This is a genomic window from Lachnoclostridium sp. An169, from assembly GCF_002160525.1.
In the GTDB taxonomy this organism is placed as follows: Bacteria; Bacillota; Clostridia; order Lachnospirales; family Lachnospiraceae; genus Mediterraneibacter; species Mediterraneibacter cottocaccae.
This window is the reverse complement of the sequence record NZ_NFKT01000010.1, coordinates 57672-115342: the sequence shown is the minus strand read 5'-3', so window position 1 is coordinate 115342 and position 57671 is coordinate 57672. Positions and strand designations below refer to the sequence as shown.

General features: G+C 51.5%; 35 protein-coding genes and 1 pseudogene (2 of these 36 cut by a window edge). 29 read left to right on the top strand and 7 right to left on the bottom strand.

Annotation, left to right across the window (positions count from 1 at the left end; translation table 11 throughout):
• The 20 genes from B5F07_RS09215 to B5F07_RS09120 all read left to right on the top strand — a co-directional run.
• Positions 1-4132, top strand: the 3' portion of a protein-coding gene (locus B5F07_RS09215) for a family 78 glycoside hydrolase catalytic domain (protein ID WP_087160987.1). Its footprint begins 1313 nt before the window's first position; the window shows 4132 of its 5445 coding nt (coding positions 1314-5445); its start codon lies off the left edge, out of view; it ends in the stop codon at positions 4130-4132.
• 142 nt (positions 4133-4274) lie between these two features.
• Entirely contained in the window at positions 4275-5753 is a 1479-nt protein-coding gene (locus B5F07_RS09210; protein ID WP_162613095.1) for an MFS transporter, read from the top strand.
• A 310-nt stretch (positions 5754-6063) separates the two neighbouring features.
• The gene (locus B5F07_RS09205; protein WP_162613094.1) at positions 6064-8511 is read left to right on the top strand and encodes a glycoside hydrolase family 2 TIM barrel-domain containing protein; all 2448 of its coding nucleotides are present in this window, start codon (positions 6064-6066) and stop codon (positions 8509-8511) included.
• A 275-nt stretch (positions 8512-8786) separates the two neighbouring features.
• On the top strand, positions 8787-9848 hold the full coding sequence (locus B5F07_RS09200; RefSeq protein WP_087160984.1) for an alpha/beta hydrolase: 1062 nt from the start codon (positions 8787-8789) through the stop codon (positions 9846-9848).
• A 21-nt stretch (positions 9849-9869) separates the two neighbouring features.
• Entirely contained in the window at positions 9870-10820 is a 951-nt protein-coding gene (locus tag B5F07_RS09195; RefSeq protein ID WP_087160983.1) for an alpha/beta hydrolase, read from the top strand.
• Between the two features lie 25 nt (positions 10821-10845).
• Complete coding sequence (locus B5F07_RS09190) at positions 10846-12483, top strand: GH39 family glycosyl hydrolase (RefSeq protein WP_087160982.1); 1638 nt, start codon at positions 10846-10848, stop codon at positions 12481-12483.
• A 15-nt stretch (positions 12484-12498) separates the two neighbouring features.
• Positions 12499-15045, top strand: coding sequence for a glycoside hydrolase family 3 N-terminal domain-containing protein (locus B5F07_RS09185; protein WP_204248834.1), 2547 nt, complete (start codon positions 12499-12501; stop codon positions 15043-15045).
• A gap of 21 nt (positions 15046-15066) precedes the next feature.
• Positions 15067-16233: a pectin acetylesterase-family hydrolase gene (locus B5F07_RS09180; RefSeq protein ID WP_087160981.1), complete on the top strand. Its 1167-nt coding sequence runs from the start codon at positions 15067-15069 to the stop codon at positions 16231-16233.
• A gap of 61 nt (positions 16234-16294) precedes the next feature.
• Positions 16295-18736, top strand: a complete 2442-nt coding sequence (locus B5F07_RS09175) for a glycoside hydrolase family 3 N-terminal domain-containing protein (RefSeq protein ID WP_087160980.1) — start codon at positions 16295-16297, stop codon at positions 18734-18736.
• Between the two features lie 199 nt (positions 18737-18935).
• The gene (locus tag B5F07_RS09170; protein ID WP_162613093.1) at positions 18936-20555 is read left to right on the top strand and encodes a sensor histidine kinase; all 1620 of its coding nucleotides are present in this window, start codon (positions 18936-18938) and stop codon (positions 20553-20555) included.
• Positions 20533-21339 carry a response regulator transcription factor gene (locus B5F07_RS09165; RefSeq protein ID WP_162613092.1) on the top strand — a complete coding sequence of 269 codons (807 nt, stop codon included), beginning with the start codon at positions 20533-20535 and terminating at the stop codon, positions 21337-21339. The genes B5F07_RS09170 and B5F07_RS09165 overlap by 23 nt, the downstream gene beginning before the upstream one ends.
• A 153-nt stretch (positions 21340-21492) precedes the next feature.
• Complete coding sequence (locus B5F07_RS09160; protein ID WP_162613091.1) at positions 21493-23022, top strand: ABC transporter substrate-binding protein; 1530 nt, start codon at positions 21493-21495, stop codon at positions 23020-23022.
• A gap of 124 nt (positions 23023-23146) precedes the next feature.
• The gene (locus B5F07_RS09155; protein ID WP_242972482.1) at positions 23147-24067 is read left to right on the top strand and encodes an ABC transporter permease; all 921 of its coding nucleotides are present in this window, start codon (positions 23147-23149) and stop codon (positions 24065-24067) included.
• 14 nt (positions 24068-24081) lie between these two features.
• Positions 24082-24984 carry a carbohydrate ABC transporter permease gene (locus B5F07_RS09150; RefSeq protein ID WP_087160976.1) on the top strand — a complete coding sequence of 301 codons (903 nt, stop codon included), beginning with the start codon at positions 24082-24084 and terminating at the stop codon, positions 24982-24984.
• 49 nt (positions 24985-25033) lie between these two features.
• Complete coding sequence (locus B5F07_RS09145) at positions 25034-27670, top strand: hypothetical protein (RefSeq protein WP_087160975.1); 2637 nt, start codon at positions 25034-25036, stop codon at positions 27668-27670.
• A gap of 29 nt (positions 27671-27699) precedes the next feature.
• Positions 27700-30225 (top strand): glycoside hydrolase family 3 protein, encoded by a 2526-nt coding sequence (locus tag B5F07_RS09140; RefSeq protein ID WP_162613090.1) that lies wholly within the window; start codon positions 27700-27702, stop codon positions 30223-30225.
• A gap of 134 nt (positions 30226-30359) precedes the next feature.
• Positions 30360-31970, top strand: a complete 1611-nt coding sequence (locus B5F07_RS09135) for a GH39 family glycosyl hydrolase (protein ID WP_087160973.1) — start codon at positions 30360-30362, stop codon at positions 31968-31970.
• An 11-nt stretch (positions 31971-31981) separates the two neighbouring features.
• Positions 31982-32863, top strand: coding sequence for an MBL fold metallo-hydrolase (locus B5F07_RS09130; RefSeq protein ID WP_087160972.1), 882 nt, complete (start codon positions 31982-31984; stop codon positions 32861-32863).
• 30 nt (positions 32864-32893) lie between these two features.
• Positions 32894-35215 carry an alpha-L-rhamnosidase-related protein gene (locus tag B5F07_RS09125; protein WP_087160971.1) on the top strand — a complete coding sequence of 774 codons (2322 nt, stop codon included), beginning with the start codon at positions 32894-32896 and terminating at the stop codon, positions 35213-35215.
• Entirely contained in the window at positions 35205-36605 is a 1401-nt protein-coding gene (locus B5F07_RS09120; RefSeq protein ID WP_087160970.1) for an alpha/beta hydrolase family protein, read from the top strand. Before B5F07_RS09125 ends, B5F07_RS09120 begins: the two co-directional genes overlap by 11 nt.
• Before the next feature lie 329 nt (positions 36606-36934).
• On the opposite strand, the gene B5F07_RS09110 is transcribed toward B5F07_RS09120, so the two are convergent.
• Positions 36935-37162 carry a type II toxin-antitoxin system YafQ family toxin gene (locus tag B5F07_RS09110; RefSeq protein WP_087160969.1) on the bottom strand — a complete coding sequence of 76 codons (228 nt, stop codon included), beginning with the start codon at positions 37160-37162 and terminating at the stop codon, positions 36935-36937.
• 100 nt (positions 37163-37262) lie between these two features.
• On the opposite strand from B5F07_RS09110, the pseudogene B5F07_RS09105 reads away from it, so the two are divergent.
• Positions 37263-37397 (top strand): annotated as a pseudogene (locus tag B5F07_RS09105) (ATP-binding protein); the annotation flags it as partial.
• Positions 37398-37426: 29 nt separating this feature from the next.
• Here B5F07_RS09105 and B5F07_RS09100 read toward each other — a convergent pair.
• The 6 genes from B5F07_RS09100 to B5F07_RS09080 all read right to left on the bottom strand — a co-directional run bounded on the left by B5F07_RS09100 (position 37427) and on the right by B5F07_RS09080 (position 43129).
• Positions 37427-38431: an alpha/beta hydrolase gene (locus B5F07_RS09100; protein WP_242972481.1), complete on the bottom strand. Its 1005-nt coding sequence runs from the start codon at positions 38429-38431 to the stop codon at positions 37427-37429.
• Positions 38428-38562: a hypothetical protein gene (locus tag B5F07_RS23280; protein WP_275533114.1), complete on the bottom strand. Its 135-nt coding sequence runs from the start codon at positions 38560-38562 to the stop codon at positions 38428-38430. Before B5F07_RS23280 ends, B5F07_RS09100 begins: the two co-directional genes overlap by 4 nt.
• Positions 38563-38641: 79 nt before the next feature.
• Positions 38642-40066, bottom strand: coding sequence for an alpha/beta hydrolase family protein (locus B5F07_RS09095; RefSeq protein WP_087160968.1), 1425 nt, complete (start codon positions 40064-40066; stop codon positions 38642-38644).
• A 175-nt stretch (positions 40067-40241) separates the two neighbouring features.
• Complete coding sequence (locus tag B5F07_RS09090) at positions 40242-40982, bottom strand: helix-turn-helix transcriptional regulator (RefSeq protein ID WP_087160967.1); 741 nt, start codon at positions 40980-40982, stop codon at positions 40242-40244.
• Between the two features lie 169 nt (positions 40983-41151).
• On the bottom strand, positions 41152-42216 hold the full coding sequence (locus B5F07_RS09085) for an alpha/beta hydrolase (RefSeq protein WP_087160966.1): 1065 nt from the start codon (positions 42214-42216) through the stop codon (positions 41152-41154).
• Between the two features lie 115 nt (positions 42217-42331).
• Positions 42332-43129, bottom strand: a complete 798-nt coding sequence (locus B5F07_RS09080; RefSeq protein ID WP_087160965.1) for a helix-turn-helix domain-containing protein — start codon at positions 43127-43129, stop codon at positions 42332-42334.
• Positions 43130-43298: 169 nt separating this feature from the next.
• Between B5F07_RS09080 and B5F07_RS09075 the strand changes: the two genes are divergently transcribed.
• The 8 genes from B5F07_RS09075 to B5F07_RS09035 form a co-directional block, all read left to right on the top strand.
• Positions 43299-44783 (top strand): MFS transporter, encoded by a 1485-nt coding sequence (locus B5F07_RS09075; protein ID WP_087160964.1) that lies wholly within the window; start codon positions 43299-43301, stop codon positions 44781-44783.
• A 28-nt stretch (positions 44784-44811) separates the two neighbouring features.
• A complete protein-coding gene (locus tag B5F07_RS09070; RefSeq protein WP_087160963.1) occupies positions 44812-46617 on the top strand; it encodes a CocE/NonD family hydrolase in 1806 nt (601 codons plus the stop codon).
• Between the two features lie 133 nt (positions 46618-46750).
• The gene (locus B5F07_RS09065; RefSeq protein WP_087160962.1) at positions 46751-48202 is read left to right on the top strand and encodes an alpha/beta hydrolase family protein; all 1452 of its coding nucleotides are present in this window, start codon (positions 46751-46753) and stop codon (positions 48200-48202) included.
• Between the two features lie 6 nt (positions 48203-48208).
• Entirely contained in the window at positions 48209-49519 is a 1311-nt protein-coding gene (locus B5F07_RS09060; RefSeq protein ID WP_087160961.1) for a hypothetical protein, read from the top strand.
• A complete protein-coding gene (locus B5F07_RS09055) occupies positions 49506-51947 on the top strand; it encodes a glycoside hydrolase family 3 N-terminal domain-containing protein (protein ID WP_087160960.1) in 2442 nt (813 codons plus the stop codon). The genes B5F07_RS09060 and B5F07_RS09055 overlap by 14 nt, the downstream gene beginning before the upstream one ends.
• A gap of 278 nt (positions 51948-52225) precedes the next feature.
• A complete protein-coding gene (locus B5F07_RS09045) occupies positions 52226-53704 on the top strand; it encodes an MFS transporter (protein ID WP_087160958.1) in 1479 nt (492 codons plus the stop codon).
• Between the two features lie 25 nt (positions 53705-53729).
• Complete coding sequence (locus B5F07_RS09040) at positions 53730-56186, top strand: glycoside hydrolase family 3 N-terminal domain-containing protein (protein WP_087160957.1); 2457 nt, start codon at positions 53730-53732, stop codon at positions 56184-56186.
• Between the two features lie 261 nt (positions 56187-56447).
• Positions 56448-57671: the 5' portion of a tannase/feruloyl esterase family alpha/beta hydrolase gene (locus tag B5F07_RS09035; RefSeq protein ID WP_087160956.1), read on the top strand. The gene runs 315 nt beyond the window's last position; the window shows 1224 of its 1539 coding nt (coding positions 1-1224); it begins with the start codon at positions 56448-56450; the stop codon falls past the right edge of the window.

Here is a 57671-nt window from a genome sequence, read left to right as displayed (position 1 = left end):
TACTGCTGCGGCAGTATATTCGGATATGGAGGAAACAGGGGACTTTACCTGTACGAATCCGCTGATCAACCGTCTGGTGAAGAACGCCAGATGGAGCCAGAAGGGAAACTTTATGGATGTGGCGGTGGACTGCCCTACCCGGGAGCGAAACGCATGGACCGGCGACGCGCAGATCTACACAAAGACTGCGGCGTGGTTTATGGACGTGTATCCTTTCTATGAGAAATGGATGCAGGATCAGGCGGTCGAACAGTATGAGAGCGGAAAGGTCGGAATCACCTTCCCTTCCACGAGCAGTGTCCACGATCCGGAGGAACTGGCATATATGAAGGAGAAGAACTCTCTTTCTGCGCTGGCAGGTCCTTCCGGAAACGGGAGCATAGGCGAGGATTGTGCGGGATGGGGAGATTCGGCGGCGTGGATCCCGGAGATGATCTGGCAGTGTTATGGCGACCGGCAGATCCTGGACAATCAGTATGAGACGGCAAAGCGGTGGGTGGATTATATGCTCTCCTGCGCGAAAGACCGTAACCCGCTCTATGAGGATCAGCCCCAGTACCATACCCGGGATGAAAACGGCGAATTGGATGCGGACTACATTTATGACACAAAGATGCATTACGGCGAGTGGCAGGAGCCGATACGGAAAACAGAAGCTTCTGCAGAGACAGCACAGAAAGATGCAGGAAAAGACGGACAGGGAGAAAGCGGGAAGCCTGACAGGACGAAAGAGGAGATTCTGGGTGAGATCTTTGCCCGGTGGATCCGGGAGGGAAAGCCCCTGGTCGCCACGGCGTATATGTGCCGTTCCGCACAAAATGTGGCGGATATGGCAAAGGTGCTCGGAAGGACCGAAGATGCAGAGAAATACCAGACTTTGGCTGATAAGATCCGCACCGTCTACGACCGCTATTTCATCAGTGAGGACGGCGTCATCGAACCGGGACACCAGGCAGCCTATGTGCGTGCGCTTGCTTTTGACCTGGTAAGCGAGAAGAAACGTCCGGCAGTTGTGCGGCAGCTGATCCTCGAGATTGAGAAGAATGACTACTGCCTGAATACGGGATTCCTGTCTACCCCCTTCCTGCTTCCGGTACTCGTGGAGGAAGGATATGCGGATCTGGCATACCGGATCCTGGAACAGAGAAAGTCTCCGTCCTGGCTCCACGCTGTGGAACTGGGCGCAACAACGATCCTGGAGAGTTGGGACGGGATGGATGCCCACAGGGCTTCCTTCAATCACTACAGCTTTGGTGCTGTCTGCGATTTCCTGTTTTCGTATACTGCAGGAATCCGTGTGGAGGCAGATCATCCCGGATACAGGGAATTTACGCTCTGTCCGGTGATAGGGGGAACGCTGACCGGAGCGTCGGCATTCTATGAGAGCCGTTACGGGACGATCCGGTCAGAGTGGAAATTGGATACAGACCGGGGAATATGGGAATATGACTGTTCGGTTCCGGTCAATACCACAGCAAGAGTTATCCTTCCGGACCGGAGAAAACTGACTGTGGGGAGCGGGACATGGCATTTTTCGGGGGAGTCTCCTGTGGCGGAGACGACCGAAGGCAAGGTGAGAGGATGCATCAGAGACGGAAAATCTGTGTTCCGGGGCATTCCATATGGAGACCGATGTGACGGAGAGTTCCGTTTTATGGAACCGCGTCCGGCTGAGAAGCACGAAGGGATCCTTGACTGTACCGGATCTGCGCCGGTGACCATGCAGAACCAACTGTCTCTGGAGACGATGCCGGAGGCGATCCGTCCGATGGTGAAGGAGAGTGCAGATATATTTACCGGAGGAAAGGACTGTACGGAATTTGCCGGGAAACCGGGGGAAAACTGCCTTGTTCTGAATATTGTCACACCCGGGACAGATACGGCGCAGCGTCCCGTCATGGTGTATATCCACGGCGGCGGATATATGAGCGGTTCGGGAAATGTGACTGCGGAGATCTCAGACAGGCTCATCGACGAGGAGGATATTGTCCTGGTTACGGTCAACCACCGGCTGAACATATTTGGCGGGATGTATCTGGGACACTTTGACAGAAAATATGAGTCGTCCGGTCTGAACAGCCAGCTGGATCTGATCCTGGCGTTAAAATGGCTGAAGAAAAATATCCGTGTATTCGGCGGTGATCCGAAGAACATCACTCTAATGGGAGAGTCCGGCGGGGGTATCAAGATCGAGCATCTGATGGCCATGCCGGAAGCAGAAGGGCTGTTCGAAAAGGCGGTTATCATCAGCGGTTCCATTCCGGTCGGCGCCAAGACGAAGAAAGAGGGAGAGGAAGAGACGGTGGAGGTGATGAAGCGCCTTAATATCTCACAGGACAAATGGAGAGAGCTTCTTACCATGGACGCCGGCAGGCTGTTTGCGGGATGCGCGGGCATGGAGCTGATCCGGGAAGACAGGACGCCCTTTATGCCTGTGGCTGACGGGGTGCATCTTATGCCGAATGAGGACGGTGGATATCATGTTTATAAATGTTCCCGGAAAGTACCGGTGATCGTCGGAGCGTCCGAGGAGGAAATCGCCTCGAATGTAGTAAAAAATCCCTCCATGACCTGGGATGATGTGCGCAGCGGGCTTCTGAAACAGGAATTTTCCATTCATCAGACGCTCCCGGGTGTGGCAGAGGAGAACGTGGACGGACTGATCCGGGTGTTCCGGGATAGCTGCGGGGATACTAAACAGCCCTGGCAGATCTATGTTCAGATGATATCCATGTGTCATTTTCTGGGAGATGGAGCATACCGGTTCGCGCAGAAGCGGGCGGAGATGGAGCGGGATATTCCCGGAACCGCCCCGGTGTGGCTCTACAGTGTGGGGTATGACACTCCCCAGCCGTTACTCGGCGGTCTGCGCTGTGCATGGCACACGGCGGAGCTTCCTCTTGCGTGCCGGGCAGTATACTATCCGGAGCAGGAGAAACTTTCGAAGATCATCGCCCATGCATTTGCATCCTTTGCCAGGACGGGAAGACCGGAGGTCGGACAGGCAGACGGAGGAGAGTGGGAACCATTTACTGCAGAAAGGAAGATGACAATGATGTTTGATGAGACATGCGAGTGCAGGCAGGATCCGTATAAAGAGATTCATGAAGCGGTAGATATCATGCTCAATAAAGAAGGCAGTCCGGAAGGAGAACGAAACCGGAAACCACTTCAGTCAGACCTCAAATGCCTGCCAATACAGAAAATGGTATTTAAGAGCGTGCACCATGGCGTGCCGGTAAATTCCTTCGAGCCGAGAAATGAGCCGGGAGAGCACGTAAGAGAGGACGGGATCGTCTATGTGAATGATATCTGCTACGGCGAAAAATATCCCAACAGTTACCTGGACATCTGGTATCCGGATGCAGACCGGAGCGCAAAACGTCCCACGGTGATCTATATTCACGGAGGCGGATTTATCTTCGGGGACAAGGTATCCGGAGATCCCATGGCTGCAGGAAAAGATGGAGGCGCAGATTTCTTTGCGGAGATCGCACGGCACGGATACAATGTGATCAGCCCCAACTATGCCCTGGCGCCGGATTACCGTTTCCCGGTGCAGCTGGAGCAGGTGGATGAGATGCTCCGCTTCCTGACCGATAATCAGGAGAGATACGGTCTGGATATGGAGCATGTGTTCCTGGGCGGAGGCAGTGCCGGAGCGGATCTGACGGAACTCTACGGACTTCTTCTGGTGAACCCGGAATATGCTGAGAAGATCGGAGTGCGCCCCACAATCCGGATGGAGCAGATCATAGGACTTCTGATCGATGAGGCGGCGCTGTCGGTGAGAAATTTTGAGAAGAACATGAACGCCATGCTCGGCTGCTGGATGGGGACGGACGAGCCGTCAAAAGACGGGAAAATAGCCGAAGTTATGGACGCTTCCAGGTGGATTGGAAGCAGGTATATCCCTTCCTTTATCATCAGCAGCAACAAGGATATCTTTTTCAAGGATTCCGCGGACGACCTTGCGGCAGTCCTGGAGAAAAACGGCATTCCTTATGAATATTTTTACCGGGGACCGGAGTGCGGTGTGCTGGATCATGGATTTATGCAGCTTTACGGGACGAACCCTTATGCAAAGGAATGCTTTGAGCGGATGCTTGCATTTATGAAGCTGTATATTTGAGGCAAAATAAGGATAAAAAAGACAAGATCATATTATTTCTGCGCGCTGTCCTTTGATACAATACTTCCAACAACAGAAAGACCGAAGCAGTTTTTCTACAGTATGCAAATGTTTCATGTTTTTTATGTTTGGAGGAAGTAAGATGCAGAGTTTAGCGACAAAACACAATGACCCGGAGGCAAAGCTGGGCTGGGGAGAAAGACTCGGATACGGCTCCGGGCAGTTGGGAATGAATGCGATCAATGCGGTGCTCGGTTCATTCCTGACAATCTATTTTACAAATGCGGCGCTGCTCGATGCGGGAATTATTGCGTCGATCATCGCGGTTTCAAAGGTATTTGACGGTATATCGGATCTGATCATGGGGAATATTGTGGACCGCACGAAGTCCCGGTTCGGAAAAGCCCGGGTGTGGATGATGCGGATGTGTATTCCCTTTGCAGTGACCACGGTGCTGTTATTCTCTGTTCCGTCCAACTGGCCGGATATGGCGAAATACGTCTATGTATTTATCCTGTATAACCTGGTAAATGCGGTCTGTTACACGGCGATGCTGGTTCCGTATTACTCCATGATCTCTCTGATGACGAAAAATGCCTATGAGAGGGGAATGCTCGGCAATGTGCAGCAGATTTTCCAGACGCTGGCCAACGTTGTCATCAATTCCGTATTCATCGCCATGCTGACGGCATTTACCGATAATGCGGAAAATATTTACACGCAGGGAGCCTTTACAGTTACAATGATTATCGTGTCGGCGGCCATGGTAGTGCTGTCCCTGATCTGCTTCTTTACCACGAAAGAGCGGGTAAAGGACGAGACTCCGACAGAAGCGGCGGAGGAGAATGCGCAGGATGGTTCCGGGGAGAAAAACAGCAGCCGTGACGGGAAAAAAGGAAACGGCAGTCAGGCGGGAAGCGCTGCGTCCAATCCCATTGCAGCCTTTAAGGCGCTGATTACAAACCGGTACTGGGTGGTGATGTTTTTTGCCATGTTCGTGATCTTCTTTGTGATCATCATGTACTCCGTGGGAAATGTCTACTACTGCCAGTATGTGTACGGCGACATGAGCAGGTATTCCTGGATGTCCAACGCGATTTCGGTGGCGCAGTTTGCCATCATGTTCGTGACTCCGTTCTTTATGAAGAAGTTCGGCAAGGCCAGTATTTACAAAGCAGGGATTGCCCTGATGACGCTCGGATTCCTGGGATTCGGACTTTTTGCCGACAGTCTGCCGACGATCATCTTCTTCAATGTGCTGAAAGGTCTGGGGCTTGGAATGAGCGGAGGTATGGCGATGGGAATGGTAGCAGATACGATTACATACAGCCGGTTGAAGAGTGGGATCGACCCGGTAGGAATGGGAAATGCAGCTATGTCAGCCTCCCAGAAGCTTGGTCTGGGACTTGGAACGGCAGTGCTTGGCTGGGTGATGGATGCTGCGGGATTTGATGCTGCCCTGGATACGCAGGGGATCGCGCAGCCGGCATCTGTAGTTACGGCGATCCAGTTCCTGTACAACTGGCTCCCGGTTATCATGTGTGCGATCGTGCTCGTGGCACTGCTCTTCCTGTATGATATCGAGAAGAAACTGCCGGAGATGGAGAAAGAGGGAAAATAGAATATTTATTTTAGAACATACTACAGGGAACAGCAGAAATAAATAATAAATATAAGAAAATACGGCGGAAGAAGGTTAAAGCTGATTTTGGCGCAGATCTTCTTCCGCCTTTTTGCAGTCTTAGCGGGAAGTCGGACGGCATAAGCAGATTATTAAAAACAGGATAAAAATATTAATAACCGGATATATGGAACTGTTCTTTTTTTATATAATTAAAGTCGAGATGAAAGAGAAGGCGGTGCGGAAAGAACTGCGGGGCAAGGAGATGCAGTAAGGCAGGAATACCCGGACAGAAATGGAGGAGAAAATCATGAAGAAAAAAAGGATACACCAGGGCTGGACGTTCTGGAAGGAAGGGCATCAGTCGGAGAAGATGGAGATCGAACTTCCTCATGACGCTATGATCATGGAGGAACGTGTGCCTGATCTTGAGAACGGAAGCGGATCGGGATATTATCCCGGCGGAAAATATTATTACGAGAAGCGTTTTTTCGGGAAAGAAGAGTACAGGGACCAGGCAGTGATCCTGGAATTTGAAGGAGTCTACATGAATTCCACGGTATCCTTAAACGGGGAGAAACTGGGAGGATGGATCTACGGATATACCAACTTTTTTGTGGACCTGACCGGGAAGATCCGTACCGGTGAGGATAATGTGCTCCTGGTGGAAGCGGATAATTCAAAGACGCCGAACTCCCGGTGGTATTCGGGAAGCGGGATTTACCGTCCGGTGAACCTGTGGACGGGAGGAAAACTGCACATTGATCCCCAGGGACTTCGGGTAAAGACGATTTCCTGCGATCCGACAGTCGTCGAGATCACGGCAGAATATGCAGGCTGTGCCGCCGCAGAAATCGAAGCGGCAGGGGAAAGCAGCGCAGATGCCGAAGCGCCAGGAGACAGCAATGCAGGCAAAGGAGCGGATAAAATCACGGTCCAGTATACCGTCTATGACGGGGAAAAGGAAGTCGCTTCCGCGGAAGGGAGAACGGTCCGCATCCCCATTCCTGAGGCGAAGCTGTGGAGCGCGGAAGCGCCATATCTCTACCGGGTAAAGGCAGTGCTTAAAAAGAATGGAAAGGCTGTGGATGAAGCAGAAGAGCGTTTCGGCGTGCGGACACTTTCCTGGAGCGTACAGGATGGACTGCAGGTCAACGGCAGGACTGTTAAGCTCAAAGGAGGCTGCATCCACCACGACAACGGCATTCTGGGAGCATGTACTTTCGACCAGGCAGAGTACCGGAAAATAAAGAAACTCAAAGAGTTCGGATTCAACGCGGTCCGCTATTCCCACTATCCGGCGGGGAAGAATCTGCTGGATGTATGTGACGAGCTTGGGATGTATGTGATGGATGAGTCCTTCGACCAGTGGAGGGTACCAAATACAAAGTACGACTATTCCATCTATTTTGACCGGGAATGTGAAAAAGATATCCGTGCTCTGGCGAGGAAGGATTATAACCATCCGTCTGTCATCCTCTACTGTATTGGAAATGAGATCGCAGATACCGGACGGTCCTATGCGCCGGAGATCGCACGCCGCCTCTGCAGTATCCTGCGGGAAGAAGACGGTACGCGCCCGGTTACGATCGCCAATAATGCTCCCATGAGCATGGTGTCGTTTCTGATGGAAGATCTGGAGAAAGAAAGAGGCGCCGAGATGGGAAGCCTGGAGATCAATGAGCTGATCACGGCCCATCCGGAAGTCGCAGATGCCTTCAAGGCGGGCGCTTTCGGTGCGGAGAAACTGGAAGAGATGGTGGGAAAAGTGTTTGATGAACTTGATATTGCAGGACACAACTACGGCCACTCTTTCTATGAGGGAATCCACAGGATCCGCCCGGACCGGCTCCTTTTAAGTGCGGAGACATTCCCCCAGAGAATGGCAGGCAACTGGCGTGCTGTAGAGGAGAACAGCTGGGTGATCGGAGATTTCCACTGGACTGCCTGGGACTATCTGGGAGAGACAGGCGTGGGACTCCCGGTATACGGCACGAAAGAAGCCCCATTTGCCAAACCCTATCCGTGCCTGACTGCAGCATGCGGTTCCTTTGACTTAAACGGGAATCCGGAAGCGGCTGCGTATTACTGTGCTGCCCTCTGGGGAACACTCAAGGATCCTTATATCGGCGTGCGCCCGGTGAATCACAGCGGGGAAGAATATACGGTAGGTGGATGGAGGCTGACAGACGCCGACGCCTGCTGGACATGGAATGGATGCGAAGGAAGGACCGCCCGGATCATAGTCTACAGCCCGGGGAAACGAGTGGAGCTTTACCAGGACAGCGTCCTGGCAGGAAGCCGGGAACTCAAAGACTGCATGGCAGAGTTTGAGCTTACATATCGTCCGGGTATCCTGGAGGCGGTAAGCTTTGATGAGAACGGCAGGGAGATCGGAAGAAGGAGCCTGAAAACTGCCGGTGAGGCGGTCCGTCTGTGCGTACAGCCGGAGGAGAAAGAGGTAGAAGCAGACACAGAGAGGCTCGTATTTGTTCCGGTGCGCCTGACGGACGCAGAGGGAACGCTCTGCCGGACTGAGGACAGAAAGATCACCGTGACAGTGGAGGGCGAAGGAAAGCTTCTGGCGCTTGGAAGCGCCCGCCCGGAGACGGAAGAAAAATTCTCCGACGGAAGTTATACATCCTGGCACGGCGAGGTGCTTGCGGCAGTGCGCTGTACCGGAAGAAAAGGAGAGATAAAGGTGACTGCTTCCGCACCGGGATGCGAAACGGCAGGCGCGAAGATCATGGCGGTGTAGGTAAATCAGCAGAAGGCGCTATGAAATTCTATTTTAAGAGATGCACTTTCAGGAAAAGATAATTCCTGAAAAGCTGCATCTCTAATGTTTTTTATTTCGGACACTTTTTTTGGTATGACTGTGAGATTAAATTCGGTAAAACAGAACAAAGATGTGAAAAACAGGATATACAGCCTTTTCCCATTTCCTTACTATATTAATAGAAAAAAGAAGAACATTTCTGCACAGCTGCGGGAATAAGTACATCTGTATTTAACGGAAGGAGGACGAAAAAAATGGAGAAATCAGAAGAAAAGCAGACCAGACGGAAAGAAAACAGTCAGGAAAACAGGATATATATCTGGGGGAAAAATATCCCCGGCAACAGCAGCAGAAAAAAGGCTTCCGTTATGGAGATAAAAAGCGGAAAGGGAAATGCCATGTTGGACAGTGTGCGGTGGATCCTTGCGCTGAGAGGCGGAAAGTACCGGGATAAAAAGAAAACGATTGATACATATACTGCCCGGCAGGTACCGGCTGCTGATCCCGATTTCCATGAGACATTTGAAGATACGCCGTATCTGATCCCTTATATTGCAGAGGGAAGCAGGCAGGCTGTGATCGTCGTTCCCGGAGGAGGATACTGCATGAAATCCATGGAAAACGAAGGAACCCAGATCGCGGAGAGACTGCAGAAGAGCGGTGTGACTGCTTTTGTGCTCTGGTATCGTACAAATCCTTATTACCAGCCTCTCCCTCTGATGGATATGCAGCGGGCAGTGCGATATGTACGCTGCAATGCCTCCCGGTACGGGTATGACAGAGATAAGATCGGAGCTGTCGGATTCAGTGCCGGAGGGGCACAGGTTGGAATGTTCCTCAATATCTGGCAGGGCAGACCGGCTGAGTGGGAAGGATATGAGCAGGACCGGACAGATCTGGAAGATGACAGTCTTAACTTCGCGGGACTGGTCTATCCGGCGCTGAGCTACCGGTATAATGCAGGAATGCTTTTCGCTTCGTTCCCGGCAGAAGAGGTAAGGAACCAGGCGAAAAGAGAGGAAATTCTGGAGACATATGACGCGGTGAAGCATATGAACAGCAGAGGAATCCCGCAGTTTATCAGCTACGGGACAAAGGACGATATGGTCAGTATCGCGCAGATCCGGGAGTATGAAGAACTGCTTAAAAGCTCCGGCACCGAATATGAAGAGGCAGTGGTGGAAGGGGCCGGCCACGGATACGGCGCATGTGTCAATGGGGATGAGATCACGCAGGCGCTGGGAGAAAAAGAGGAGAAGGGGTACGGCTGCTGGCTGGAACGGTTTACGGAGTGGGTCAGGCATTGCAACGCATAAGTTTAAGTGAGGAGAAAACACGTGAAAAAAGTATTGAAAATTATCGCTCTGATCGTGCTGGTCATATTGTGCATAATTATACTGCTCGTTTACTTGAGCAGGCGTCCGGCTGCCCCTGCTGATTATCAGGAAAAGGTTCAAACCGGCGGCAGGATAGAAGAAACATATATGGCGAACGGGACTTATGAAGTCTCTGTCTATGAAGAAGCTGTTTTGCAGGGGTTTGGAAAATACATTCTCTATTATCCGAGTGAACTGACAGAAAAGACAGATACATACCCTGTAATCATCATGTGTAATGGAAGCGGTACGCCTCTGTCTAAATATCCTGCGGTAGCAAAGCACTTTGCTTCCTGGGGATTCCTCGTTATCGGCACGGAAGAAAAGTACGATTGGAATGGCTTTTCAGCCGAAATGTGTATCCGTTATCTGGAACTGTTAAGCGAAAATGAAACGCTTGGCGATGGTGACAACGAAAAAGAGAATATATTTTTTCGTAAAATCGACCTTGAAAATGTGGGTATTGTCGGGCATTCCCAGGGTGGTGTCGGCGTGATCAACGCGGTGACTGCACAGCAGCACAGTGATATCTTCAAGACAGCAGTCTCTCTTTCACCGACTAACAAAGAACTGGCACATGACCTGCTCTGGGACTACGATGCAGCACAGATTGATATCCCTGTTCTGCTGATCGCAGGAGCCGGCGGCGGTGACGACTGGGTTGTGACGGGCGAACAGCTTGAAGAAATATATGATGATATTCCTTCCGATAAAGTTATGCTTCGCAGAAAAGACACGGTCCACAATGAGGTACTTTACTCTGCGAATGGCTATGTGACTGCATGGTTTATGTGGCAGCTGCAGGGGGATGAAGAAGCCGGGAACGCCTTTGCGGGCGACAATGCCGAGATTATGAGAAATGAACTGTATCAGGATCAGAAAAGAAGTATCAGAGAACAGGTTCCGCAATAGGAGGATGACGCAATAGGAGGACGAAATGGAACTGACGGTTAAGAATAATTTTCCGACAAAAAAATATGAGAAAAAATGGCAGTTCTGCGTGGGAAGCTGTCACGCCGCGACGCTGTTCAGGGCGGATGCGGTAAAGATGTTAAAAAGAGTACATGATGAACTGGGGATCAGACGGGTGCGCTTCCACGGGACATTCAATGACGATATGGGGACTCTCTGTAATTTCCCCATGGTATTCGGCATCCCGGTGGGGGATCATATCGTGGAGACGAATTTCTACAAGGTGGGACTGGTCTACGACAATCTGCTTTCGGTGGGACTGAAGCCATTTATTGAACTTTCCTTTATGCCGGAGCTTCTGGCGGAGGATCCCACCCATGGATTCGCATATGGAAGCATCCGTTCCCTGCCGAAAGACATGGAAAAGTGGTGTGACTATATCCGGGATTTCCTGAAATATCTCTTCCACCGCTATGGCGAAGAGGAGGTATGTACATGGTACTTTGAAGTGTGGAACGAACCGGATCTGGCAAAGACATTTTTTAAGGGGAGTCAGTCCGGGTATATGGATTTCTATGCCCGGACCGCGCGGACGATCAAGGAATTCTGTCCGCGCCTGCAGGTGGGTGGACCGGCGTCCAGCGCAAGCCGCTGGATCCCGGAGTTCGTTTCTTACTGCCGCGAAAATGACGTCCCGGTAGACTTTATCTCCACACACCAGTATCTGGGAGAGCCATTTCTGGGCGTGACAGAGGAGGAAGCGGAGAAAACATACGAGGAGATCGTGGCGGAACAGGAGAAGGAAGAAGAGGAACAGAAGAAACGCACAGAGATGATCGGGGCAGCGCTCGCTGCGCTTCCCGGGGATACGCCGATCTTAAAAGCGCTGAAAATGGTGTTCGGCGGCGGAAATCCAGAGTACGACGGAACAGACCGGGACGGTCTGGACAGAGACCTGCTTGCGAAAAATGCGGCGATCGTCAGAGAGCAGGCGGACGGGCTTCCGCTCTTCTACACCGAGTGGAACTTAAGCGCTTCGTTTGGCGCCAGAGGGCAGGATATGCGTAAGGTGGCGGCATATGACGTCCGCACTTCCCTCGCCATAGAAGATCTGGTGGAGGGGGACAGCATCTGGTGTTACTCCGACATCTTCGAAGAACTGCACCAGTTCAAGGAGCCATTCCACGGCGGTTATGGGATGATGACATTCCATGGCATTCCGAAGCCTGTGTTCTACGGGATGAGGATGCTGGCGCAGGCGGAGGAAAACAGAATCCTTCTGGATGAATCGCAGTTTACAGAGGTGGAAGCGGCAGCATTTGAAGGAGAGAAGGAGAAACAGATCCTCCTGTTCCGCCAGAATACGAAGCAGTTTAACGCTTTGCCGGAAAAAACGGTGATCCATGTAGAACTTGAAAACGCTCCGAAACGGGCTTATATGCAGCGAATCGATGAAGTCCACTGCAATCCCAGAAAAGTCTGGGAGGAGATGGGAGAGCCGTATGATCTGACTCCCGCGGAAGTGACGGCGATCATGGAAGCGTCTGCAATGCGGGACGAAGAACTTGATTATACATACCGGGACGGAGTCCTTACGGCGGAAGTGGAACTGGGAATCAATGATATCTATTTTATCCGGATAGAAAAGAACACGGAGGAATGAAAAAAGGAGAAGAAAATGGAAAACTACGAGAAAGAACACCTGGAACTGGTAAGAAAAATGACGCCGGAGTGCATGGTACTGATGAAATCAGACGGGGCATTTCCGTTGGAAGGCCCCGTAAAGATCGCTCTCTATGGAAGCGGCGCCCGCCGTACGGTGAAGGGAGGGGGCGGCTCCGGCGATGTGAATGTCCGCAGCTTTACGACCGTGGAGCAGGGGCTTGAGAACGCGGGATTCACCGTTACGACAAAGGCGTGGCTGAACGGATACGAAGAAGAGCGCAGGAAGGCGAAGAAGGAATTCCGGGCAAAGATGAAGGAGAAGATCGCCGAAGACGGTATCGACCGGCTGATGGAGAATCTGACGATCGTGATGCCGGAACCGGATTATGAACTGCCTCTTGACGGGGAGGGAGAGACTGCCGTCTATGTCCTGGCGAGATTCTGCTCCGAGGGGGCGGACCGTCTGGAGACCGAAGGGGATCTGTTCCTGAGCAGGACAGAGATCCGGGATATTCTGGCGCTTCAGGAAAAATACAGAAAATTTCTGCTCGTGCTGAATACAGCGTGTATGGTGGATCTCTCCCCCGTGGCGGAGCAGGTGGGGAATATTCTCCTTCTCTCTCAGCCGGGAATGGCGGTGGGGGATGCCTTCGCCGACGTGCTCCTGGGAAGGACATATCCTTCCGGAAAACTTGCCGCCACATGGACTGCCTGGGATGACTTCTGCAAAGAGGGAGAATTCGGAGGCAGGGATGATGTCCGCTACCGGGAAGGAATCTATGTGGGTTACCGTTGGTTCGACACTGCGGAGAAGAAGCCTCTCTTTCCGTTCGGACACGGACTTTCTTATACGGAGTTTGTCCTGAATCCGGGGGCGGTAAAAGCACAGGGCACGGAAGTGAGGATCCCGGTCTCTGTGAAAAATACAGGAAGCCGTCCGGGAAAGGAAGTGGTACAGGCGTATGTGTCTGTTCCATCCGTAAAGCTGGATCAGCCATACCAGACGCTCGCTGCATTTGCCAAAACGAAGGAACTCCTTCCGGGTGAGGAGACGCAGGCAGAGCTGTCATTTCATATGGAAGATCTCGCATCTTATGATGCAGAGAGTGTAAGCCGGATTCTGGAAGCGGGAAGTTACCTTGTCCGTGTGGGAAACAGCAGCCGGAATACGTGCCCGGTATGTTCCCTGAATCTGGAACGTGAAGTGACTGTAGAACAGGTGCACAGTCTGGAAGGAAAGACTGATTTTACCGACTGGAAACCGGAGAAGGCCGGAGCCGGGCAGGATGGCGGAGCCGTATGGAACAGCGGAAACGGGCAGGACTACGGAACCGGACGGGACAGCGGAGCGGGGCAGACAGATCTGCCCGTGATCCGGATACCGGCTGATGCCTTCCGTCCGGCAGTGCATCGCAGACCGCAGACGGATGCGGAAGCTCTTGCACTTGCGGAGACACTGACAGATGAAGAACTGGCATATCTGTGCACCGGTGATTTTGTGGATGAGGGAAGCAGAAGTATCATCGGAAACGCAGCAATCACTGTGGCAGGCGCAGCAGGAGAGACAACTCCGCGCTTCCGGAAATATGGGGTGGAAAACCTGGTCCTGGCGGACGGTCCGGCAGGACTGCGCATCAGCAGGGAATACGGCGTGGATGAGAACGGCGTGTTCGAGATTAAGCCGGAGCAGGAAGACAATCCTGCGGAATTAATCCCGGAGGATATGATGCAGGCGGTCTTTGCTGCATTTCCGTCCGCTCAGCCGCAGGAACGGCATGGTGAGAAGCATGAGCAGAACTGTACTGCGATCCCGGTGGCAGCAGCCCTGGCGCAGAGCTTTAATCCGGATCTGGCAGAGCAGTGCGGAGAGATCGTGGCAGATGAGATGAAACGTTTCGGCGTGCAGATCTGGCTTGCCCCGTCCATGAATATCCAGAGGACCCCCCTGTGCGGGCGCAATTTTGAATATTATTCTGAGGACCCGCTTGTCAGCGGAAAGATGGCGGCTGCTGTTACCAGAGGAGTGCAGAAGACGCCGGGACTCAGCGTCACTGTGAAGCATTTCATCTGCAATAATCAGGAGACGAACCGTTTCCGCTCCAACAGCATGGTAAATGTTAGGGCGTTGCGCGATATCTATGCAAGAGGATTTGAGATTGCCGTGAAGGAGGCACAGCCCCATGCGGTTATGACTTCCTATAACCTGGTAAACGGCGTGCACACGTCCGAGCAGTATTCTCTTCTCGAAGAGATGCTCCGGGAGGAGTGGGGATTCGAAGGGATCGCCATGTCCGACTGGCTGGGAGGAGAGCCAAGCGCGTCAGACAGGACGAATAAATACCGGAAGTTCGCATCTGCCCAGAGCATTGCTGCCGGACTGGACATCCTGATGCCGGGAGGAAAAGGGCATTATGAGAATCTGCTGCAGGCACGGAAAAATGCAGATGAAAATGAAGTTGAGACTGCGCGTCTCACCCGGGAGCAGCTCGTCCGCGCCGCAGCACGGATGATTGCGTTCGCGTGGAAACTAAAAGGGAAAGACGGTGCGGACATGAAGTGAAAATTCAGGAAAAAGAAAGGAATGGTGATTGTCATGCAGAAAGAAATCAGACTGGAACCCTGGGAGATGCTGCCGCCGGACAGTGAAAAATGGTTTGCACTTCTTGAGAAAGCATCTTATCCGGTACTGGAAGAAGATGAGACTCCGGAGACAGGGAAATTTTACCGGCTATATCCGGACGGATGTTTTGGCGGGAATCGGACGCGTTACCACGGCTCGCTGAGGATTGGAAAACATCCGGAAAAACTGGTGGTGTTTTTTAACGGAGGGGGAGTCATGTATGATGAGTATAGCGCCGCCCGCCCGGGAAATTGGTTTACTACCCATTTTAAAGAAACTTATTATTTCAATGATCCGGAGTGGATGGGCGACATTGCCGCTCGGGAGGGAATCTGCTCATCCCGTGAGGACAATCCGTTCGCAGAATGGTCCATGATCCAGCTGCCGTATTCAAGCGGAGACTTCCATTGCGGAAATGGATGGTACCCGTACCATGCACTGGACGGTACTCCGAGACTTATGGGATGCCATGGGTATAAGAATGCTCTGGCAGTGATCGATATGGCAAAGAAATGGATCGGCACGCCGAAAAAACTGCTGATCGCAGGCGTAAGCGCGGGCGGATTTGGTGCGGCGCTGCTTGCCGATGATGTGATCGGTAAGTTCCCCGGATGTGAAGATATTACGGTAGCTGTGGACAGCTCGCTCCTGATCAGGGAAGACTGGCAGCGCATCGCGCGGGAAGTGTGGCACAGCCCGGAGCATATCTGGAAGCGGCTGACCGGGGACAATATTACGCTGGATTCCCTGACAGCGCTTTACGGCAAATATGGGGAAAGCATCCGCTATCTGTTTATCAGTTCTGTGAGAGACGCTCTACTTGTCGAGGCACAGAACGGACTGGACGGGAAAAAGCTGACCTTTGACAAAGCGGCGGGAATACGATACCGGGAGACGTTGAAAAAGATGTGTGCCGACATGGAGGAGAGGATACCGAAATGCGGATTTTATATTTTTGAAGGGCCGATGGACCAGCAGGGATTCGATGATGCGGAGCTGACCAAACACTGTGTCCTTGACTGTGCGTGGATGTTCGATCACAGAGAAGACGGTATGACGCCCTGCCAGTGGCTTACAGATGCGGTAAACGGGATGGTCATGCGCGTCGGCATGGAGTATCTGAAATAGCCCGGTGACGGATTCGGATCATACAGGTGAAGGAATACTATATGGAAGGAGAAGAAAAACGATGACAAAACTGACAGATGAATCGTCCATCCCTGCGCTGCTGCGGGAGATGACGGTGGAAGAAAAGATCGACCTGCTGATCGGAAGAAGTTCATTTTCCACAGCAGAAATGCCGAAATACGGAATCCCGTCACTGATCTATCTGGACGGTGCGACGGGCGTAAATATGCTCCAGTACGTGTGCGAACTTCTGGCAGAGGAGATCCGCAGGGAGAAAAAAGAGAAGAAAAATGAGGGACAGCCGGATGACGGACCGGCTGATACCGGCGTGGAGTCCAGCAACGAGAGCGGAGCCGGAGCTATGGCATTCGTTAAATATATCGTGAGCGACACACCTCTTCCGGAGACATTGCCGGAGCGGTTCCGGGAGTTGGTGTTAAAGCTGCGTCCCGCCGTGCGGGCTCTCCGCCCGGAAGGAGAGGAGCCGGGATGTTTCCCGCCGGGAATGCTCCTTGGCGCAGCATGGGATCCGGATGTGGTGTACCAGGTCGGGGAAGCGGTGGCAAGGGAAGCCATGGCATACAAGATCGACGTGCTCCTGGGCACCCCGAATACGAATATCCAGAGAGACCCGAAGAACGGGCGTGTGTTCGAGTCATTTTCAGAAGACCCGTATTTAAGCAGAAGGATGGCTCCTGCATTTTCCAGAGGCGTGCAGGATCAGGGAATGATCGCGGATGTGAAGCACTTCGCGGCGAACAACCAGGAAACTCTCCGCGCAGGGATCGATGAGCATATCGACGAGCGTACGCTCCGGGAGATCTATCTGCCGGGATTTGAAGCGACCGTAAAGGAAGGAAAAGTACAGACTGTAATGAGCGCCTATAATTCCATCAATGGAGTGCCCTGTGCTCAGAACCGGTGGCTTCTGACAGAGGTGCTGAAAGAGGAGTGGGGCTTTGACGGTCAGGTCGTTTCAGACTGGGGCGCTGTTTATGATCAGGTGGAAGCGCTGAATGCGGGAAATGACCTGGATATGCCGGGACCGAGAGGAAAAGATAAGCTTTATCAGGCCGTATCGGACGGTACGGTCTCCATGGAACGGCTGGATGACGCGGTAAGCCGGATGCTGAACATTGTCTTAAAGTCCCCGAAATTCCGTGGAAGAACGTATCAGACCATCGATACGGAACTGTCACGCAATGCCGCGTACCGCGCGGCGTCAGAAGGAATCACACTTCTGAAAAACGACGGCCTCCTGCCTCTGAAGCGGGGGACAAAAGTGGCGCTCTATGGTCCTCTTTCCCAAAGGTTTATGGATTCCGGTTCCGGAAGCGCACAGGTGGATACATCAAAAACCACCAGTCTGGTGACGGAGACTGCACGGTACACGGACGCCGTTCTGACAGACCGGATGGAGCCGGAGACTGAGGTGGTAATCATCACGTCAGGCGCGTCCGGGCAGGAGGGAAGCGACCGCCCGGCGATGGATTTTGATCCTGCGGATAAAGAATTGCTGCAAAGCGCTTTGCGGGAAGCGAAAGAGGCGGGGAAAAAGACTGTCGTGATTCTTAATGTGGCGGGTCCCGTAGAACTGGAAGCGTTTCTGGAAGATATTGACGCCTTACTGTGCGTATTCTTCCCGGGCATGGAAGGCGCCCGTGCCGCGGCGGATATCATGTTCGGAACGGTAAGCCCCAGTGGAAAATTGCCGATCACCTTCCCGAAAAAGTACCGGGATACGCCCACAGCGTTTAATTTCCCGGGCGAGTACGGACATGTGAATTACGGGGAGGGAATCTTCGTCGGATACAGATATTATGACTTTAAGGGGATCGAACCGCTCTATCCATTCGGGTACGGATTAAGTTACAGCCGGTTTTCTATCCGTGATGCAGTTGTGCAGAATGTGCAGAAGACATATGGAAATGAGTCGTCAGAACCGCTCAGGGTCACTGTGACTGTGAAAAATGAAGGGAATATGAAAGCGAAAGAAGTTGTCCAGCTCTATGTCCACGCGAGAAAATCCACGCTTCTGCGCCCGGATAAGGAACTGAAAGGATTTGCGAAGGTGGAACTGGAACCGGGAGAGGAAAGAAAAGTGACCCTGGAACTTAGACCGCGTGATTTCGCTTCCTATGATACGAGGCTTCATGACTGGGCGTGTGAACCGGGGATATATGATCTGCTGATCGGGAATTCGTCCCGGAATATTACCGCGCAGGCGGAAGTGGAACTGACCGGGGCGGATCCGTACGGACTCTCCCTGTATACTCCGATCTCCCGGATCGCTGCAAGAGAGGACGCTGTGGCAGTATGTGAGGAAATCCTTGGCAGTGTTTTTGATCGGGAAAAATTAAAGAGCAACGTGATATATTTCGGGGAGACTCCGCTCGGAGAATATATGGAACGGTATGTAAGCGGTGTGGATAAGAGTTCGGATATATGGAAGGAGAGCATGGCGAAGATAAAAGAAAAACTGGCTATGCTGCCGGAATATTGATTTGTTCGAAAGCGCCGGGAAAGCAGACTGCGGAAGCATCTGGCAAAGTTAAAGGAAGTGTAAAACGGTTATGATCCGTCAGCCGTTCGGGGGGCGTTGTCTGGAACGCGAAATCTTGACATGGCATTATGTTTTTATTACAATCAACTGTAGAGAAAGAAGGCACATACGGCAGATAAAGAGGGAAAGGAAGATAGTAGTGACGCTTTATAAAAAGATTATTCTTTTTATTGTTCTGTTGATCTTTCCGCTCAATCTGATCGCAATATCAGTTACGCGAAAAGCGGTAGATACTACTGTGGACCAGATGGAAATGGCAGACCATCAGTTGGCATCCACTCATATGAAAGAATTGGGTATTCGGATGCGGGCTGCCATTTCCATGTTGTATTATTTTTCTACCGACGATACGGACTGCATTCAGATGATGCGGCAGCAGAGCGGAGAGGACTATGTGAAAGCTAAACTGCAGTTTTTTGTGAAACTACAGAATTGGGCATATCTGGCGGATGGTGCAGACGGATATTTTTATTATCTGAAAAAAACAAATGATGAGTTATATTACGGCACAGAAGGAATTCCGAAACCGGATTCTGCAGTTCTCTGTGAAACAGTGGAATCAATTCCCCTGCAAAGATGGAGTATCTGTACGATAGATGGCATGACCTGTCTGGTATTAGTTCAGGACAGAAAAGATACTTTATATGGTTGTTGGATTAATCTGGATTCTATTTCCCAGAATATAATTTCCGGCATGGAATATCAATCGACGGATGTTTCATTTACCCAAAGTAAAATGAAAATGGGAAAAGACCGCGTAGGAGCCTCTTTTACAGAGCATGGCGTGACGTTAACCGTTTCGCAGGACAGGAGAGAGGTGCTGTATAATCTTGCTTTTGAGAGCACGCTGCTTTATATTGTGGCGATTGTATATTTAGCAGCTGTACCGGTTCTGTGCGGGTATATATACCGGTTTTTACTGCGGCCGCTTAAGGCGGTCTCAAAAGCCGCATCTGAAATCCGCCAGGGTGATCTGGAGTACAGAATTAAAGAAAAGTCTTCATCACCGGAATACAGCGAAGTTTTTCATGCGTTTAACAAAATGCTGGACGAACTTAAGACAAACAAGATCGACTACTATCAAAAGGAAGCGGAAAGGAGGAAACTGGAATTATACAATTTGCGGCTGCAGATCCGGCCCCATTTCCTGGTGAACGTCATCAGTCTGATTTATACTCTGGCTCAGCGGCAAGAGACAGATGCAGTTCAGGAGGCTCTTCTCTATCTCTCCGATTATTTCCGCTATATGTTCCGGGGCAATAATGAGACGGAACCTTTCAAACAGGAGGAAGAGGTAATCCGCGGGTACGGAAAGATTGCAAATTACCGTTACCGCAACCGGCTCGCCCTTTGCTTTGACATCACTCCTGAGATTGATAAGGTTCGTATTCCCCCTCTCCTGCTCCATAATTTTGTGGAGAATACGGTCAAACACGGTATCTGTCAGGGAAAAGTACTGCATGTTCAGATTCGTGGCAGATACAAGGAAGGAATCGTTATTTTTGAGATTCAGGATGACGGTATTGGCATGGATTCGCAGACATTAGAACATACCCGGGAAATCTTCAGCGGAAAACCGGATCTGTCCTACGGCAACGAGCACATCGGGCTTAGATACTGCTACCGGCGCCTGACAGCTGTCTTTGGAGAAACAGCATCTATCACTGTGCAATCGGAACAAGATGTGGGGACGTGTTTTACCATTTGTTTTCCCTATGAGATAGGAGGAGATGATGATGAACCTGCTGATTGTAAATGATGAAGAACTGACTGCCGATACCATGAAAGAAGATATCTGCTGGAAGGATTATGGGATAGATGAGGTGTTTGTGGCATATAATGCAGTTAGCGCCCGGACATGTATTAATTCCGGAAATATTGACATTTTATTATGCGATATCGAAATGCCCAGAGAGAGCGGCCTCGCCTTATTGAAATGGGTGAGGGAGAATAATAAGCTTATCGAATGCATTTTCCTGACCTGCCATGCCTCTTTTGAGTATGCCCGCCAGGCGATTAGTCTGGGCTGCCGCGAATACTTATTAATGCCGGCAAGGTATGAAGATATCGGAGCGGCAGTGAAAAAGGTGGCGGACCGGCTGGAAGCAGCCCGCAGTGAAAGCATTTTGCACGAATATGGGGAAGCGGCGCTTCAGAACAGTGCTGATGTATCAGACTGGAAAAGCATTCAGAAAAAAGATCCTGGGGAACTGACCCGGGAGATAAAGCAGTATATTAAAAAAAGTCTTGGTGAGGAGTCTCTTTCTGTTGCATCTGTCGCGGAGCAGTTCCATTTCCATCCGGTGTATATCAACAGGGTTTTCCGATCGCAGACGGGAAAATCGATCAGCCAGTTTATCATTGATGAGCGTATGCGATTGGCTGAAAAACTGTTGAAAAGCGGAAATTACAGTGTAAATAGCGTGGCTTTGATGGTAGGATATCATAATTATCTCAGCTTCTTTTCTGCTTTTAAAAAGCATTTTGGATGCACACCCAGTGCGATTGGTCAAAAGAATGAAAAAACAAGAATACTGCAATGATTTATAGTTTAATTTTTATATATGGCGGTTTGGTTATTAAATAGTCAAACCGTCATTTTTTTTATATTCTTTAAGCAGAAACCAGGTGAGATATTCAAATATCCCACTACAGACCTTTTAAAATTATTATTAACAGGAAACGGAGGAAAAAGTATGAAGACGAAGACAAAAACAAAAATGTTTGCCCTGCTGCTCGGCACATCTCTTGCAGTGACTTCTTTTACAGGCTGCGGCAATCAGGCGGAAGACGGCGGTACCGGAGAGGAAGACCCGCAGGAAATCGTGGAGATTGTAGCGCAGATCTGTACCTTGACGGAACCCGGTGACGGTTTCTACAAAATGGAAGACGCCCTCAATGAGATGCTGGAAAAGGACATCGGCGTCCATGTGACCTTTGAGCGCACCGATGTGGCAAACTGTACTACCGATGCCACTCTGGCTGTTTCTTCCGGAGAACAGATGGATGTGATTATTTCCTTCGGCACGGCGGCACAGACATGGGATTCCGGGATGTGCATCGCCCTGGACGATTTAGCGGAACAGTACGCTCCGGACGCATTGGAGCAGATGGGAGATTACGTTGCACAGTGCAAGATTGACGGACAGCTGGTTGGTCTTACCGTGACAGGTGTCAACGCTGACGGTTATGGCTACCAGATGAAAAAGTCCATCGCTGACAAGTACGGTTTCACCCGCGATGTAGATAAGCTCTACACCTTTGACGAACTGGAAGATATGTTCCAGACGATCGAAGATGGCGAGGGACAGCCTATGCTGATGCAGGTGTCCACTGCCAGCGGATCTATGGGGATAAACAATGCTTTCTGCTTCGATAATTTGGGGAAGACCTATTTCTCTTACGGTGGTCTGATGCTGAACAACAATAATTACGATCCTACAGAAGTGGTAAATATATATGCTACTCCTGAATATGCAGACTACGCTGAGAGAATGTATCAGTGGGCGCAGAAAGGGTGGATTTCTGCTGATGCAGCTGTTACCACTGATTCTGCCGATGAGATCTGTACCCGGGACGACGTGGTGGGGATGCTGGCATATGGATCCTTTGACGAACGGTTGAACCAGACCGTCTCATGGTCCGACGAAATCGTAGTATTCAATATGCAGCCTTCTGTTACTATGGGAAGTCTGGCGGGTATGATGTGGCATGTCACGCCAAACTGCGAGCATCCTGAAAAAGCAGTAGAGTTTTTGAATTACTTTTATAAGAATCCGGATGCTTATACCCTGGTGCAGTACGGTTTTGAAGGAGAAGAGTGGGAAGTAGTGGAAGAAGAAGGCGACAAAAAGCTGGTGCGCTGGATGTCCGACAACCCCGTGGAACTGCCATATTACATTGCATACCCCTGGATCGGCAATCAGCTGAGCCTGCCTGTCTTTGAGCCAAACCCTATCGATATGAATGAGATCAAGCAGGCGATTGAGAAAGAAAATACAGTCTCCCCTGCTTTAGGATTTGTGTTTGATGAGTCAGAGTATTCTACGGAAGTATCGGCCATTAATGCAGTGGTGGAGAAGTACAGTCCCAGTATTAATGCCGGAGCGGTAGATCCGGCAGGTCTGCTGCCCGAATTCCTCAGTGAATTAGAAGCAGCCGGAATGAATGATGTGATCGCTGCCTGCCAGGAACAGTTGGATGCTTTTATTGCCGAGAACAGTTAAATAAACAAAATGCTGCTTACAGGCTGCCGGTTACCGGCAGCCCGTAGATGATAAAGGAGTCAGAGATGTTCTGACAGAATAAAGAAAATGTGATTACAGCCGGTAAGGCTGCGGGGTGAAGAAAATGAAAGTATTGTTGAAGAAAAGAAGGGAAAACTACCTCCCCTATTACCTGATGGTCCTGCCGGGCCTGATCTATCTGCTTATTAATAACTATTTGCCGATGTTCGGCGTCGTTATCGCTTTTAAGGATCTGAATTTTACCAAAGGAATTTTTGGAAGCGACTGGATAGGTCTTGATAACTTCAAATTCCTGTTTGCTTCGAAAGATTCCTGGATCATTATCCGCAACACGATCCTCTATAATGTGGCGTTCTGGATCGTAGGTACCATTTGTGCCATTCTGCTGGCAGTGTTTATCAACGAACTCGTTTCCAAGCGAATGGCCAAGACGTACCAGACCTTTGTGCTGCTGCCGAATCTGATGAGCTGGGTCATCATCAGCTATCTGGCGTTCGCGTTCCTGTCTTCGGATGCCGGCTTTTTGAACAATACAGTGCTTCCTGCCCTGGGTCTGGAACCTGTAAACTGGTACGCGGCCAAAGAATACTGGCCGGTCCTGCTGGTGTTTATCAATACATGGAAGGGCGTCGGATATTCGATGATCCTGTACCTTTCTACACTGGTCGGAATCAGCAGAGACTATTATGAAGCTGCAAGCCTTGACGGTGCGGGGAAATTTCAGCAGTTTATTAAAATTACACTGCCTCAGCTGAAACCTGTGGTTATTACCACAATGCTTCTGGCAGTGGGAGCCATCTTCCGTTCGGATTTCGGTCTGTTCTACCAGGTGACCCGGAACAGCGGCGCACTGTATGACTATACCCGTACAATCGATGTGTATGTTTATCAGGCGCTGATGGAGAATGCGGATTATGGTATGTCCGGCGCGGCCAGTGTGTTCCAGTCTGTCATTGGCTTTGTTCTCATTATGCTGACCAATGCGTTCATCCGTAAATATGAACCGGACAGCGCTTTATTCTGAAGGGAGGGAAAGATATGATCCATTCAAAAGAATATAAGCTGACCCAGGCGGTAAGCCATGTGGTGTGCGCTGTGGCCGCGCTGTGTGCCGTTCTGCCTTTCGTTCTGCTGATTATAGCCTCTTTGACAGACTCCGGCGTAGTGCTGAAAAACGGATTCAGTTTTTTCCCGGAAAAGTGGAGTACGGAAGCATACCAGTATATTATTCAGGAATGGCAGACGATCGGACATGCCTACCTGATGACGATCGTGGTAACCGCAGTGGGGACGGCAGCCCATGTGACGATTTCCATGCTGTTTGCCTATGGAATCAGCAAAAAGAATATCCCGGGGATGAAATTTGTTTCCTTCCTGCTTATCTTTTCCATGCTGTTTAATGGCGGTCTGGTGTCCACCTATTACTGCTATGTGAGGTATTTAGGCATTAAAAATACCATATGGGCGCTGATAATGCCCAATATGCTGATGAATGCTGTCAGCGTTATCCTGATCCGCAACTATGTGATGTACACAATTCCGTCCAGTCTGATGGAGGCTGCACAGATCGACGGAGCAGGTCCAATGAAGGTATTAACCCGGGTGGTTCTGCCGCTGAGCAAGCCCATTCTTGCGACTATTGGGCTGATGGCCGGTCTTGCTTATTGGAATGACTGGATGAACGGTATGTACTATCTGACATCCCGGGGAGGTTCCGATCTCTATACCATTCAAATCGTACTCAATAACATTAATAACGATGTGAATGCTCTGGTACAGTCGAAGGATTTGATGCAGCAGTTGGGAACCTCAGGTTCACTGCCCTCTACCACCATACGTATGGCTATTGCGGTCATCGGGATCCTGCCAATTTTAGTGCTGTATCCGTTTTTTCAGAAGTATTTTGTCAAAGGAATTACTCTGGGCGGTGTGAAAGAATGAGAAATATCTCCGACATAAAAATAGAAAAGTGAGAAAGGAATGCGGAAAAATGAGTATTTTTACCCAGATCTTTACAGACGAATGTGGAAACCACATTCACCCCTTTACCGGGCTTTCCTCAAGAGAGTCAGAGAACGATATAAAGGAAAAAATACGTACCCTTCATGAAAGTGGTCTCCGTTCAATGGTTCTGCTATGGGAAGATCCGGAACGTACGGGGGATGTGTCTCTGTTCAATTCCGAAAGCTACTGGCAGCATATGGATTGGGTCGTCCGCTATTGCCGGGAATACGGTATGACCTTTTTGGTCCAAGATGCAGCACCTTTTCCTTCCGGCCGGGCAGACGGCTGGTTTGACCGGCCGGAATATGTTTCTCTTCGCAAGCTCTATTTGGCCCAGCGCCACCTGGATGTGAGAGGTCCGCTTAAGAAAGGGCGTTTTCGTGCAGACCTGCTGACTGGTACTATGGCGACTAATGGTTTGTTCCAGGGCAACGGATCCGTTCCTCTGGCGGGGAACCGGCTCAGGGCAGCTTTGGCTGTGAAGATGGAGGACGGCAGAATCCAGGGAGCGCCGGTTGACGTGACGGACTGTATAGAGGATGGGATCCTTTTCTGGGATGTACCGGAAGGTCTGTGGAGAATTATCTCTGTGTATGAAACTTACAATGGCGGCGGCCGGCCCGGTTTTATGAATTTACTGGATCGGGATTCCGTGGCACTGCAGATCAAAGCAGTGTACGAGCCACATTATGCCCACTTAAAGAATGAAATCGGAAAGACCTGGACTGGGATGTTCTATGATGAGCCTGAAGTGGGAAATCTGGAAGCCTTTTTCTTCACCCAGCGTGTCGGCACACCCAAAGATCTCGGGAATACGCCAATGGACCTGCCGTGGAGCCGGGAGGCAGAAGAACGGTGGACTTCCGAACAGGGGAATACCTGGCGGGGAAAATTGGCCTATCTGTGGTATGAGGGCGTAGGAAAAGAGCATGAGCCTGTGAGGTACAACTATATGGAATTAGTTTCCCGACTGATCCGGGATAATTATAATGCCCAGGTTTATGCGTGGTGCCGGGAGCGGGGGCTGCTCTATATAGGTCACGTGCTGGAAGATGAAAACAGCCACTGCCGTCTGGCGTGTGGGGCCGTGCATTTTTTCCGCACAGAAGCCTGCCAGGACATGGGAGGCATTGACATGATCGCCAATCAGATGATCCCCGGTAAGGACTACACGCAGGCATGGTACGGCAGCCCTGAAGGCGATGGCGAATTTTATCACTACGGACTGGCAAAGCTGGCATCTTCGGCAGGACATATCTGCCCCGGAAAGAAGGGGCGCAGCGTATGCGAGATTTTTGCGGTATATGGTGCGCGTGCCGGAACACGCCTGCGCAAAAGTGTGATGGATCATTTGTTTGTTAACGGCATTACCGAGCTGATTCCCTGCGATCCGGTTTTTGAGCATCTGGAGGCAGAATATTCACGACAGCAAAACGAATACGCTAACCGCATGTGCCATTTACTGACGCATACCAAAGCCAAAATCAAAACGGCAATTCTCTACCATGGGGAAAACGAATGGTATGCCGGGGAGTGTATGAAATTCCAGGTCCCGGCTGCCGAAATGGCGAAACATCAGATCAGCTATGACATTATTCCTGCTGATGTATTTTCCCAACAGGAGTATTACCACACAGAGTGTCATCACGGTCTGGAGATTAACGGGAACCGGTATGATGCACTGATTCTGCCTGCTTCTAAGGCAGTTCCCCGGTGTGTGAAAGAATTCCTGCTCTGTGCGGAAGATTTCCCGGTATTTTATATTGGGGAAAGCCCCCGGGTAGAGGCGGAAACCGGAAAGGCTGTTCCTGTCCTACCCGGGAAGTGTGTAAAGCTCAAGAAACTGGCAGCAGAATTGAAAAAGGTTATTTCTCCGGATTTGGAACTGGCGGAGGAAAAACCGGATCTGCGCTATGCCCATTATGTAGCGGGGGAAGGTGACCGAACTACAGATGTTTATCTGCTGTATAACCAGGGGGGCGACACAGAGGTGAGAGTTAAAGTTCCAATACCGGGGGCAGCACTGCAGCTTGATCTGACAGATCTTACTGCCTGGTGGCTCCGGAAAGAAGAGGGGGCGTTTATCGTGCCGCTGCGGGAGCAGGAGAGCGCGGTCTTATGTTTGGGCTATTTATGCACGGAGGAGGGTATGAAAGAAGCGGGGGTGACTCCCCGGAAAAGTCCCACCCGTTCTGTTCTGGTGGAAGGTCCTTGGCAGATATATTTGGAAGACATGAAGAAAAACCTGACTCTTGCGGATCTCCAGGATCTGGGAGATAAAGGTTTGTATCCCCGGTATGTAGGCAGGATTGTATACGAAAAGCATTTGAAACCGGAAGAGCTGCCTTGCGGGATCGATCTGGGTGATGTCCATGAGAATGCAAAAGTCTATGTCAACGGTGTCTGTGCAGGTCTGCGGATCGCGCCGCCTTACCGGTTCTGTACCCAGGGGCTTTTTACCCCGGGGGAAAACACTCTGCGGATAGAGGTGTATCCGAATCAGGGAGCCCGTCAGCTTCCTGAAAATCCCATTGACAAGGTGGTTGAATCGGTGTCTGCGGCAGCTTACTGTGCCATGGAGCCTGCAGGCATGCTGGGTCCTGTCACACTCTTGTATGAATGAAAAAACGTGAAAATACGAGGAGGAACGAGATGAAACGATTCTATGCGGTCAAGAAAGCGGCTCCCGAGTCCTGGGAGGCACGGCATACAGACATGGTACGGGAGGTTTCTGCCCGCGGTATGGTATTGTTGGAAAATCGCGGAGGTCTGCCTCTGGAGAAAGGGAAACCTGTGGCTCTTTACGGGTATGGGGCGAGAAACACGGCTTACTGCGGTTACGGTGCTGCCAGTATCAACAGTCGGGAAAACATCAGTATTGAGCAGGGGCTTTTGGAAAGTGGTATACCGATCACTTCAACGAAATACCTGGATCGCTATGACCAGGCGATAAAAGCGGAAGAAGAAGCATATTTCCAGGAAATCCGCAAAGTGGGAGGTACGCTGTTTGACAGACTGGTGGCGATGTATTCCCGGCAGTTTACGCCGGTATGCCAACTGCCTGTCACCGGACAGGATGTGGAAGTTTCCGGGGGAGATACAGCAGTATTTGTGATTACCCGAATTTCGGGAGAGGGAGCTGACCGGAAGCCGGTTTCCGGAGACTATCTTCTCACAGAAGCTGAAAAGAGCAACCTGACTTTTTTGTCAGACCATTACCGGTGGGTTATTGTACTGTTGAATACTGTAGGCCCCATTGATATGGAGTTCCTGCGACAGCTACCGCATCTGGGGGCAGTTTTGTTCGTAGGACTTAACGGAGGCGTTACGGGCGGGGCTGCCGCGGACGTGCTGACAGGAAGGATTACACCGGAAGGAAAACTGACAGCTACCTGGGGAAGACATTACGGGGATTATCCTAATGCCGGCACATTTGGACTGATGGATGGCGAAACGGAAGATGAACTTTATTCCGAGGATATCTATGTTGGCTACAGGTATTTTGATAGTTTCGGCGTTGAGCCGGCCTATCCGTTTGGTTATGGCCTTTCTTATACGCAGTTTGACTGGGAGAACGGCACGGTTCAACTGAGCGGAGACACCATTTCTGTGACAGCCGCTGTGACGAACAAAGGGAGTATTTACGCAGGACGGGAGGTATTGCAACTGTATGTCACATGCCCGGTGGGACGGTTGGACCAACCGGCGCAAAGGCTGGTGGGGTTCCAGAAAACCGGGATACTGAAACCTGGCGAATGCGGGATACTGCATATTGAGACTGACATAGCGGATCTGGCTTCCTACAGCGAGGCAGAAAATGCATGGGTATTAGAGAAGGGAAATTATATTCTGCGGGTGGGAAATTCCTCCCGTAATACCCGGCCGGCAGGAATCCTGCGGGTGAACGAAGATGCAATACTGGAGCGCTGCCGCCCCTTTGGGGCAAAGTGCGACCTGACAGAGAAGTTCCGACCTCGGAGCGGAGATGCACTGTACTCAGGAGAAAATCTGCCGGACGGTTTGCCTGTGCTGGTCTGGAGGCAGGAAAATTGCCCTCTGGTTCACTCGTATAGAAAACGGGAAAGGGAGACGCAGGCTCTTTCGGAAGACAAACTTCTTCAGGACTGCGAAGGGCGAAACTATACTTTTCAACAACTTCTGCGGGGCGAGTGCACGGTAGAGGAACTGACGGCTTCCTTGTCTCCGGAGGAACTGGCATTGGTCTGTGTGGGAAATGAGGCAGAGAAGCAGGACAGCGGGACTGGCGGAGGTTCGTTAGTCTGTGCTTCCGATAATACCGGTACGAATCAGACGGGAACGATCCCGCGGGAAGTAGTGGTAGGGGCGAGCTATACCACGGCAGCTCTGTTGGAGAGCCGGACACTCCCCAACGTACCTATGGCAGACGGAGGATGTGGTATCCGGCTGCTTCCGGAGTATGAGATGGATAACAATGGAAAACTTTTGACCGCGGGCATCTCCGCCATCAAAAATGGCATCCACCTGCTTGATGAGCAGGAACTCGATGTCATGGAGGCTGCGCCCAGAGGCGGGCGGTATTGGCAGTATACTACAGCTCTGCCTATGGCGGTTATTCTGGCTCAGACATGGGACCCGGAATGCTGGCGAACTATGGGAGAAATAGAACAGAGGGAGATGCGCCGGTTTGGGGTGAAGCTCTGGCTGGCACCGGGGATGAACATTCATCGCAACCCTTTGGGAGGACGGAATTTTGAGTACTACAGTGAGGACCCATTCCTGACAGGCATATGCGCTGCCCAAATTATACAGGGACTCCAGAAGAACAGGGGGGCCGGGGCTACGATCAAACATGTGGCATGCAATAATCAGGAGGAGAACCGCAGTGGAATGAACGCCCATGTTTCCGAGCGTGCTTTGCGTGAAATCTACCTGAAAGGATACGAGATCGCAGTACGTCAGGCTAAGCCTCTGGCCATTATGACAGGACACAATTTGGTCAATGGCATTAACTCGGCGGAGAGCTACGATCTGCTTACCCAGACCGCCCGCGAGGAATGGGGATTTGAGGGGCTGGTGATGACCGACTGGGGCACTACAGCCAAACTGACGGGTACCATAAATATGGTCCGTCAGACTGCGACGCCTGTCTGCGTGCCGGTACTGACTTGTTTATGCCTGGCAGTCAGGCGGAATTAGATGAAATTGAGGCTGCTTTGAAAAAGGGCAGTCTGGATATCCGTGATTTGCGTTGGTGTGCTGCTAATGTACTGCGGGTGATTCAAAAGTTATGGGAAAACTGAGATCTTGTCTATTATTAAGGAGGAAGCAAGATGGAGCTGTATATCAAAAAAGACCTTCCAGTAAAACCTTATGAAAAGAAATGGCAGTTCTGCATTGGCAGCTGTCATGCGGCTACCCTGCTGCGCACAGATACCCTGCAGATTCTCAGGCGTGTCCATGAGAATCTGGGAATCCGCAGGGTACGGTTTCACGGCACATTTAACGATGATATGGGACTTGTGTGTAATTTCCCTCAGGTGATGGGACTCCCCATTGGAGAGCATATTGTGGAGACAAACTTTTATAAAGTGGGCGTACTCTATGACAATATTCTGGCTTTGGGAATGAAGCCTTTTGTAGAAATCTCTTTTATGCCGCAACTGCTGGCAAAGGATACTACACGCTCTTTCGTTTATGGATCTGTGCCTTCCATGCCCAAAGATATGGGACTCTGGAAAAAGTTTATTCAGGAATATCTGGCGTACCTGTTTCATCGTTACGGGGAGGACGAGGTATGCACATGGTACTTCGAGGTTTGGAATGAACCCGACCTGTCAGATACTTTTTTCCAGAGCAGTCAAAATGGCTATTTTGAGCTATATGCTGCCACAGCCAAAGCAATCAAAGACTTCTGTCCCAGTTTGCGGGTTGGTGGACCGGCCACCAGCGCCAGCCGTTGGGTGGATACCTTTGTGGAATACTGCCAGGCGAACAATGTTCCATTGGATTTCATTTCTACCCACCAGTACATTGGTGATCCTTTCATGGGAGTGTCAGAAGAGGAGGCTCATAAGACGTTTGAACAGCGTCAGGCGGAAAAAGAGGAGCGGGAAAAGAAACAGGAGCAGCGTATAAGCAGATTGAAGAAAGAATTTGAAAACTATACTTCGGACATGCCCCTTTTGGAAGCTCTGCAAAAGCTGTTTGGCGGTGTAGATTTCACAGAGCAGGATTTTGACCGGGATATCTTCCCTAAAAACGCCAGGGTGGTGCAGCAGCAGGCAAGAGGTCTTCCTGTGTTCTACACAGAGTGGAATATGAGTGCCAACTTTGCTTCTCCTAGCCAGGATATGCGGAAAGTGGCAGCCTATGACGTGCGGACTTCCCTGGCAATCGAAGATCTGGTGGACGGTAATAGTATCTGGTGCTGTAGTGATATTTTTGAGGAACTGCATCAGTTCAAAGAGCCGTTCCATGGAGGCTACGGTATTGTAAATTACAATGGCATTCCCAAGCCTGTGTACTACGGTCTGCAAATGCTTGCCCAGGCAGAAGAAAACCGCATTCAGCTGGATAGCACCCGATTTACTGAGACAGAAGCCTCTGCCTTTGAGGGAAATCGGGAAAAACAGGTGCTGCTGTACCGGTTTAATCCCAGGCAGACTGAACTTCCCGGTGAAAAAGTCAAAATTCAGGTGGAGTTGGAAAATGCACCGCGGCGCGTTTATCTACAGCGCATTGACGAAGATCACTGTAATCCCCGAAAGATTTGGGAGAAGATGGGTTCCCCAAATGACCTGAACAGGCAGGAAGTGGCTCAGATTATGGAGGCTTCTGCCATGCGTGACGAAGAACTCCGCTATAGATATGAAAGAGGCGTACTTACTACAGAGGTTTCTGTGGGTGTGAATGATGTGTACTTTATTCGTATTGTGAAGTGAGGCAGAGTATTATGAATGAAATTACCAGGCAAAATAAATTCTTCACGGCTTATGCCATTGCTCCTGGAGTAACCCGTATCCAGGGTCTGGCGTTGGAAAACTGTTATTTGGTGGAGGGGAAGGAACGGGCGCTGCTAATCGACGGTCTTACGGGAATCGGTTCCCTGCGTGCCTTTGTGAGGGAAATGACCGAGCTGCCCCTTACCGTAGCTTTGAGCCACGGTCACCTGGATCACTCAGGCATTGCATGGGAGAGTGGTTGGGTATATGTCCATCCCGACGATGTTATCCTGATGCGTACAAAGGAAATGTCAGGTGTTCAAGAACGAATGGATTTTGTAGAGTTCTACCATAGTCTGGGAGTACCTTTTAGGACAGAGGTGGGAAAAGAAGATGTCCTGCCGCCCCGCCCTCTCTGGACGTTGCCCTTGCGGGATGGAGATATCCTGGATCTGGGAGGAATTTCTATCGAAGTGGTTGGTGTGCCGGGTCACACCCGGGGCTCGTTGGTGTTTCTCGACAGGTTTCACCGCTGCGTATATGCAGGAGACGCTTGTAATGCCAATACGCTTTTAAACCTGGAGGCTTCTGCCTCTATCGCGGAGTATAAAAAGAGCCTGGAGCATTTTTTGACCTACGAAGAAGAGTTTGATGTCCTGTGGAGCGGTCATGATTGCCAGGCAGTACCCAGGAGTATTATCCGGGACGGTATTGCCCTCTGCGAAAGGATACTTACCCGTCAGGATGACGCCATTGAGGTGGAAGACCGTTTTGGAGGGAAAGCACTCTTAGCGGCCCGCCGCAGAGAGGACTGTTCTGTCCGGAGAGGCGGTCTGTGCAACATTGTCTATAGACCGGAGACAATCTTTGAAAACCCGCGGCCTGAGCTTTGAAATCAGAATGGTGGAAGGAGAAAAATATTTATGGAGGAGAAAAACTGGGCATGGATTCCCGGATGGGATGTTCATGATAAAGAGGAACCCCGCATCGTGTATTTCCGTCGGGAGTTCACTCTGCAGGATGTGCCGGAGACCTTGCCGGTGCGCGTTTCGGCGGATTCCCGCTACAAGCTTTATGTGAATGGTCGGTTGGCTGAGTTGGGACCATGCAAAGGGGACGGCAGTGTCTGGTATTATGATACCGTAGATCTGGCTCCCTATTTGATCTCCGGCATTAACGTACTGGCGGCGGTGGTTTTGCGATATCCTTTGGAAGCAGATAAGGGGAGTTTGAGTATTTTCCGAACGGATACACCCGGATTTTATTTCCGGGGAGAATACACGGGGGAGGATGAAAAGACGCATAGTTTATCCGCTGGAGAGGGTTGGAACTGCATTCGGGTACATTCGTTGAAGATCGTGCCGGAAAGTCCCTCCCTTACCCATCTGTATTTTTCAGAACAGGCGGCAGGAGATCCTGATCTTTTCGGGTGGGAACAGTCCGGCTATGATGACAGTACCTGGCAAAAGGCGGAGCCCCTTGGTTGGAGACTTTTACGTAATTTCGATTCCAGTCCGAACCATCTGGAGCTGCGGCCTATTCCGTCTATGAATAAGTTCCCCAGGCGCTTTTTCGGAGTAAAAGAAATGCGCCGGTCTTCCTTGCAGAAAGAGGAGTGGGAACAGATGCTTGCCGGCGAAGCTACAGTAGTGATCCCCGCTCATACCCGGGAGATTATAGAGATCGACGCAGGGGAACTGATGACCGGATTCCCCAGGCTGTTGGTCAGTGGAGGAAAGGGCGCTCAGATCAGGCTGCTGTATGCTGAGTCCTACTATTTGCCTAAAGAAGGCGGTAAGTGGGTAAAGGGTGACCGGACGGATTCAGAGCATGGGGAGTTGCAGGGTGTTTCCGACATTTACCGGGTGGCAGGCATCGGCAGGAGGGACAGACCGGAATTCTATGAATCCTTCTGGTTCCGTACATTCCGGTTTATCCGGTTGGAGATCGACACCCAGGAAGAACCCTTGTCTATGGAGGATTTCTTTTATCGGGAGACAGGTTATCCACTTGAGATGAAAACCTGGGTCAAAACGTCTGATGAGACGATGGAAGCCATATGGGACATCAGTCAGCGAACTTTGCGCCGCTGTATGCAGGAAACCTATATGGACTGCCCTTTCTATGAGCAGATGCAATACGTCATGGATTCCCGGTGCCAGATTTTATATACATATGCAGTTTCAGCGGACGATAGACTGGCCAGGAAATGCTTTGCTGATTTTCGTCGGTCCCAACGTTATGATGGAATGATCGCGTGCAGTTATCCTAATACGGTATTTTCAGCGATTCCGGGGTTTTCCATCTATTATATTCTTATGCTTCATGACCACATGATGTATTTTGGAGATAAAGCTCTTATTCATTTTTACATGCCTGTGGTGGATGCTGTTTTGGAATATTTTGGACAACGGTTGGACGCTACTGGGTTGGTGGGCAGGCTTGGAGGTATTCTTTTCCAGGAAGAAATGTGGTCGTTCATCGACTGGACGGCAGAGTGGGATGCTACTTCAGGAATGCCTCCCGCAGGGCTGCAGGGACCTCTCACAATGGAGAGCCTGCTTTACGTTCTGGGACTGGAGCGGGCGGCAGAGATGGCAGCTTTTGTCGACAGGGAAGATACCGCCCGGGAATACTGCCATCGGGCGGAACAGGTACGCCAGGCGGTCAGACAGTACTGTATGGGCTCAAACGGCATGATTCAGGATGGCCCTGGTATAGAGGAATACAGCCAACACTGCCAGGTGTTTGCCCTGCTGACGGATGTTGTTTCTGTGGAACAGGGAAAGGAGAACCTTCTTAAAACAATGAAGCACCGGACTGGTTATGCCCAGTGTTCTGTGGCGATGTCCTATTATTTGTTCCGGGCTTTGGAAAAAAGCGGGTTATACGATTACACGGACCGATGTTGGGATGTCTGGCGGGAGATGATCCGGGATCATTTGACCACCTGTGTGGAAGAGCCTGTAAACCAACGCAGTGATTGTCATGCGTGGGGCGCTTTGGTGCTGTATGAACTGCCATCCGCAGTGTTGGGCGTTCGCCCTGTCAAACCGGGTTTTGCTGAATTTGAAGTAAAACCAGTGCCGGGAAGGTTTACTTGGGCCGAAGGACAAGTGATCACCCCGAAAGGAATTGTGCAGGTGCGGTGGAAGAAAAACGGCAACAGTCTGGATGTTTCATGGCGCTTTGACGAACAGGAAGCTGATGTGATTGATCAAGGAGGAGTGAAAAATGTCGAATGAAAAGATGGACATGGCGAAGGTATTGGCTGTTCTGGCACAGCCCCGGGAAAAGGCAGCCCCTTTAGAGCAGGTAGAGCGTCTTCAATTAGAAATTGCTTACATCACCAAAAAGAGGGCGGTAGAAACCCGCCCTGTGCGTGTGGTCATGCCTAAAGACATTTTGAAACCCATGCCCCTTGTCTATGTACCCCACTACGAGATGGGGGAGGATTCTGTAGAATTGCGGGATTATCTGGCGCAGGGGTGGGCGGTTGCCTGTCCAGATGCTTTCAGTGACAGCTATAATGGGGCGCTGACTGACGATGATCTGGTGTTCAATAATGCAGCGCTGTATGCTTTGCGCCACCGTCCGGAATTTGACATGAAACGTATTGTTCTGGCGGGCGGCAGTGCCGGTGCTTATATGACCCTTATGCTCAACGGTCTGCAGTTGGGATTATGTGCTTCTGTGGCAAATGGTCCGGTGCCAAATCTGTACTTTAATTTTTATTATTACTGGCAGAAAGCAGTTGCTTTGAATCAGAAGGCGTTGGCGGAGTTACCAGGTGGTTTAGAGGAAAAGGACCCTGCTTCGGGGGGAACCCCGGATGTAATCCGGCATTTTGCTGCACTGCCGATCCCCTTCATAGCCGGGTTGGCGGGACTGTTCTTACCGAATCTGAATAATTTCCCGGACAAAGAAGATTACCATCGTTGGGAGGAACTCTCCCCTATTGGACTGTGTGATTGTTTCAGCAGTCCCATTATCATGAACCATTCTACCTCGGACGTGTTGGTACCGGTGGATCAATTGACCCGAAAGTTCACCTATAAGATGCCGGGAGAATCCCTGCCGCCGGATTTTAATATGCTTTTGCCCCAGGAGTTCCCCGGCAGGTTGGGCAGGGCATTAGATGAGTTACTGCCTGCAGAAGACACCCGGGTAGAGCGTATTACCGTGCCGGCAGAGGATCACGACAGTGATATGATCTATGACAGCACCAGGCGTTTTAACATCAATATTTACGACGATGGTCCTCCGGAGGGTTACGGAACACACTCAGCCCGGCTGGATACTGGTAGGCGGCGGGATATCCCTTACCTGAAGGAGATGTTGGAGCGCACTGCTTCCCAGACATGCCAACTGACGCCGGCTATGCTGAAGCGTCTGCTCCTCCGCTATCAGGGCAGGAGCATCCCACTGCCTCCCCATGAAGGAGTGGACGATACCGTTTACGGTTCTCTGGCAGTATACCGGCAGGAGATCGTGGAAGAACTGAGCAACTGGATTGCGGACCATGGAATGGAAGCCTGCGAAGCAGTGTTGGGACAGGTGATGAAGGAAAAGGGAGAAAGTTCTCTTGAGAAAATTTTTCACAAGATATGTAGTGAAATGCGAGTGCAGCAGTAGTGAGGCGGAAGACGGAGGAGAGGAAGCAGGCTGATGAATGGAGCAGCCTTGCCCCGCAAACTGTCCGGAAAACAGGAACTTGCCCTTGTTCGGACCTATGTGAAGGAAAAATTTTGGGATAAGGAAATGTAGAGATTTAGCGGGCGGCATGGGCGGCTCATACACCCCCGGGCATTGGAGGTCGCCGGTCATCCCGCCCTGGCAGACCACCGCAGCTATAAGCGCCAGGGCATTGATAAAATCCCCTCTGTCTACCGAGCCGAGGCCGAAAAGCCGGAGGACTGGCAGGACAACATGATTGACTTGAGGGAAACCCGGCAGTAGACGGTTTATTTGCTGAACAAGCCGCTGTGCGACCCGGTGCGGGTCAGCGTTAGAACCAACACATCATCTTCGATACGATAAATGAGCAGCCAGTCCGGGAGAATGTGACATTCCCGATGACCTGCCCAATCACCGGACAGATCATGATCGTGGTTTTTATCCGGCAGCGGTTTGCCCATCGACAGCAGCTCCACGACCGGTTCCAACAATTTAATTTTCAGCCCCCGCTTCATGCCCCGCTTTTATCTGCCAGTGCCAACAGGAGACCGGGGAACAGCGCAAGGCCGCCGGGGAACGGTAGCGCTGCATGAAGCGTATCAAACGCCGGATGGCTCGGAGTATGCGATGGAGCAGATATTTTTCGTTATTGACAGCCGATACTACAGCTGCAGCTCCATGATAATCACTACCAACCTGAAACTGGTTGAATTAAAAGAACCTTCCGACCTGGTCCACGCCTGTATCTATGCCTGTTTCAAGGGGGCTTCGCACTAAATTTATCTGACCGGCATATAGGTATCCAGATATTCCAGAGTCTTTCTCATATAATCTGCGTATACGTCAGGGTCATTCTGAATGCCATGCCCGGAATGTTCTCCCAGGTAATAGTCATGGGGGATGCCGTTTTCTTCCAATGCCTTAAGAAGCCGCAGGGACGCTTCGTAAGGCTGAACCTTGTCGCATTTCCCGTATGCCATGAGGGTGGGGACGGTATCGGAATCCACCCACAGAAGCGCGGAGATGTCTTTGATCTCTTTCTCGTATTCCGGCGTGCCGAAACCGGCTGTGATTTCTTTGCCTGCCATGACGCTGAACAGTGCCCTTGCTGCTTCTTCGTTTTTGTCCAGACCGTAGCATTTCCAGTCTTCCGGATAAAAGGAAGAGGGACCGACGGCTTCAAAGACCATCCTCACTGGAACCGGGGAGGAATCAGCGTCCCGGTAAGCGTACAGAAGCGCGAGGCATCCTCCGGCAGAACCGCCGCCGACAGCCATCTCCCGGATCGGATAACCGAGCCGCTCTGCTTCGGCGAGTACATACGGAATGCTCTCGCGGATTTCAACAGACTGGGAGTATACACTTGCTTCCGGATGGTCTTCCGTTCGTAAAGTGTAGTTGATGCCTGCGGTCACGTACCCTTTGGAACAGAGCCATTTCAGAAGCTGTTCATCATCCGATTTGTCACCGGAGGTAAAGCCGCCTGCGTGGAGATAAACGATCAGTCCGTAGCTGTCACGGGAGCGGCCGGCAGGAACATAGAGATCAAAACGGTTCGCTTCCCTGTCCCCGTATGACAGATCCGTGTATACTGTGCCTACAGAATCGTTCCATTCTGTGGTAAATTCCTTCCCGTAAGGATTATATTTCATTTTAAACAGAGCGGACCCGCAGAATGCGGTAATAAAAGCCAATACATAGATAAATCCCCACATCAGTCGTCCCTTCTTTCGTTTCTTTCTGGTAATATCAGTTTCCTGTGTATTCTGACCGGACTTTTTCATAATAAGCTTCCTCCAAACATGGTACCGCCCAGAAGAAAATTCATGAGTGCCCTGACGGCAAGCCTTCCGAGTACGATACCGGCGAGAATTACAATCAGTAAAATCAGAATTCGTTTTTGTGTGAGATTCATGTGTGCCTCCTTTATTGGTATTACAGTATAACAGTATAACAGGTTCTTTTACAGACTTCCGTCTGTGTATGTATCCGGCTTAATGCCGGAGGTGCTGTTCCATCCGGCATATTTCCTCCATACATGAGGATACTGCCTGGGCGAGAGCAGGAACTTCTTCCGCCAGATGCCGCATCCGTCCGAAGAGATCTTCTTTTGGATGGCGCATCCGGTAGGTGAGAAGCTGTTCTGCCGTCTCTTCCCGGTAGAGAGCTGCGCTCCCGTATACAGCGGTGTCCTGGCCGGCGCTGCCATCGCTGCCATGAGCGGGCAGCTGGATGCTGTTTCCGGCATACCGCTCCAGAAGAAGCCTCAGTTTTCCATCTGTAAGGAAATTATCTGCGTTACCCAGTGCAAAATGATGGCGGATGTAAGCAAGATCAGAGGTATGCCCTTTGGGAATGTCGGAACCGTGGCTGCCGTGGCTCTGGGGTTCCCCCTCATCAAAAATATTGATCTGGAATGTTTTATCGTCAAAGGGCAGTTCTGCGACAGAGCCTTCCGGGATGAGAGGGAGCAGCCGCTCGCTGTAAGAGCCTTCCGGAAGCTGTTCCGCAAAACTGCGGTCAAATCCTTCCGGAAGGGGGTAATCCGACAGATGGATGCGGTAATCCCCGGGCAGATCGCTGCTTACATGTTTATAGGTAAAGGAGCGGGTAATCTGATCCACCGGAACGAGAATATCCGAGGTGTTGTGTACTTCCATGAGCGGATTGGAAAAGCAGTCCGCAAGCAGGGAAGGGGTTACGGCAGCGGCAGTGCGGAGATCGTCGAAGCGTGCGTCGTTCTCTGGTGTATGGAACGTGTTGAACACGATACCGAAGGGGATGGGAAGCCGGGTAAGCAGCGACATGAGGTCTGCCCGTCCCTCTTCTTTGAGCGCAGCTGCCGCCGGCGCGTTAAAGGAAGAAACGTACGGCGCATAGTGACGGAAGTTGAAGTATGCGTTTGCAGGCGCTCCGTTTGCCACGGTGCAGCAGGGAAAGAGATGCAGCGCCGAGAGCATCATCGCCATATAGCCTCCCGCCGATCCCCCGGTGATGGCGATCCGGTCCGCGTCGATCTCCGGACGGCGGCGGAGTGCATAGAGCAGGGCAGAGTTTGCCGCGAGCGCGTCACGGGTAAGCTCGGTATTGTGATCTTTTTCCTCAAAAGGGGATGCCACAGCCCAGCCTTCGTTTAAATAGCGGGCCAGTTCAGCGGAGTCCTTCGTGATTTTATAGTAGCTGAAATATACGAGAGGGAGGGGATGTTCTGAAGCCGGCAGATAGAGCCGGCAGCCTGCCTCTCTGCGCACTCCGGTATGGTCGAGGAACGGGATGTCCAGATGTTCCTCACGCACGTTTTCCGGAAACGGGGTGTCCTTATTTTTTGAGAGAATCGCATAGATCCGGTGCAGTCCGCCGCGCTTTTCTTTGTCTTTCTCCGCCGCAGTATTATCTTTGGTGACATTTTTCTGATTCATTCTAAACCTCCTGATAGACAATTCTCAATCTGTCCGGTATTTACATGTTTTTCTAACTATATCACAGGAAAAACGGAAAATTCTTTTCTGATACTGCTGATAGTTTTCTGATTATGCAGAAAAAGCAGGAAGATGAGCCGCGGAGAATGCCGGAAAAAAATTACAGGGAAGTGTGTCAGAACACTTCCCTGTAGTTGTTCTCCCTGTATTGGGAGGGCGTGATCCCCATCCATTTGCGGAATACAGAGGAAAAATTACTCTGCGTCTGGAACCCCATATATGAGGCGATGTCGGAAACGGAACGGTCGCTGTATTTCAGCAGGTTGCAGGCGCGGGAAATTTTTTCCTTTTGGACATAGTTGTGGAAGGAGATGCCCATCTCCCGGGAAAAAAGATTGCACAGGTAGTTCTGGGACAGCCCTACAAACTGCGCGACCTCTTCCAATGTGATTTTCCGGAAGATATTGCAGCTGATGTAGTTCAGGGCACGCTCCATCTGGTAGGAATGGCTCTTTTCTTTGTTTCTGTGTACGAGACGGGCAAACATGACGGCAGCGGTCTGATATGCCTGGTGGAGATCCTCTTCTGTTTTGCAGTAGCTGATACAGAAGAGAAGCGCGTCCGAGAGGTCGAAGGCGTCGTCAGGAACAGCCCCAGCATCAATGGCGACGCGGGAATATATGGCGACTGCGGAAACGACCAGATAGGAAAGACCGGTAAATGTATCTTTCGCCATCATGCCGATATTGCCGCTGATCCTTGGGAAGGGAGCAATATGGATATCCTCGTACCGTCCCTGGCGGATCAGATCAAGCATATTATTTTCTGCTTCCAGAGGAATCCTGCGGAAATCCAGTTCCGAGTTGCGCAGCCTCTGAATTGAGATAATTTTCTCGACCATGGTTTCATCGATCATAGGTTCCACAAATCCTTTCAGTAAAAACTTTCGATACAAAACTGTTTTAAGTATATCATGTAATTGCTCAGGAGTGGAATATTTCTTATCAGGGAATCATGATCTGCCGCTGCACAAAATCCGGTTTCATGAAGCCGGCGGCGGAATATCTGACCGCTTTACGGCTGCTTCAGTGCGTCACCAGACGAATCCAGCTGTCAACCCGCAGCCACCAGTTGTCCGCTGACGGGTTTTTCTGTATAACATAGCTCATATTCCCGCCGGTTGCCGCGACTGCTTTGTGTACGGTTTCCATATCAACGTGGAGCCCGGTGCCCCAGAGTCTGCCCATGGTCGTATTCTCCACGACTTCCGCAAATTCGCCGTAGTCCATACCCTGCCTCAGACCGAGGAACAGTTCACCGTATCCGGCGAATTCCTCCGGACTCATAGCCTCGATAGTGTCGTAGAGCTGCTCGAAGACGTAGCGGGAACTTTTCGAGTATTTCTGGTCAAAACCTATGACTGCGAAGCCGTGAAAGCATCCCAGAAGCAGGTTCAGTTCATAGGCGACGTTCTTTTCCGCGCAGGCAGCCGCCATCATCAGCGCGTTCTGTGCGGGGACCATGAAATCTGAGGTGCCATGCAGGATATACATCGGAACGGAATCCTCTTTTACCTGAAGTTCCAGGGAATGAAGCTGACGTTCATCCTCGGCGGCGTCGGGACCGAGCAGCATGTCATAGGCTCCCGGACAGGTGTATGCGCCGCCTGTTACCAGAGCATATATGAGGACCGCGGCATCCGGACGGTTGGAATAATCCCGGTATTTTCCGTTTTCCGAAAGCTCCGGCAGGTCAAACAGGGTAGCCATGGAAGCGGCAAGGTGGCCTCCGCCGGAGAACCCGGCTGCCGTAATCTGCTGCGGATTGATCCCGAGCCTGCCGCTCTCTGCCCGAAGCAGGCGCACAGCCCGGGAGGCGTCTTTAAGCGCCTGACCGATCATAGGTTTGTCAAGGGTGACGTTATTCGTATAGACGAGTACAAAGGTGTTGTATCCCATCCCGTAGAACTGAGCCGCCACACCGTCCGCCTCGCCGGGGGACATAAGGATGAAGCCGCCGCCCGGAATGATGATCATGGCAGGATGTATTTCTTCGTCCTCGTGAAGCTCCGCCATCAGGAACGGGATAAAACGCCCCGCGCCCGGAAAATGATATTCTTCGCTGTCCCAGAGTTCAATTCTTTTTCTCATCGGTTTTCTTCTCCTGTTTTTATAATACTATAAGAGGATTATCCTGGATCTTCTGCTCTGGATTAAAGATTTCTGCTTCATTCTTACGGCGTTTGCTTTTTGCCGGGAAGTATTTTCAGTATACCTCCCGGTAATTTCTTTTCCGGTATTCCGTAGGACTCATTTTCTGCCATTTCCGGAAGACTACCGAGAAATTCCCGGAGGAGGCGAACCCCAGATAAGCGGCGATCTCTGCCACTGACCGGTCCGTATGCATCAGAAGATTGCATGCCACGTCCGTCTTTTCTTTCTGGATATACCTGTGGACGGAAATCCCAAGTTCATCGGCAAAGAGATGGGAAATGCGGCTTTCAGACAGTCCCGCGTACCGGGAAAGATCTGTCAGAGTGATCTTTTGGAAAATATTCCGGCTGATATAATTCCGAAGCTTTTCAAGCTGAAAGGACTGCTTCTTTCCTTCTGTCAGCCGCCGGTGTACCAGTTTCGCAAACATGGTACCGGCCAGCTGGTAGACCTGGTGAACCTCCTCCACGGACGTACAGGCGGACAGATAAAGAAGCAGGATGTCCGCGAGATCAAAGGCGTCGTCCGGCGCCACCCCTGCGCTGACCGCAGTCCGGGAAAACAGTGTAACAGCCGCGATGACAATATAGGTGTAATTAGTCAGCGGAGAAGGAATCACCGAACCGTGGCTGTCCCTGAATTTTTCAAAAGAAGAGCCTTTGAAATCTTTATAACGGCCTTCCCGGATGAGATTCATCAGTTCAGTCTCCGCTTCCATCGGAATCCTCTGGAAATCTGTTTCCTCATGGTAGAGCTTTATCATCTGAATCGCTGTATTGACCGCTTCCTCAGTGATAGAATTCGGACCCGAAAGCTTCCATTGCCGTTTGTCCTGTATATCGTCTTTCATGAAAATCACACCCTTCCTTCTTTACAGTATAGCATTTCCGCCGGTTCTGCGGAAGTCCGGAATAAGCAGTTTCAGAGAAAAGACAGCAGAAACAGAAGCGAAATAAATCGTTCTTCATGCTATAGTAAACAAATAAACAGTCCGATTTAAAAAATGGAGGGAAACACAGATGAAACAAAATGTAAAAGCAAAACGTAATCCTGACTGGCAGCTTGGACGTTCGGAAAAATTCTGGTACTATACGGGCGATACAGCTAGGCTGTTTGCAACGACGCTTGTCTCAAGTTACATGACCCTGTTTCTCATGTTCCAGGGTATCAGTACAGCGTCCGTGGCAGCCGCGATTCTGATTGTGAAGATCATCGATTCTGTGGACGATGTAATTTTCGGCTTTTTTGTAGACCGGATTCATATCACTGAATGGAAACTGTTCCGCAGGATCACGGGCCCGGGAAAATATATGCCGTGGTACCGGCTCCTTTTCTGGACCTTCCCGGCAGCTACAATTCTTTTCTTCCTGATGCCGCGTGAATGGCCGGATGGGATGAAGATTGCATGGTTTTTCGTCACCTATCTGCTGTATGATCTGACATGTACCCTGTCCGAGGTTCCCATGCAGTCTATGGTTATGACTCTGACGGAGAGCCCCACGGAGCGGAACAGTATCCTGACCGTGAAGGGGGTTATTACTGTGATCGCAGCCATCGGCTTCTCTGCAGTCACCTCATTCCTGATCAGCGAGTCCGTCGGAATGTCCATCACCACCGTTGGAATCGGCGGAGCAGTGATCTTCCTGATTATGATGGTCCCCATGGCGTTCAAGGTGCGTGAGCACAATGTGGCGCTGAAAAATGTGGAACAGGAGGGCAGCCAGGAAAAATATACCTTCCGGGACATGCTCCGCTGTGTGACGACAAACAAGTATATCTTCGTCTTCTTTCTCGCCATGGTGATTCAGACTGTTCTCTGTACCCGGCTTGCTGTGGAGACTTTTGTAGGCTTTTACATATTTAATGATGCCATGACGCTGACCTATGTCATGCTGATCGGCTTCGTGCCCGGTATTATTTTAAGCGGTCTGTGCGGAAAGATCGCAGACAGGATAGGAAAGAGAAACCTGCTCGGTATTATTTATCTGCTTCTGGCAGCGGCGTCCCTGATTATCTACTTTTTCTGCCGGGAGAGCAAGGTTATGTTTATTGTCGTGGGAGGGCTCTGCGCGATTCCAAATGCACTGGTGTCTGTGGCAACCACATATTTTGCCCCGGATACTATCGAATATACCCGGTATAAGACAGGAAAGGACTGCTCTGGTATCTTTTTCTCCATACAGTCTTTTATTAAGAAAGCGACGAACGGAGTTGCTTCATCTCTTGCACTTGCCATCCTTGCTGTATTCGGCTGGCAGGAGGTGACAGGCGAAAGTTTCGCGGATCTGGCAGCCCAGGGCGTCACACAGTCTTCGCAGGCTCTGAATGCGCTGTGGAACGTGGGATATCTGATCCCGGCTGCCGGCTGTCTGATTGCGGCGCTGCTCCTTTTCCTCTTCTATAATCTGAAGGATAAAGACGCAGAGCTTATGGGAAAATGCAACGCGGGACTTATCAGCCGGAAAGAATGTGAGGAAATGCTCTCCGGCAGTAAATCAGTATAGATGAAGGGGATGAAAAAGGAGAAAGTTTATGAACGGAAAATCAGAAGAAAAAAGAATCGGAAGTGCGTATAATGTAAACGGCCTGATGAATCAGGATGAAGAAGAACAGCATGATCCGGAAAAAGCGGCAGAACAGGCGGAAGCGGCAGCACGGATTCAGAAGATTGTCAGCAGACTCTTCGCCGAACTCCCAAAACCAGTCTGTGAACATGCCCTGCGGCGGGAAATGTCTGTTACGATGCCGGACGGTGTGAAACTGGCATGCGTGGCATATTTCCCGGAGGGAAGAGGACCGTGGCCTGTGATTCTTCACCGCTTTCCCTACGGTCCGTCAAAGTTCCCGGATCACGATCCGGCTGCAGAGATCTTCGCCCGCCAGGGTTATGTATATTTTGAATGCCGCTGCCGCGGTACCGGGCTTTCGGAAGGATATTTCCAGGCTTTTGAGCAGGAGACGGACGATGGCGCCGCAGTCCTCGATTTCGTCTCCGCCCAGGACTGGTGCGACGGAAATATCGGAACTTACGGCGCCTCCTATATGGGACATACCCAGTGGGCAGTTGCCGGTACGGACAATCCGGCGCTCAGGACCATGTATATCCAGGTCTACGGCGGACATCCCTATGAGACTTTCTACCGGAACGGAATGATCCGCCAGGATATCTGGCAGAGCTGGATCACCGGCAACGGAGGGGACGCCCGGGACCGTGCGGAGTCCCTGAGCGCGGAACTGAATCAGAAAGCATTCGGAATCCGGCCGCCGGAGAAGATCGGCGAGATACTGCTCGGCGATCCTCTTCCCTGGGCACAGAAGATTTTAACCAGTCCCCAGGAGACGGACGATGCCTGGCAGAAGGGCTTCTGGAAGGAACTGAAAGACCGGGCGGAAAGACTGCGGCTTCCGGTCGCGCTGCAGTGCGGATGGTTTGACGTGTTTTTCCAGTCCCAGATGGACTCCTGGAGAGCGCTTCCACCGGAGACGCGGGAAAAGAGCCTCTGTCTCATCGGTCCCTGGGATCACTTTGGAATGACGAACGGAGTTCTGCCGTATCCTGATCAGGAACGGTACGGCGTGCTTCAGATCAAAACCACCCTGCAGTGGTTCGCACATTTTCTGAAGGGAGAGCCTCTCACACTTCCTGTCGGAGGTGTTCAGGCGTACTGCATCGGTGACAATGTGTGGCGGTTCTGGAAGGAGGATCTGAAAGCGGGAGAGCATTTCCGGCTGTATCTGGGTTCGCGCAGCCTGGAAACAGAAGCTCCGGAAAAAGGACACTTCACCTATTCCTACGATCCGGAACACCCGGTTGCTTCCCTGGCGCTTGGACTCAACAAGGGAACTGTATTAAGCCCGAAAGCAGGGGAACGTGAGAAGGAAGGCGTTTACAGTTTTGTCTCCGGCCCCCTTGAACAGGATGTCCGTCTGACCGGGAAAATGCGTGCGGAACTTTTCGTTTCCTCCACGGCGCCGGCAACGGCATTTACCGTCGGGCTTTTCGACGAACGCCCGGAAGGGGCATATCTGGTCATCAATGACATTACGGACATCCGCTATGAGAAGGATCATTTTGCGGATTACACGCCGGGCACGGTGAAAAAGATTGTACTGGAATCCCAGGATATCGTCTGGACCTTCCGGAAGGGAAACAGGATACGCATTGATGTCTCTTCCTCCGATTTCCCGTGGTATAACGCGCATACGAACACCACGGTGAACTGGGGGAAGGCAACGGAATCCGCGGTTGCGGACAATACGGTATGGTTTGGAGGGGATACGCTTTCAAAGATCGTTCTCCCCGTATGTCCGGATGACGAGGTACCTGCCAGATCATAGATATATCCTTCTGCCGGGCGGCGAAGCAGTATTAAGCCGCAGCTTTTCCGGTCCGGCAGACCGGACTTCAGCTGAAGCAGATTAAGAAGAATAAATCAGACAGACAATAACCACTCAGAAGGAGGCTGATCCCATGAATCAGACAGACAATATCAGATATGACGCAGATCATGACAGTATATCAAAGAACGCTGCCGGGGAAAATCCGGCAGGCGGAAAAAGCAAAGAGGAACTTCACAGGATCTATGCGATCCTGTCCAAAAACGAGAATGTTCCTTTCCCGGAAAACATCCGTGAGGAGCATTTCCAGGTTCCGTTTCTTGACCACACCGGGACCCCCAGGACGGCAAAAGGCTGTCTGTACCTGCCGGAGTCGGACCGTCCGCTTCCGCTGGTGTATTTCAGTTACTATAAGATCACCAGGGATTCCTTTGAACTGGCGCGCTGCCTGAACGAAGGATGGGCGGTGGCGTCTCCTTTTGAGAAGCAGGATCACAATTCCGAGCTCACCCGTGATGCACTGGCTGCAAACTCCGCGTTGCTCTATGAACTCCGGCACCGTCCGGAGATCGACGCAGAGCGGATCGCCCTCACCGGCGGGTCAGCCGGCGGTTACACGGCGATGATGCTCTCTGCGCTGCATCTGTTTCCCTGCTGCACTACGGCAGCAGGCGCATTTGCCAATGTTTATTTTAATTTCCGCCATTACGCGCCCTATCTGTCCACATTCAACGCACCGGCGGCGATGGCGCTCAGGGAGGAGGAACGCGCGGATCTGATGACGCTGCTCTCCCATCTCCCGATTCCTTATGGTATCGTGTTCAACACCTGCAGGACTCCGGAAATCGACGCGCGGCTCGATGACCTGGACACGGCTGCGGCGGTTACGCCGACTATGCTTACGGACTGCTATTCCAATCCGCTCATGGAGCAGCATAACACCTCAGACATCCTGGTTCCGGTTGACCAGATCACCCGCTCCTTTACTTATGAGCACGTAAGCAGCGACCTGCCGGATGATTTCCGGATAAGGCTTTCGGATTACCCTCTGCCGGAGGGATTCAGCCGGAGCTTTGTGGAACAGCTGCCGGAAGGCTCCTTTACAGAACGGCTGGTTTCCCTGGTACCGGAGGGCTCTGTCGGAGAGCTGCCTTTCGATGAAAAGCCCTTCCAGATCAATATTATTGATGAGGGTGAACCCCAGAGTCATGGAAGCCACGGCTCCGACATTCCCAAGGGAAATCTTTCCGACCTCGCTTTTCTTAGCCATTATTTCACGCAGGGAAATGCAGACAACTTCCTTACAGATGGAAAACTGAGGCTGCTCCTTAAGCGCTGCGCAGGCTTAAGCGCCGCACTGCCCGCACATACGGACGAAGCGGCAGAACGGGAAGGAATTTACGGAAGCCTTTCGGTCTACCGGAAGGAAGCTGCGGAACAGCTTGCCGTCTATCAGAAGAACCATCCGGGGGAAGATATTGCCGGTCGGATGCGCGTACTGGCAGAGCAAGAAACGGAACTGGCAGAGGCCGCCGCATTTTGTATAGAAGCAGTAGAGAAAACCGGACAGCTGAAGGGAGTCTGAAAAAATATGGAAGAACATACTTTTCTGGCAGGAGCAGCCAGAGAGAACATCACACCTGGGAAAAAGCTGATGCCTATGCCGCTGATCTGGGGAATCCGCTTTACCAGGGTGCTCGATCAGGTGCATGTCCGCGCGCTTGCCCTGTCGGACGGCGAACGGAAGAGCCTTTTCATCATCTTTGAGATGACGCTGGTTCCCTATGCGGACGAAACGCTGCGCTTTGTGGCAGAAGTTACAGGAATCCCGAAGGAACAGATCTTTATCGCCGCTACCCATACACACGGAGTAACACCGGTCAGCCTGGGGATCTATAAAGAACATTCCCGCGCGGAGAAAAAATGCCGGAAATGGTATGAGGAGGTCATCCTGCCGGCACTGAAGGCTGCGGTGAACCGTGCGCAGTCCCGCATGGTTCCGGCAAGATACGGCTATGGAACCGGACAGTCCTATATCAACGTCAACCGGGACGCTGTGTTCGGCAGCGAGTCCCGGATCGGAAGCAATTTCGAACGTCCCAGCGACCGGACTATCCGGATGGTTCGCATTGAATCGTTAAGCGGAAGACTGATTGCACTGATTGTAAATTATGCCTGCCACGCGGTTGTGATGAACGGATGTCTCCGGGGGCTGGGTACAGGGCTCACCGGCGATCTGCCGGGCAGAACCTGCTCAAGACTGGAGGCGGAACTGGACGGCGGCGTTGTCCTGTGGTGCTCCGGCGCAGCGGGGGATCAGAATCCAAGGATTATGACGCAGTACGGCGGGACAAGAGAAAAAGGAAAACCGGTGCTGAAGAATCTGGGGAAGGCGGGGTACACAATCCTGGAATATCTGTCCGATGAGCATGCCAGAGATATCCGCAGGGCTGCCAGGAAAATCCGCTGTACAGAGAATACAGGAACCATATACTGTGCGGAAAAAACAGCGATGGTCCGGAGCAGGGACAGCAGGGACGCCAAAATTCCCTACACGCTGCGCCTTTTTATGATCGGAGATATCGCCTTTGAAGGGATCTCCGCCGAGATCGTCACTTCCGTAGGAAAGGCGGTCCGGGAAGTATCTCCGTACGAAAAAACGATTCTGGTTTCCCATGCGCTCGGCTATCAGGGCTATGTGGCTGACGACTGGGAGTATGAACATAACGCTTTTGAAGCCGGCAGCGCCAAAACAGCAAAGGGGGCGGCACAGGAGGCATTTGTCAGCGGCTTTGGAGAACTTTTCCGGGAGAAGGAGCAGACCGGGCATCCGGGCGGCACGCCGGGCATCAAAGCAGAAAATAAGGAAATACAGGAGGAGAAAAGCTGTGGAACAGTATGAAACCGATCACTATAATCTTGTCCGCAGGGCAGCGCCTGAGTGCATGGTACTCCTTAAGTCCGACGGAAAGTTCCCTCTTTCCGAACCCTGCAGGATTGCGGCATTTGGAGGCGGAGTGCGCCACACCATTAAGGGCGGCGGAGGTTCCGGTGATGTAAATGTCCGCGCCTACACGAATATCGAACAGGGACTGAAAAACGCCGGTTTTACAATCAGTTCAGGCGCGTGGCTGGACGGCTATGACCAGGCTGCCGCAGCTGAAGCGGCGCGGCATATAGAGTTTGTTATGAAAAGAATACAGGAAAACGGTCTTATGGGAGCCTTTGAAGATATGGAGGTCCATCAGCCGGAGTATGATCTGCCTGTTGACGGGGAGGGAACAACGGCGGTCTATGTGTTGGAACGGAACAGTACGGAAGGCGCTGACCATCAGGTCAGGAAGGGGGATTTTCTTCTTTCTGATATTGAGATCCGGGATATCCGTACCGCCGCGGAACGCTACGAGCGCTTTATGCTGGTTATCAACAGCGGATGTTTTATTGATCTCTCGCCGATTCTGGACGAGGTACAGAATATTCTGTTCCTTTCAGAAACAGGCATTGCCATCGGAGACGCTTTTGCGGACGTGCTGCTTGGAAAGGCTTATCCATCCGGGAAGCTCAGCGCGACATGGAGCGTTTACGGGGATTATCCGTCAAAAGATACTTTCGGTTCTGAAGATGATACCGAATACCGCGAAGGAATATACGTCGGATACCGGTATTTTGATACGGCAGGTATCAAACCGCTGTTTCCTTTTGGATATGGACTGGGTTATACGGAATTTACATTAAATACAAGGGCTCTTACGCTTTGCGGCACAAAGCTCCATGCAGAGGTGGAAGTAAAGAATACCGGCCGTTTCCGTGGAAGAGAGGTAGTGCAGATCTATGTATCTCTTCCCGGCAGGGAGCTGGCGCAGCCTGCGCAGGTACTGGCAGCTTTTGAAAAGACGCAGGAGCTTGCCCCCGGGGCGGAAGAGACAGTGAAACTTTGTTTTGATATGTCAGAGCTTCGAAGCTATGACAAAAAACGTTCTGCCCGTATCCTGGAGGGCGGCGGATATATTGTCCGTGTCGGGAACAGCAGCCGGAATACGCAGCCTGCCGGGATTGTACATTTGGATGAGACGGTGGTCTTCGAAAAGCTGTCACATACCGGAGGCACCGCCGGTTTTTCAGAGCTGTGTCTGCCATGCAGGGCAGAGGCTTTGCCGAATGTCCCCGGACTTGAACTGCATGGGGCGGATTTCGATGATCTCAGCGAACACCCGCAGACGCTTCCGGCGCAGAGTGATAAGGCGCGTCTCCTGGCAAAGTCGCTCAGGGATGAAGAACTTGCCGCGCTCTGTATCGGTTCCTGGCAGAACGGAAACGATAATCAGAGCGTGGTTGGAAACGCGGGAACACATGTTATGGGATCAGCGGGAGAAAGCAGTGACCTGCTGCGTGACAGGGGAATACAAAGCCTTTCAATGACAGACGGACCGCAGGGACTCCGTGTCTCACAGGTATACTGCGAGGATGAGAACGGGTATCGTTTTTATGCGGAGGGCAGTAAAGAATATGAGATTCTGCAGATGTTTTCCGCTGTTGTTCCGGCGGAAAATCTGCGCATACCCGCGCCGTCTTCCAATTCTTCGGGAAAGGTCAGGCGGATTGAGCAGAACTGTACTGCAATCCCTGTAGGAATGGCGCTGGCGCAGAGCTGGAATCCTGAGTTGTGCGAGACGATGGGAGATCTTGTGGGGGATGAGATGGAGCGGATTGGCGCCCGTGTGTGGCTGGCTCCCGCCATGAACATCCACCGGGACCCGCTTTGCGGCAGAAATTTTGAGTATTATTCCGAGGACCCGCTGCTCACGGGGAAAATTGCCGCTGCTGTTGTGCGCGGGACACAGAGGCATCCGGGCTGTGCAGCTACGGTCAAGCATTTCTGCTGCAACAACCAGGAAACAAACCGCATGTTTAATAACAGCAGACTTTCGGAACGGACGCTGCGTGACATTTATCTTAGAGGCTTTGAGATCGCTGTTAAGGAGGCAAAGCCGTATTGTGTGATGAGCTCTTACAATCTTCTGAACGGCGTACATACATCCGAAAGGCGGGATCTCCTCGAGAACGTTCTGCGCCGGGAATGGGGCTTTGACGGTGTTGTTATGTCGGACTGGGTGGTCCGGATTCCTGTCAATCTGGAGCACCATTACCGCGCGGCAGCCACGGCAGATGCCATTGCGGCGGGAAACGACCTCTTTATGCCGGGAAGCCGTGAGGATTTCGAGGCAGTTATGGCTGCGCTTGCCGACCCCCGGTCTGCGCTTACCCGGGAGCATCTGGAGACAAGTGCGGCGCGGGTCATTGATCTGAGTCTGACACTGTGGGAACAGTAATTTTATATAGAGACAGCTCTGCAGGATTTAAGGATATTTGAACCGTTGGATTGTGGCAGGGCTGTCTTTTTTTGCTTTTCCGTGCGTTAGCCAAAATGTGTAAGAATGGGACAGAAATCTTTAATTCAGAGCAGAAGACAGGGGATTATCTGTTTATAGTAGATAGAAAGAAAGCGGCTGACTGTATGAAAAAAATGTCTGCCCCGGGGAAAAACAGCAGCCGTCAGAGTACAGAAAAAACCAGGAAAAAGTGAAAAAAACAGGAAAGGAAAAATAAAATGGGAAAAGAGAAAAAAGCACAGAAACATGCAGGATGGCTGACCACAAAAAAGGAACGGCGCTATTATATTATGGGCGATCTGGCGCGGTCGTTTAACAGTACAATGTTTAACTCTTATGTGACATTGTTTCTGATGTTCCAGGGGGTGGATCTTACCAGTGTGGCGATCGTGACCCTGCTGATCAAGGTAGTGGATTCGGTGGACGACGTGGTGTTCGGCTACCTGGTAGACCGGATTCATCTGGAGAAGATGAAACGCCTGAAAAAGATTCTGGGAGCGGGCAAATATCTGCCCTGGTACAGGTTCACCTTCCTGATGTTCCCACTTGCGACAGTCCTTTTTTACCTGATGCCGTCAGGGCTGCCGCAGGCAGGAAAGATCGCCTGGTATGTAGTGACTTTTCTGCTGTTTGACCTGACGTATACTCTCTGCGAGGTGCCGATGAATTCTCTGATCATTACATTGACGGACAATATGGAAGAGCGGCATCATATCCAGACAGTCAAAGCGATGTGGGTGGTAGTATCAGCAGTCCTTTTAAGTGTTGTTTCCAGTTTCCTTATCAGCGAATTTGTCGGTCTTCCGATCCAGGTGTCCGGAATTTCCATGACTGTGATATTTACAGTAATGATGATTCCGTTTGCGTTAAAAGGAAAAGAACACAATGCAGAATTGAAAAACCCGGAAGGAGAAGAGCGCGAAGAATATACATTCCGGCAGATGTTCCGCTGCCTGAAAGAGAATAAATATCTGTTGGTCTACATTGTCAGCCTGTTCATCAGTACGGTACTGATCTCTCTGAACAGCGCGATGGGAATGTTCGTGGGATTCTATATCTTTCATAACTCCCAGGCAAGCAGCATTGCGACACTTGTGATGTTTATCCCGGCGCTGCTGCTGATGACCCAGGCGCAGAAGATTTGTACAAAACTGGGAGGAAACCAGAGAACACTGATCATTATGAGCGCGTTTTACACATTGATCTACACGCTGCTGTTCCTGTTTGGCAGGATGAACATTGTGATCTATGTGATCATCATGATCCTGGTGGGACTGCCCAATTCGGTGCTCGGTGTAATCAGAAGCTTTGTACTGCCGGATACGATCGAGTATGCAAGATATAAGACCGGACAGGACTGTTCCGGTATCTGCTACGCGCTTCTCTCCTTTGTCAATAAGATGACGGCGAGCGTGGGCGGCAGCATCGGCATGATGATACTGGCACTGTTCGGATGGGTGTCGGTAAACGCTACGGACTTTGCAGATCTGGCAGCGCAGAATGTGGCGCAGCCGCAGTCAGCCATCGATGCGCTCTGGTGCATCAGTACCCTGGTGCCTGCGATCGGAGCGGCGGTTGGCGCTCTGCTGCTGATCTTCTACCGCCTGGACGATAAGGACGCGAAGCTCATGGCGAAGTGCAACGCCGGAGAGATCACAAGAGAAGAGTGTGAGGCGCAGCTGTCGAGAAAATACTGATTGCATTCAGGAAAGGAGAAGAACGATGGAGCGCTATCAGGATTCATCTCTTACGCCCCGGGAGCGGGCGGAAGATTTGCTGAAGAAAATGTCACTGGAGGAGAAGATGGCACAGGTCACGGGAATCATCTGTCCGCCGGTATTTACCGATGAAGAGACGGAAGGACTGAGGAAAAGATTCCCGCATGGAGCGGGGCATATCTCCGCACTGATCATGCTGAAGATCCCGGATGTGAAGGACGTCTGCCGGATGCAGCGGACGCTGCAGAAAATGGTGATGGAGCAGAGCGGACACGGGATCCCTGCCATCTTCCATATGGAGGGACTTACAGGCGCCATGCTCGTCGGTGCGGTAAGCTTTCCTTACGGGATCGGAAGAGGGGCGACATTCGATCCGGAACTGGAGGAACAGATCGGACGGATTACGGCAAGGCAGGAGCTTGCCGCCGGCATTACCCAGATCCTGTACCCTGTCCTGGATATCGCCCGTGATCCCAGGCACGGCAGGTACGGGGAGCCTTACGGGGAAGATCCCACACTGGCAGCTGTTATGGGAGCGGCAGCTGTCCGTGGAGTTCAGGGGCAGGAAGTGGACGGACTTCGTGCTGCTGCGTGCGGAAAGCACTATATGGCTTATCACAAATCAGAAGGCGGGATCAATACAGCCCATATGGAGATCGGTCCGCGCATGCTCCGGGAAATTCACGGGAAGCCCTTCCAGGCGGCATTTTCGAATGCGGACCTCCACTCGGTGATGCCGTGTTATGATGCATCTGATGCCGGTCCGATATCGGCGTCCCATGAGTTCCTGACAGAGATACTGCGGGATGAAATGGGATTTGACGGGATAACAGTATCGGACTATGGAGCAGTGGGAAATGTCCACACAGTCCATTATGTGGGAGAGACTCCGGCTGATGCGGGATATCGCTGCATGAAGGCAGGAATGGATGTGGAGCTTCCCCTGCCCGTCGGTTACGGAGAAGAACTGAAGAAGATGTTCGGGGACGGCAGGGCAGATATGGAGGTGCTCGACCGGGCAGTTATGCGGGTGCTCACGGAAAAATTCCGCATGGGGCTGTTCGAGCATCCATTCGCACTGGAAGATGAGGCGTTTTCAAAAGTATTCTATCAGTCCGGAGCGAGGAAAGTCTCCCTGAAATGCGCGAGAGAATCAGCGGTACTCCTGAAGAATAACGGGATTCTCCCATTGAAAAAGAACATCCGAAAACTGGCAGTAATCGGCCCGCAAGCAGATTGGGCAAACTATTATTTCGGCGGATACAGTACTGTGGGATCACTGGACGCAGCGTCAGCGGCTTCCAACAGCCAGGCAGGGATCGCGGGGAATGACCCGTCCAACGCGGACAAGGCTGTGATGATCGCAGGAACCGGCGTGGAATTCAGCGAGACGGAACGCTTCGGGAGAAATCTCTCTATGGTACAGCCGGACTGTACGACGCTTCTTACAGAACTGCGCAGGCGGTTCCCGGACGCACAGGTTGTCCATGCACATGGGTATCATATCGCCGGAAGCGGTACAGAGGAGTTCGCAGATGCCCTGGAAATCTGCCGGGGAGCAGATGCGGCGGTTCTCACTCTGGGCGGGAAGCACGCCTCCGGTTCCATCGCCACGATGGGAGAAGGTGTGGACGCATCAAATATCAATCTGCCGCCCTGCCAGGAGGCATTTATCCGCGAGGCAGCGAAGCTTGGTATCCCGCTGGTCGGTGTGCATTTTGACGGGAGACCGGTTTCTTCTGACACGGCGGACGAGTGCCTGGATGCTCTTCTGGAAGCGTGGAATCCGGGTGAATTCGCAGGATGTGCGGTAGCGGAGATCCTCTGCGGAAAAATCTGCCCCTCCGGAAAGATGCCCGTGACCACTGCGCGGTGCGCAGGGCAGATTCCTATGTACTATAACCATCCCAACGGTTCCTCATGGCATCAGGGAGAGAGCGTGGGATTCCGCAATTATGTAGATCTGCCCCATGAACCGAGGTACTGTTTCGGCTACGGGCTGTCTTACACGTCCTTTGAATATTCGGACCTGCGGATCAAAGCTGCGGACAGCCGGGGAGAGACCGTGCCGCAGTTAAATCCGGATGGCGAAGTGGAGATCTCGTTTACTCTTAAGAATACGGGAGGGATAACCGGAACAGAGACCGTTCAGCTCTATCTGAGGGACTCTTACGCTTCCATGCTCCGTCCGGTAAAGGAACTCCAGGGATTCTGCCGGGCAGAGCTTAAGCCCGGAGAGGAAAAGCGGATTACGTTTTGCTGCGCTCCGTCCCAGATGGCATTCCTCACCCATGAGATGAAGTGGAAGATCGAGAAGGGCCGGTACGAGGTCTGCGTGGGCGCATCCTCGGAAGATATCCGGCTGACCGGCGCATTCGAGGTGACGGAGGACCGCTTTACGGAAGGCAGGAACAGGAGATTCTGGGCAGAGTGTGTGCAGCACTCAGACACAGAGGCATAAGGACGCAGAGGCATAAAGAGACGGACAGCATCAGACACTCGGCTTGCGGTGGTCTGGTGCTGTTTTTTTCAGGAAAACAATGAAGAAAATTTATGGTAATTTTAAAACAAAAATGCGAAAAACAGGATATAAAGAGACAGAAGTTTTCTGTATGATAGAAGAAATCAGAACGGTGGAGATGGCTTTCGAGCTGAATCGCAGACACGAAGAGCAGAATGCGTGAAACAAAAAATATGAAACTGTAAGAAGGGAGAAATTAACATGACAGAAGAACAGATCAGGCAGGGAAAAGAACTGTTGGAGCATATTCTGATTGAAAACGGCGAGGTTGTAAAGGTAGAGTACCGCCAGGAAAAGAAAGAGAATATCTTTATGGAGACCGTAAAGCTCTGGCCTACTCCGGAGATGTTCCTTATGGAAATCCTTCTCCACCCGTCAGTGGAATCCAATATAAGAGTGATCCTTGCACTCCCGGTAAAGGAACAGTGGAACGGGAAACTTCTTGCCACGGGAAATGGCGGCGCAGCGGGAGAAGTGGGAGAATTTTTTGTAAATTACGGAGTCTCCCACGGATATGCATCGGTGAGCACGGATATGGGGACCTCGGAAAAATACGGAACTATGTACGGAAAACGGGAACGGATGATCGATTTCGGATACCGTGCCACCCATGAAATGACGGTGGCGGCAAAGAAGGTGATCCGGGCGTTCTATGGAAAGGATCCGGAACATTCCTATTTTACCGGGGGCTCCACAGGCGGGCAGCAGGCGCTTTCCGAAGCACAGAGATATCCGCATGATTACGACGGGATCGTGGCGTTCAGCCCGGCGTACAACCGGGTCAGGCTTCATACATGGTTCGTCTGGAACTGGCAGGCTGTAAACAGAGATCCAAAAGGGCGTTTCGATGCAGAGAGCGCGGAGGCAGTTTCCGCGCGTCTGGTACTGGAGTACGGAAAGCTTTGCGGCGGTGCGCCGGGAGACAATTTCCTGACGTATCCCCACAGGCTCAGAGATCCATATACCCACCAGGTGAAAATCGATATGGGGATATTTACAGATGACAGGATGAAAGTAAAGCTTTCGGCGGAGCAGTTAAAGGCGTTGGAGCAGATCTATGCGGGAGTTGTGGATCCGGTGACAGGAGAGCGGATCTATGCGGACTTTTCACTCGGAGCGGAGAGGGAGGGGCTCTCCCTAGTGGATCTGAGCAACCCGGATAACTTCCGGACATCCCTTCTCTTTCCCTTCCTCTGGGCGTGGGGCGAGGATGCAGACCTGATGAACTTTGATTTCCATAAGGACTATCTGAGGGCAGTGGAAGAACTCTCTCCGATCCTGGATGCGGCAAATCCGGATTTAAGTGAATTCCGCAAAGCGGGTGGAAAGCTGATCCTGGTGGGAAGCTCGGCAGATGCGATCATCCCGTATACGGATTCCCTGAATTACTATAACCGGGTGCTCGAACAGGATGGCGGGCGCCAG

Excerpts from the sequence above, each read along its gene's own strand:
- B5F07_RS09210 (WP_162613095.1), top strand. The coding sequence starts at position 4,275 with ATGCAGAGTTTAGCGACAAAACACAATGACCCGGAGGCAAAGCTGGGC.
- B5F07_RS09205 (WP_162613094.1), top strand. The coding sequence starts at position 6,064 with ATGAAGAAAAAAAGGATACACCAGGGCTGGACGTTCTGGAAGGAAGGG.
- B5F07_RS09200 (WP_087160984.1), top strand. The coding sequence starts at position 8,787 with ATGGAGAAATCAGAAGAAAAGCAGACCAGACGGAAAGAAAACAGTCAG.
- B5F07_RS09190 (WP_087160982.1), top strand. The coding sequence starts at position 10,846 with ATGGAACTGACGGTTAAGAATAATTTTCCGACAAAAAAATATGAGAAA.
- B5F07_RS09185 (WP_204248834.1), top strand. The coding sequence starts at position 12,499 with ATGGAAAACTACGAGAAAGAACACCTGGAACTGGTAAGAAAAATGACG.
- B5F07_RS09180 (WP_087160981.1), top strand. The coding sequence starts at position 15,067 with ATGGTGATTGTCATGCAGAAAGAAATCAGACTGGAACCCTGGGAGATG.
- B5F07_RS09175 (WP_087160980.1), top strand. The coding sequence starts at position 16,295 with ATGACAAAACTGACAGATGAATCGTCCATCCCTGCGCTGCTGCGGGAG.
- B5F07_RS09165 (WP_162613092.1), top strand. The coding sequence starts at position 20,533 with ATGAACCTGCTGATTGTAAATGATGAAGAACTGACTGCCGATACCATG.
- B5F07_RS09160 (WP_162613091.1), top strand. The coding sequence starts at position 21,493 with ATGAAGACGAAGACAAAAACAAAAATGTTTGCCCTGCTGCTCGGCACA.
- B5F07_RS09155 (WP_242972482.1), top strand. The coding sequence starts at position 23,147 with ATGAAAGTATTGTTGAAGAAAAGAAGGGAAAACTACCTCCCCTATTAC.
- B5F07_RS09150 (WP_087160976.1), top strand. The coding sequence starts at position 24,082 with ATGATCCATTCAAAAGAATATAAGCTGACCCAGGCGGTAAGCCATGTG.
- B5F07_RS09145 (WP_087160975.1), top strand. The coding sequence starts at position 25,034 with ATGAGTATTTTTACCCAGATCTTTACAGACGAATGTGGAAACCACATT.
- B5F07_RS09140 (WP_162613090.1), top strand. The coding sequence starts at position 27,700 with ATGAAACGATTCTATGCGGTCAAGAAAGCGGCTCCCGAGTCCTGGGAG.
- B5F07_RS09135 (WP_087160973.1), top strand. The coding sequence starts at position 30,360 with ATGGAGCTGTATATCAAAAAAGACCTTCCAGTAAAACCTTATGAAAAG.
- B5F07_RS09130 (WP_087160972.1), top strand. The coding sequence starts at position 31,982 with ATGAATGAAATTACCAGGCAAAATAAATTCTTCACGGCTTATGCCATT.
- B5F07_RS09125 (WP_087160971.1), top strand. The coding sequence starts at position 32,894 with ATGGAGGAGAAAAACTGGGCATGGATTCCCGGATGGGATGTTCATGAT.
- B5F07_RS09120 (WP_087160970.1), top strand. The coding sequence starts at position 35,205 with ATGTCGAATGAAAAGATGGACATGGCGAAGGTATTGGCTGTTCTGGCA.
- B5F07_RS09110 (WP_087160969.1), bottom strand. The coding sequence starts at position 37,162 with ATGAAGCGGGGGCTGAAAATTAAATTGTTGGAACCGGTCGTGGAGCTG.
- B5F07_RS09100 (WP_242972481.1), bottom strand. The coding sequence starts at position 38,431 with ATGAAAAAGTCCGGTCAGAATACACAGGAAACTGATATTACCAGAAAG.
- B5F07_RS23280 (WP_275533114.1), bottom strand. The coding sequence starts at position 38,562 with ATGAATCTCACACAAAAACGAATTCTGATTTTACTGATTGTAATTCTC.
- B5F07_RS09095 (WP_087160968.1), bottom strand. The coding sequence starts at position 40,066 with ATGAATCAGAAAAATGTCACCAAAGATAATACTGCGGCGGAGAAAGAC.
- B5F07_RS09090 (WP_087160967.1), bottom strand. The coding sequence starts at position 40,982 with ATGATCGATGAAACCATGGTCGAGAAAATTATCTCAATTCAGAGGCTG.
- B5F07_RS09085 (WP_087160966.1), bottom strand. The coding sequence starts at position 42,216 with ATGAGAAAAAGAATTGAACTCTGGGACAGCGAAGAATATCATTTTCCG.
- B5F07_RS09080 (WP_087160965.1), bottom strand. The coding sequence starts at position 43,129 with ATGAAAGACGATATACAGGACAAACGGCAATGGAAGCTTTCGGGTCCG.
- B5F07_RS09075 (WP_087160964.1), top strand. The coding sequence starts at position 43,299 with ATGAAACAAAATGTAAAAGCAAAACGTAATCCTGACTGGCAGCTTGGA.
- B5F07_RS09070 (WP_087160963.1), top strand. The coding sequence starts at position 44,812 with ATGAACGGAAAATCAGAAGAAAAAAGAATCGGAAGTGCGTATAATGTA.
- B5F07_RS09065 (WP_087160962.1), top strand. The coding sequence starts at position 46,751 with ATGAATCAGACAGACAATATCAGATATGACGCAGATCATGACAGTATA.
- B5F07_RS09060 (WP_087160961.1), top strand. The coding sequence starts at position 48,209 with ATGGAAGAACATACTTTTCTGGCAGGAGCAGCCAGAGAGAACATCACA.
- B5F07_RS09045 (WP_087160958.1), top strand. The coding sequence starts at position 52,226 with ATGGGAAAAGAGAAAAAAGCACAGAAACATGCAGGATGGCTGACCACA.
- B5F07_RS09040 (WP_087160957.1), top strand. The coding sequence starts at position 53,730 with ATGGAGCGCTATCAGGATTCATCTCTTACGCCCCGGGAGCGGGCGGAA.